45 protein-coding genes and 1 pseudogene (1 of these 46 only partly in view) are annotated in these 46,854 nt (G+C 61.3%); 30 read left to right on the forward strand and 16 right to left on the reverse strand.

Annotated features, from left to right (window positions below; genetic code table 11):
- Window positions 1-1,264: the 5' portion of an anthranilate synthase component I gene (gene trpE, locus C8E00_RS09080; protein ID WP_133697237.1), read on the reverse strand. The gene continues 224 nt to the left of window position 1, outside the view; only the first 1,264 of its 1,488 coding nucleotides appear in the window; it begins with the start codon at window positions 1,262-1,264; its stop codon lies off the left edge, out of view.
- Window positions 1,265-1,492: 228 nt separating this feature from the next.
- Complete coding sequence (locus C8E00_RS09085) at window positions 1,493-2,164, reverse strand: phosphoglycolate phosphatase (protein ID WP_133697117.1); 672 nt, start codon at window positions 2,162-2,164, stop codon at window positions 1,493-1,495.
- Window positions 2,165-2,427: 263 nt separating this feature from the next.
- Here C8E00_RS09085 and C8E00_RS09090 point away from each other — a divergent pair, with 263 nt between their 5' ends.
- Together C8E00_RS09090 and C8E00_RS09095 are read left to right on the forward strand one after the other, a co-directional pair.
- Window positions 2,428-3,726 carry an NAD(P)/FAD-dependent oxidoreductase gene (locus C8E00_RS09090; RefSeq protein WP_133697120.1) on the forward strand — a complete coding sequence of 433 codons (1,299 nt, stop codon included), beginning with the start codon at window positions 2,428-2,430 and terminating at the stop codon, window positions 3,724-3,726.
- 55 nt (window positions 3,727-3,781) lie between these two features.
- Window positions 3,782-5,434: a dihydroxyacetone kinase subunit DhaK gene (locus tag C8E00_RS09095; RefSeq protein ID WP_133697122.1), complete on the forward strand. Its 1,653-nt coding sequence runs from the start codon at window positions 3,782-3,784 to the stop codon at window positions 5,432-5,434.
- Between the two features lie 33 nt (window positions 5,435-5,467).
- On the opposite strand, the gene C8E00_RS09100 is transcribed toward C8E00_RS09095, so the two are convergent.
- Window positions 5,468-5,767, reverse strand: coding sequence for a GIY-YIG nuclease family protein (locus C8E00_RS09100; RefSeq protein ID WP_133697125.1), 300 nt, complete (start codon window positions 5,765-5,767; stop codon window positions 5,468-5,470).
- Between the two features lie 12 nt (window positions 5,768-5,779).
- Window positions 5,780-6,466 (reverse strand): ribulose-phosphate 3-epimerase, encoded by a 687-nt coding sequence (gene rpe, locus C8E00_RS09105; RefSeq protein ID WP_133697128.1) that lies wholly within the window; start codon window positions 6,464-6,466, stop codon window positions 5,780-5,782.
- A 186-nt stretch (window positions 6,467-6,652) separates the two neighbouring features.
- On the opposite strand from rpe, the gene ggt reads away from it, so the two are divergent.
- The 3 genes from ggt to C8E00_RS09120 all read left to right on the forward strand — a co-directional run bounded on the left by ggt (window position 6,653) and on the right by C8E00_RS09120 (window position 10,234).
- The gene (gene ggt / locus C8E00_RS09110) at window positions 6,653-8,383 is read left to right on the forward strand and encodes a gamma-glutamyltransferase (protein ID WP_133697130.1); all 1,731 of its coding nucleotides are present in this window, start codon (window positions 6,653-6,655) and stop codon (window positions 8,381-8,383) included.
- Between the two features lie 24 nt (window positions 8,384-8,407).
- Window positions 8,408-9,562 (forward strand): MFS transporter, encoded by a 1,155-nt coding sequence (locus C8E00_RS09115; protein WP_133697133.1) that lies wholly within the window; start codon window positions 8,408-8,410, stop codon window positions 9,560-9,562.
- A gap of 66 nt (window positions 9,563-9,628) precedes the next feature.
- Window positions 9,629-10,234 carry a YajG family lipoprotein gene (locus tag C8E00_RS09120; protein WP_133697135.1) on the forward strand — a complete coding sequence of 202 codons (606 nt, stop codon included), beginning with the start codon at window positions 9,629-9,631 and terminating at the stop codon, window positions 10,232-10,234.
- Between the two features lie 24 nt (window positions 10,235-10,258).
- Here C8E00_RS09120 and tmpT read toward each other — a convergent pair whose 3' ends face one another.
- Together tmpT and C8E00_RS09130 are read right to left on the reverse strand one after the other, a co-directional pair.
- On the reverse strand, window positions 10,259-10,900 hold the full coding sequence (gene tmpT, locus C8E00_RS09125; RefSeq protein ID WP_133697137.1) for a thiopurine S-methyltransferase: 642 nt from the start codon (window positions 10,898-10,900) through the stop codon (window positions 10,259-10,261).
- A gap of 51 nt (window positions 10,901-10,951) precedes the next feature.
- Window positions 10,952-11,569: a TIGR04211 family SH3 domain-containing protein gene (locus tag C8E00_RS09130; RefSeq protein WP_133697140.1), complete on the reverse strand. Its 618-nt coding sequence runs from the start codon at window positions 11,567-11,569 to the stop codon at window positions 10,952-10,954.
- Window positions 11,570-12,074: 505 nt separating this feature from the next.
- Between C8E00_RS09130 and miaB the strand changes: the two genes are divergently transcribed.
- The 5 genes from miaB (at window position 12,075) to lnt (ending at window position 17,612) form a co-directional block, all read left to right on the forward strand.
- The gene (miaB, locus tag C8E00_RS09135; RefSeq protein WP_133697142.1) at window positions 12,075-13,421 is read left to right on the forward strand and encodes a tRNA (N6-isopentenyl adenosine(37)-C2)-methylthiotransferase MiaB; all 1,347 of its coding nucleotides are present in this window, start codon (window positions 12,075-12,077) and stop codon (window positions 13,419-13,421) included.
- 103 nt (window positions 13,422-13,524) lie between these two features.
- Window positions 13,525-14,604, forward strand: coding sequence for a PhoH family protein (locus C8E00_RS09140; RefSeq protein WP_133697145.1), 1,080 nt, complete (start codon window positions 13,525-13,527; stop codon window positions 14,602-14,604).
- The gene (ybeY, locus tag C8E00_RS09145; protein ID WP_133697147.1) at window positions 14,601-15,062 is read left to right on the forward strand and encodes an rRNA maturation RNase YbeY; all 462 of its coding nucleotides are present in this window, start codon (window positions 14,601-14,603) and stop codon (window positions 15,060-15,062) included. The genes C8E00_RS09140 and ybeY overlap by 4 nt, the downstream gene beginning before the upstream one ends.
- 110 nt (window positions 15,063-15,172) lie before the next feature.
- Window positions 15,173-16,066, forward strand: coding sequence for an HlyC/CorC family transporter (locus tag C8E00_RS09150; RefSeq protein WP_133697149.1), 894 nt, complete (start codon window positions 15,173-15,175; stop codon window positions 16,064-16,066).
- 76 nt (window positions 16,067-16,142) lie between these two features.
- The gene (lnt, locus tag C8E00_RS09155; protein WP_133697151.1) at window positions 16,143-17,612 is read left to right on the forward strand and encodes an apolipoprotein N-acyltransferase; all 1,470 of its coding nucleotides are present in this window, start codon (window positions 16,143-16,145) and stop codon (window positions 17,610-17,612) included.
- A gap of 71 nt (window positions 17,613-17,683) precedes the next feature.
- Here the strand turns inward: lnt and C8E00_RS09160 are convergent, their stop codons facing one another.
- Both C8E00_RS09160 and C8E00_RS09165 read right to left on the reverse strand, forming a co-directional pair.
- Window positions 17,684-18,772 (reverse strand): proline racemase family protein, encoded by a 1,089-nt coding sequence (locus C8E00_RS09160; RefSeq protein ID WP_133697154.1) that lies wholly within the window; start codon window positions 18,770-18,772, stop codon window positions 17,684-17,686.
- Window positions 18,769-19,932: a zinc-binding dehydrogenase gene (locus C8E00_RS09165; protein ID WP_133697156.1), complete on the reverse strand. Its 1,164-nt coding sequence runs from the start codon at window positions 19,930-19,932 to the stop codon at window positions 18,769-18,771. Before C8E00_RS09165 ends, C8E00_RS09160 begins: the two co-directional genes overlap by 4 nt.
- Window positions 19,933-20,136: 204 nt before the next feature.
- Here C8E00_RS09165 and C8E00_RS09170 point away from each other — a divergent pair, with 204 nt between their 5' ends.
- The 3 genes from C8E00_RS09170 to C8E00_RS09185 are packed head-to-tail and all read left to right on the forward strand — an operon-like array spanning window position 20,137 to window position 22,563.
- Window positions 20,137-20,415, forward strand: coding sequence for a type II toxin-antitoxin system RelE/ParE family toxin (locus C8E00_RS09170; protein WP_133697159.1), 279 nt, complete (start codon window positions 20,137-20,139; stop codon window positions 20,413-20,415).
- Between the two features lie 8 nt (window positions 20,416-20,423).
- Window positions 20,424-21,071: a HigA family addiction module antitoxin gene (locus C8E00_RS16840; RefSeq protein ID WP_341765847.1), complete on the forward strand. Its 648-nt coding sequence runs from the start codon at window positions 20,424-20,426 to the stop codon at window positions 21,069-21,071.
- The gene (locus tag C8E00_RS09185; RefSeq protein WP_208291903.1) at window positions 20,995-22,563 is read left to right on the forward strand and encodes an MFS transporter; all 1,569 of its coding nucleotides are present in this window, start codon (window positions 20,995-20,997) and stop codon (window positions 22,561-22,563) included. Before C8E00_RS16840 ends, C8E00_RS09185 begins: the two co-directional genes overlap by 77 nt.
- 68 nt (window positions 22,564-22,631) lie before the next feature.
- Here C8E00_RS09185 and C8E00_RS09190 read toward each other — a convergent pair whose 3' ends face one another.
- Window positions 22,632-23,141 (reverse strand): zinc ribbon-containing protein, encoded by a 510-nt coding sequence (locus tag C8E00_RS09190; RefSeq protein ID WP_133697161.1) that lies wholly within the window; start codon window positions 23,139-23,141, stop codon window positions 22,632-22,634.
- Window positions 23,142-23,319: 178 nt separating this feature from the next.
- On the opposite strand from C8E00_RS09190, the gene leuS reads away from it, so the two are divergent.
- From leuS to C8E00_RS09210, 4 genes are all read left to right on the forward strand, one after another.
- The gene (leuS, locus tag C8E00_RS09195; protein ID WP_133697164.1) at window positions 23,320-25,890 is read left to right on the forward strand and encodes a leucine--tRNA ligase; all 2,571 of its coding nucleotides are present in this window, start codon (window positions 23,320-23,322) and stop codon (window positions 25,888-25,890) included.
- A 56-nt stretch (window positions 25,891-25,946) separates the two neighbouring features.
- Window positions 25,947-26,441, forward strand: coding sequence for an LPS-assembly lipoprotein LptE (locus C8E00_RS09200; RefSeq protein WP_133697166.1), 495 nt, complete (start codon window positions 25,947-25,949; stop codon window positions 26,439-26,441).
- Complete coding sequence (gene holA / locus C8E00_RS09205) at window positions 26,438-27,496, forward strand: DNA polymerase III subunit delta (RefSeq protein ID WP_133697168.1); 1,059 nt, start codon at window positions 26,438-26,440, stop codon at window positions 27,494-27,496. Before C8E00_RS09200 ends, holA begins: the two co-directional genes overlap by 4 nt.
- A gap of 70 nt (window positions 27,497-27,566) precedes the next feature.
- Window positions 27,567-28,043 (forward strand): DUF488 domain-containing protein, encoded by a 477-nt coding sequence (locus tag C8E00_RS09210; RefSeq protein WP_133697171.1) that lies wholly within the window; start codon window positions 27,567-27,569, stop codon window positions 28,041-28,043.
- 120 nt (window positions 28,044-28,163) lie between these two features.
- Here the strand turns inward: C8E00_RS09210 and C8E00_RS09215 are convergent, their stop codons facing one another.
- Window positions 28,164-28,667 carry an HPP family protein gene (locus tag C8E00_RS09215; RefSeq protein WP_243833140.1) on the reverse strand — a complete coding sequence of 168 codons (504 nt, stop codon included), beginning with the start codon at window positions 28,665-28,667 and terminating at the stop codon, window positions 28,164-28,166.
- Window positions 28,668-28,777: 110 nt separating this feature from the next.
- Here C8E00_RS09215 and C8E00_RS09220 point away from each other — a divergent pair, with 110 nt between their 5' ends.
- The 3 genes from C8E00_RS09220 to C8E00_RS09230 all read left to right on the forward strand — a co-directional run bounded on the left by C8E00_RS09220 (window position 28,778) and on the right by C8E00_RS09230 (window position 32,545).
- Window positions 28,778-29,362 (forward strand): TetR/AcrR family transcriptional regulator, encoded by a 585-nt coding sequence (locus tag C8E00_RS09220; protein WP_133697174.1) that lies wholly within the window; start codon window positions 28,778-28,780, stop codon window positions 29,360-29,362.
- Between the two features lie 164 nt (window positions 29,363-29,526).
- Window positions 29,527-30,423, forward strand: a complete 897-nt coding sequence (locus C8E00_RS09225; RefSeq protein WP_133697177.1) for a glycine betaine ABC transporter substrate-binding protein — start codon at window positions 29,527-29,529, stop codon at window positions 30,421-30,423.
- A gap of 82 nt (window positions 30,424-30,505) precedes the next feature.
- Window positions 30,506-32,545, forward strand: coding sequence for a CocE/NonD family hydrolase (locus C8E00_RS09230; RefSeq protein ID WP_133697179.1), 2,040 nt, complete (start codon window positions 30,506-30,508; stop codon window positions 32,543-32,545).
- 83 nt (window positions 32,546-32,628) lie between these two features.
- Here the strand turns inward: C8E00_RS09230 and C8E00_RS09235 are convergent, their stop codons facing one another.
- The gene (locus C8E00_RS09235) at window positions 32,629-32,892 is read right to left on the reverse strand and encodes a Txe/YoeB family addiction module toxin (protein WP_133697182.1); all 264 of its coding nucleotides are present in this window, start codon (window positions 32,890-32,892) and stop codon (window positions 32,629-32,631) included.
- The gene (locus C8E00_RS09240) at window positions 32,885-33,145 is read right to left on the reverse strand and encodes a type II toxin-antitoxin system Phd/YefM family antitoxin (RefSeq protein ID WP_075368827.1); all 261 of its coding nucleotides are present in this window, start codon (window positions 33,143-33,145) and stop codon (window positions 32,885-32,887) included. Before C8E00_RS09240 ends, C8E00_RS09235 begins: the two co-directional genes overlap by 8 nt.
- Before the next feature lie 91 nt (window positions 33,146-33,236).
- Here C8E00_RS09240 and C8E00_RS09245 point away from each other — a divergent pair.
- Both C8E00_RS09245 and codA read left to right on the forward strand, forming a co-directional pair.
- A pseudogene (locus C8E00_RS09245) lies at window positions 33,237-33,767 on the forward strand (cytosine permease); the annotation flags it as partial.
- 227 nt (window positions 33,768-33,994) lie between these two features.
- Entirely contained in the window at window positions 33,995-35,251 is a 1,257-nt protein-coding gene (gene codA / locus C8E00_RS09250) for a cytosine deaminase (RefSeq protein WP_133697185.1), read from the forward strand.
- A gap of 6 nt (window positions 35,252-35,257) precedes the next feature.
- Here the strand turns inward: codA and C8E00_RS09255 are convergent, their stop codons facing one another.
- On the reverse strand, window positions 35,258-36,118 hold the full coding sequence (locus tag C8E00_RS09255; protein ID WP_133697187.1) for a nitrilase-related carbon-nitrogen hydrolase: 861 nt from the start codon (window positions 36,116-36,118) through the stop codon (window positions 35,258-35,260).
- 256 nt (window positions 36,119-36,374) lie between these two features.
- Between C8E00_RS09255 and C8E00_RS09260 the strand changes: the two genes are divergently transcribed.
- From C8E00_RS09260 to C8E00_RS09285, 6 genes are all read left to right on the forward strand, one after another.
- Window positions 36,375-37,040 carry an ABC transporter permease gene (locus C8E00_RS09260; protein ID WP_133697189.1) on the forward strand — a complete coding sequence of 222 codons (666 nt, stop codon included), beginning with the start codon at window positions 36,375-36,377 and terminating at the stop codon, window positions 37,038-37,040.
- 62 nt (window positions 37,041-37,102) lie between these two features.
- Window positions 37,103-38,284, forward strand: coding sequence for an ABC transporter ATP-binding protein (locus C8E00_RS09265; RefSeq protein ID WP_133697191.1), 1,182 nt, complete (start codon window positions 37,103-37,105; stop codon window positions 38,282-38,284).
- A 3-nt stretch (window positions 38,285-38,287) separates the two neighbouring features.
- On the forward strand, window positions 38,288-39,019 hold the full coding sequence (locus tag C8E00_RS09270) for an ABC transporter permease (protein ID WP_133697193.1): 732 nt from the start codon (window positions 38,288-38,290) through the stop codon (window positions 39,017-39,019).
- 91 nt (window positions 39,020-39,110) lie between these two features.
- Window positions 39,111-39,992: a glycine betaine ABC transporter substrate-binding protein gene (locus C8E00_RS09275; RefSeq protein WP_133697196.1), complete on the forward strand. Its 882-nt coding sequence runs from the start codon at window positions 39,111-39,113 to the stop codon at window positions 39,990-39,992.
- A gap of 119 nt (window positions 39,993-40,111) precedes the next feature.
- Window positions 40,112-41,431, forward strand: coding sequence for an MmgE/PrpD family protein (locus C8E00_RS09280; RefSeq protein ID WP_133697198.1), 1,320 nt, complete (start codon window positions 40,112-40,114; stop codon window positions 41,429-41,431).
- 12 nt (window positions 41,432-41,443) lie between these two features.
- Window positions 41,444-42,286 (forward strand): nitrilase-related carbon-nitrogen hydrolase, encoded by an 843-nt coding sequence (locus C8E00_RS09285; RefSeq protein WP_133697200.1) that lies wholly within the window; start codon window positions 41,444-41,446, stop codon window positions 42,284-42,286.
- Window positions 42,287-42,516: 230 nt separating this feature from the next.
- Here the strand turns inward: C8E00_RS09285 and C8E00_RS09290 are convergent, their stop codons facing one another.
- Together C8E00_RS09290 and C8E00_RS09295 are read right to left on the reverse strand one after the other, a co-directional pair.
- Window positions 42,517-42,993 (reverse strand): YbhB/YbcL family Raf kinase inhibitor-like protein, encoded by a 477-nt coding sequence (locus C8E00_RS09290; RefSeq protein ID WP_133697203.1) that lies wholly within the window; start codon window positions 42,991-42,993, stop codon window positions 42,517-42,519.
- A 122-nt stretch (window positions 42,994-43,115) separates the two neighbouring features.
- Complete coding sequence (locus tag C8E00_RS09295) at window positions 43,116-44,015, reverse strand: LysR family transcriptional regulator (RefSeq protein ID WP_166638285.1); 900 nt, start codon at window positions 44,013-44,015, stop codon at window positions 43,116-43,118.
- Window positions 44,016-44,321: 306 nt separating this feature from the next.
- Here C8E00_RS09295 and C8E00_RS09300 point away from each other — a divergent pair, with 306 nt between their 5' ends.
- Window positions 44,322-45,608, forward strand: a complete 1,287-nt coding sequence (locus C8E00_RS09300; protein ID WP_133697205.1) for a SidA/IucD/PvdA family monooxygenase — start codon at window positions 44,322-44,324, stop codon at window positions 45,606-45,608.
- Window positions 45,609-45,611: 3 nt separating this feature from the next.
- Window positions 45,612-46,532, forward strand: a complete 921-nt coding sequence (locus C8E00_RS09305; protein WP_166638286.1) for a DMT family transporter — start codon at window positions 45,612-45,614, stop codon at window positions 46,530-46,532.
- Here C8E00_RS09305 and C8E00_RS09310 read toward each other — a convergent pair.
- Window positions 46,504-46,773: a hypothetical protein gene (locus tag C8E00_RS09310; RefSeq protein ID WP_243833141.1), complete on the reverse strand. Its 270-nt coding sequence runs from the start codon at window positions 46,771-46,773 to the stop codon at window positions 46,504-46,506. The two genes, C8E00_RS09305 and C8E00_RS09310, sit on opposite strands and share 29 nt — an antisense overlap.
- Window positions 46,774-46,854: the final 81 nt, after the last annotated feature.

Here is a 46,854-nt window from a genome sequence, read left to right on the forward strand (position 1 = left end):
CGCCGCGCTTGACCGGCTCGAGCTCGTCGAGAATCTGCAAGGCACGGAACTTGGGCGCGCCGGATAGCGTGCCGGCAGGGAAGGTGGCGCGCAGCACGTCGAGTGCCGACATCCCGGGCTTCAGCTTGCCGGTCACGTGGGAGACGATATGCATGACGTGTGAGTAACGTTCGATGGCCATGTTGTCGGTGACCTCGACCGACCCGGTTTCACTGATGCGCCCGATGTCGTTGCGGCCCAGATCGATCAGCATCAAGTGCTCGGCGATCTCCTTGGGATCGGCCAGCAGCTCGTCCTCGAGCGCCTTGTCTTCCGCCTCATTTTGGCCGCGCACCCGCGTGCCGGCGATGGGACGCACGGCCACCTCGCCGTCTTCCAGACGCGTGAGGATTTCCGGCGACGAGCCGACCACGTGATGATCGTCGAGGTTGAAGAAGAACATGTAGGGCGACGGGTTGAGGCTGCGTAGCGCGCGATACAGATCAAGCGGCGCGGCACGATACGGGATCGTCATGCGTTGCGACGGCACGCATTGCATGACATCGCCGGCCAGCACGTACTCCTTGATCTGCTCGACCGCCTCCTTGAAGCCCGCCTCGGTAAACCCGGAGGTAAAGTGCCCTTCCTCCACCGCCGGCCCCCCGGTGCCGGGGCTGACGGTGTTGAGCGTGGCGCTGCGCAGCTTCATTTCCAGCGCTTCGAGACGCTCCAAGGCCCGCGGGTAGGCATCCGTCATGTCGGGATCGGCGTGCGTCCACAACGTCAGATGCCCGGAAAGGTTATCGAACACCACCAACTCATCGCAGACCATCAGCAGGATGTCCGGCACTCCGATGGGGTCGGGCTTTTCCACGCCCCGCAGGCGCGGTTCGATATAGCGGATGGTGTCATGACCGAAATACCCGACCAGGCCGCCATCGAAACGAGGTTGATCGTCGACCTGCGGCACCTTGAAGCGCGCCTGGAACTGCTCGATCCACGCCAGCGGGTCCTCGACCTCGGTCACGCCGAGCACTTCACCATCGGCGATATGACGTACCACCGGGCCGCGTACTTCGATGCGCTCGCGACTCGGCAAGCCGATGATCGAATAGCGCCCCCATTTCTCGCCGCCCTGCACGGACTCGAGCAGAAAAGTCCAGGGTGCATCGGCCAGCTTGAGATAGGTGGACAGTGGCGTGTCGAGATCCGCGAGCACTTCGCGGGTCACGGGGATACGGTTATAGCCGGCCTGCGCCAGCTCGGTGAAGCGTTCGGGGGTCATCATGCCCTGCATTCCTTGGGTGAGAGTCTACGTCGTGACGAATTCGCACTTCCGCATGGGGCCGACACTCGGACGGGCCGGCGAGCATCACCATCGCCAGCGTTTGACCCCGCGCATCAACGCATGAGCGCGACGGAATGAGGGAGCATTCAAAGCCATGAAACGCTATCCGTTATAGCAGATGATTATCAAAGGCTTAGCGCTATGGACGCCAGCCTCGAAAAGACACTAAACGAGTTCCCTCAGCGATTCAACCACGACATCCGGCCCACTCGCGGCCACCGGCTCGCCGTGATTGTACCCGTATGGCACCGCCAATGTACGAAAACCCGCCCGCCGACCGGCCTCCACGTCGTGCCGTGAATCCCCCACCATCAAACACGCGCTCGGTGCGACGTCGAGGTGGGCTGCCAGATGCAACAAGGGCGCTGGATCGGGCTTCCGGGTGGACAATGCATCGCCGCCCAACGTCAGTGAAAAGTAATGCGCCAGGTCCAGACATTCCAGAATAGGCGCGATGAACGCCGTCGGCTTGTTGGTGACCAGCCCCATCCTCATGCCCCGTGCGGCCAGCGCCTCGAGCGCATCGCGCACCCCGGGGTAGACCTGCGTGGCGCGACAGGGAGCGAGGCGATAATGGTGCAAGAAGAGGTCATGCGCCGCATCCAGCTCCCCACCCCGTGCGCCCACGGCTTGCAAGGCTCGCTCGACGAGCTTGCGAGAACCATTGCCGACCCAGTCTCGCACCGCCGCCTCGCCCACCTCGGGCAGCATCATGTCACGCAGCGCACCATCAACCGCCGCGGCCAAATCCGGCACGGAATCGATCAGGGTACCGTCGAGATCGAAGACCACGAGCCGAATGCCCTCGAGGGCGGGATGTGTCGCGCTGGATGGCATGATCGTCTCCTTGAACCTAAAAGCGCCTAGCATAATGCATGTAATATTACGCAAAAACGTCGCGTCATGCGCGCGCCACGGTGTTCCTCTGGTACGCGAACAGCGTTATTCTATACACAGACGTCGCCGACACCAGGCGCCAGCGCCCCTCGTCACGGCGCACGGTTCATCCGCTCGTGCGTCCGTGCCCTTGCCACTCCGCTGCGATGCCCGACCCTGGCGACCTTTTTACGAACCCTTTCAATGCTTCTCCAGGAGTCAGTATGTCCACACCCCGCATCGTGGTGGTCGGTGGCGGCGCCGGCGGCCTCGAACTGGTCACCCGCCTGGGGCGCAAGCTCGGCAAGCGCCAACGCGCCGAGATCGTGCTCGTCGACCGCAATTCGACCCATATCTGGAAACCTCTGCTGCACGAAGTCGCCACGGGTGTGCTCGACTCCAGCCTCGACGAAGTCTCCTATCAAGGCCATTCCAAGGCCCATGGCTATCGCTTCCAGCGCGGCACGCTGAGCAATCTCGATCGTGACAACCGCACCATCACCCTGGCGCCGATCATCGACGACGATGGCGTCGTGATCCTCCCCGCTCGCACGCTCGAGTACGACTACCTGGTCATGGCACTCGGCAGTGTCTCCAACGACTTCGGGACGCCCGGCGTCGCCAAGCATAGCCACTTCATCGACAGCCCCGAGCAGGCCGAGTCCTTTCGCCAGAACATGCTCAACACCTTCCTGCGTTACAGCGACCCCGAACGCCGGACTCATCCCAAACTGAGCGTGGGACTCGTAGGCGCCGGCGCCACCGGGGTCGAGCTCGCCGCGGAGCTGATCGGTGCCTCGAAGATGCTGCACAGCTACGGCTTCACCGCCATGGACAGCGGCAAGCTGGAGATCCATCTGATCGAGGCGGCACCACGCATCCTGCCGGCACTGCCCGAACGCATCAGCCAGGCCGTGCATCAGGAACTGGAAAAACTTGGCGTGCAGATCCACGTCGACACTCGCGTGACCTGTGCCGATGAGCACGGCTTCGTCACTGCCGATGAGACGCGCATCGCCACCGACCTCAACGTCTGGGCCGCGGGCATACGCGCGCCGGCATTCCTGTCCGAACTGGGTCTTGCCACCGAGCGCAACCACCAGCTCAAGGTCAATCAGACACTGCAAAGCCTCGACGACGAGCGCATCTTCGCCTTCGGTGATTGCGCCTCTTGCCCGCAGTCCGATGACACGCGCGTCCCACCGCGCGCACAAGCGGCCCACCAGCAAGCCACCCTGCTGTATCACAACCTGCGTGCGGCCATGGATGACAAGCCACTCAAGCCTTTCGTGTTTCGCGACCGTGGCTCGCTGATCTCGCTGGCGCATTTCGATGCCGTAGGCAGCCTGATGCGAGGTGCTTCGGCGCGCAGCCTATTCATCGAAGGGCGCCTCGCCAAGCTGTTCTATGCCTCTCTTTACCGCATGCATCAGATGGCCATTCATGGCGTGGTCAAAACCGGCATGACCGTCGTCGTCGACGGCCTCAATCGCTACCTGCGGCCACGCATGAAGTTGCACTAATCTGATCGGGCCACCATGATCGAAGCACCGCCTCGCTCGATCATGGAGCCCGTTCATGCAGCACTTTTTCAATGATGCCTCTCGCGTGGTCGACGACGTTCTGCACGCCGTCGGCCATCTCGCCCCTCTGCGCATCGCCGAGCCTGCCAGCGGCGTCCGCATTCTGATTCGCCGCGACTGGGACCGCGACACGCTCGGCCAGCAGCATGTCGCGGTGCTCTCCGGTGGTGGCGCAGGACACGAACCCGCGCACGCCGGCTTCATCGGCGACGGCATGCTGACCGGGGTGATTGCCGGCAGCCTGTTCGCCTCACCCAGCATGGATGCCGTACTCGCCGCCATACGCGAGGTCTGCGGGCCGGCCGGCTGCCTGCTGGTGGTCAAGAACTACACCGGAGACCGCCTCAACTTCGGGCTGGCCGCCGAGCATGCACGGCGCGACGGCCTCAAGGTCGCCATGGTCATCGTCGCCGAGGATGTCGCCCTCCCCGACATGCCCCAGCCACGCGGCCTGGCCGGTACGCTGCTGATTCACAAGATCGCCGGCTATCATGCGCAGCAGCAAGCCACGCTGGAGACTATCCAAGCGCTCGCTCAACACGCATGCGAGCGCATGGCCTCGCTGGGCATGGCACTCACGCCAGCGACCTTGCCGGGGCAAGCACGTCCCGACCGTCACCCGGAACTGGGGCTCGGCATCCACAACGAGCCGGGCGCCCGGCATATCGTGCCGGATAGCGCCCGCGACGCCATACACCACGTCGTCACGCCCCTCGCGACCACTCTCGAGGAACGCGGCCACCGCCACGGCTGGGTCGCCCTACTCAACAACCTGGGGAGCTGTTCGACACAGGAGATGGGCGTGCTGACCGGCAGCTTGATCGACCACCTCGGCCCGGCACGGCTGACACAGCTCATCGGCCCCGCGTCGTTGATGACATCGTTGGACATGCACGGCTTCTCGGTAACGCTGATGGCCGTCGACGATGCCATGCGCACGGCCTTGCAGGCGCCTACCAATGCGCCCGCCTGGCCCGGCGTCCAGAACGTGCGTCCGCCGGACACCTTCACGCCCAACCTCGTCGCCCGAAACAGCGCACTGTACGACAATGCGCCCCAAGCAACGCACGTCAAGGCGGCGCTCGCTCAGGTGCTCAGCGTCTTGCGCGCTGCACGAGACGATCTCGATGGGCTCGATGCCCGGAGCGGCGATGGCGATGCCGGCAGTAGCTTGGTGGAGGGCGCCGATGCCATCGAGCAGGCGTTGCAGGCCGGCCGGCTGGATACCGCTCACCCCGAACGCTTGTTCGCGGGCTTGGGGCAATGCCTGGCCACCGGCATGGGCGGCTCGAGCGGAGTGCTGCTGTCAATCCTGCTTACCGCCACGGCGACTGCCCTCGAGGAGCAGCACGATTTGGTCGACAGCCTGTGGCAAGGGGGGGAACGCATGCAGAGCTATGGCGGTGCCCGGCTCGGCGACCGCACCCTGCTGGATGCCTTGATTCCCGCCCTTCAAGCGCTCCACACAGACGCCACGCTCAGCGAAGCGGCCCAGGCAGCACGTCAGGGTGCCGCGCATACGGCCACCCTCTCCCGCGCTCGAGCCGGACGTGCCGCCTATGTCCCCGACAGCGCCTTGGAAGGCGTCGTCGACCCCGGCGCGGAAGCAGTCGCGCGGGTCTTCGAAACGCTAGCGCGCTGTCTATGACGACGCTCTATGAAGACGAACGATAACGACGCCTCATGATGACGACGCTCCGGCCCCGCGTGCCGCCAACCAGGCACGCTTGGCGGCGGGGCTGAGCTTCTTGAGGGCAGCCTCTTGGCGCAACGCCTCGCCGTGGCCGCCCACGTATTCCGAATGACGCAAGATCAACGGCCCCTTGCCGCGCAAGGCACGTGCGCCGCGCTTGCCATCGCGATGCTCGCGGAAACGCCGCGCCACATCGGTCGTTACCCCGGTATAAAGTGCCCCTGACGCCGTTTCGATCAGGTAGAGATACCAGGCCTGCGCTCGTGCGGCGTGCTCGTCACCGGCCATGACTCACCTGGCTCAACGCTGTTTCAGGGCGTCACGAAAGGCCCGCATGACGCTGTCGTAACGGTGCGGATCCGCCTCGTCACGCGCCTTGAAAATAGCCGACCCGGCGACGAAAGTGTCCGCACCAGCCCGCGCGATCTCCGCGATATTCTCGACCTTGACGCCACCATCGACCTCCAGGCGGATGTCGCGACCGCTGGTATCGATGCGCCGGCGTACCTCGCGCAGCTTGTCGAGCGTGCCGGGGATGAAGGACTGGCCGCCGAAGCCGGGATTGACGCTCATCAGCAGCACCATGTCGAGCTTGTCCATGACGTAGTCGAGGTAGGAAAGCGGCGTGGCAGGATTGAAGACCAGGCCAGCCTTGCAGCCGCCATCGCGGATCAGTTGCAGCGAACGATCGATGTGTTCGCTGGCCTCAGGATGAAAGGTGATGTAGCTCGCGCCCGCCTCGATGAAATCCCCGATCAGGCGATCCACCGGTTTGACCATCAAATGCGCATCGATGGGCGCGGTAATGCCATGGCCACGCAACGCTTTGCATACCATCGGACCGATGGTGAGGTTGGGCACGTAATGATTGTCCATGACATCGAAGTGCACGATATCCGCGCCGGATGCCAACACATCCTCCGTCTCCTGACCGAGACGAGCGAAATCGGCGGACAGGATCGAAGGCGCAATCTTGAAGTCGGGCATAAGCAATAAAGGTGCTTTGAGCTGGAAATTAAGACTTCATTTTAGCGAATGCCGGGCGGAAAAACAGACATGGAGGCGAGCTCGGTGACGGACGCCTTGCATATTCAAGCGACGCCTTCGATAGTAAAAGCCATTGCTCATAAAAAAGCGGCACCCTATGGCCGCCCCACTCACGAGAGGCCTCGCATGTTTCGACTTACCTTGCGCCATGGACGACGTCTGGCACTGTACGCACTGCTCGCGACTCTCCCGCTTGCCGCCAGCGCTCAGCAGGCGATTCTCGAAGGCGAGCGCTTCCACCCTCAGGAAGGCCAACACGGCATGGCGGCCACCAGTCATTACCTGGCCTCGAAGATCGCCCGCGACGTCATGCAAGACGGCGGCAACGCAGTCGATGCGGCGGTCACCGCGGGCTTTGCGCTGGCCGTCACCCAGCCGCGCTCCGGCAACATCGGCGGCGGCGGTTTCATGCTGATTTCCGATGAAAAAAGTGGTGACGTCATCGCCATCGATTATCGCGAAAAGGCACCAGGGGCGGCCTATGAAACGATGTTTCAGAACGAACAAGGCGAGGCGGTCTCCGAGCTTTCGCGCTATACCCACAACGCTTCCGGCGTGCCCGGCACGGTGGCCGGTCTGGCACTCGCCCTCGACGAGTACGGCACGCTAAGCCTGGCCGAGGCCTTGGCCCCGGCCATCGACCTGGCCGAGAATGGCTTTGCGCTGCCGCCGCGCTTCGTCGCAGGTGTCGAGTCGGCTCGGGAGCGACTCGAGAAGTGGCCGGCGACCCGCGCCAAGTTCTTCAAGTCCGATGGCAGCAGCTACCAGGTGGGCGATATCTACCGCCAGCCGGATCTCGCGGCAACGCTCAAGCGCATCGCGGCCCAAGGGCCTCGCGAGTTCTACGAAGGCAAAACCGCTGAGCTCATCGCCGCCGAAATGGAAAAACACGGCGGGCTCATGACCGCCGAGGATCTGGCCGCCTATCAGCCTACGCTTCGTGATCCCGTGCATGGCACCTATCGCGGCTACGACGTCTATGCCATGAGCCCGCCTTCCAGCGGCGGCGCGCATATCGTGCAGATGCTCAACATTCTCGAGGGCTACGATATCGGCGCCATGGGCTTCAACTCGGCACGCACCCTCCACGTCATGGCCGAGGCGATGAAGCGCGCCTATGCCGACCGCGCCGCGTATCTAGGCGATACCGACTTCGTCGATGTGCCACTCGCCGGCCTCACCTCCAAGGCCTATGCCGACGCGCTACGCGAGCAAATCGACCTGGGCCGCGCCACGCCCAGCGATGCCATCGCGGCGGGCGACCCGCTGCCCTATGAGTCCAACGAAACCACGCACTTCTCGATCGCCGACGATAACGGCCTGGCCGTTTCCAATACCTATACCATCAACTTCAGCTACGGTTCGGGGATCGTCGTCGACGGCGCTGGCTTTCTGCTCAACAATGAAATGGACGACTTCTCCGCCAAGCCGGGCACACCCAATGCCTACGGGCTGATCGGCGGCGAGGCCAACAAGATCGAACCCCATAAGCGCATGCTGTCGTCAATGACACCGACCATCGTCAAGAAGGACGGCAAGAACTTTCTGATTACCGGCAGCCCCGGAGGGTCTCGGATCATCACCACGACGCTGCAGGTGGTCATGAACGTCATCGACCACGACATGAACATCCAGACCGCGGTCAGCGTGCCGCGCATCCACCACCAATGGCTACCCGACGAGCTCCGCATCGAGCAGGGAGTGAGCCCAGACACCATCGCACTGCTCGAGGGCATGGGCCATACCGTCAGCCAGCAGGATGCCATGGGCGCGGCGCAATCGGTGGTGATCAAGCACGACCACTTCTACGGCGGCGCCGATCCGCGTCGCTCGACGTCCTCCGCCCTAGGGCTTTGAATGCCAGGCGGAAGGCACAACGGCATGCCCATCGTCTGGATCGCCCTGGCCGAGCTGTTCGGCACCGCCCTGTGGTTTACGCCCAATGCGGTGATCGGCGATCTGGAACGTGAATGGGCGCTGGCTGCCCATGATCTGGGTTGGCTGACCGGCGCCGTGCAGGTCGGCTTTCTCCTGGGTACGTTGATGATCGGCCTGAACGGCCTTGCCGATCGCCGTGATGCCAGCCGACTCTTTGCCGTCTGCTGCCTGCTCGGCGCACTCAGCAATGGCCTGCTGCCCTGGGCCGGCGGCCTATGGCCAGCCGTGGTGCTGCGTCTCATTACCGGCATGGCCCTGGCCGGCATCTACCCCATCGGCATGAAGCTCATGGTCGGCTGGGCGCCACAACGTACCGGTCTCGGGCTGGCATGGCTGGTAGGCATGCTGGTCATCGGAACCGCGACGCCGCATCTTCTGGCCGGGCTATCACTGGAAGGAGACTGGCGCAGCGCCTTGTGGTGCGCCTCATTGCTAGCGCTCATCGCAGGCGCCATGATCTGGCGTCTCGGCGAAGCCCCTCACTTGCGCAAGATGGCCGGCAACACATCACGCTGGGCGGGCCTCGGCGCCTTCCGCATCGAAGAATTTCGGCACGCCGCCAGTGCCTATTTCGGGCACATGTGGGAGCTTTACACGCTGTGGGCGTTGATCCCTCTTCTACTGGCCACGGCACTGCCGACGCTGACCACCACACAACTGGCGCTCGGGAGTTTCATGCTGATCGCCATCGGTGGGCCGGGCTGCTGGTTGGGCGGCTGGTTGAGCCTGCGGCTGGGCAGCCGGCGCATTGCCCAGATTGGATTGAGCGGCTCGGCCGCCTGCTGCCTGCTATACCCTTGGCTCGATGACATACCAGGGCGCTGGACCGCACTCTTGCTAGCGCTCTGGAGCCTGCTCGCCGTCATCGACTCACCGCATTTCTCGGCGCTCTCGGCACGCGCCTGCCCGGCATCGCTGGTCGGCAGCGCCCTGACGTTGCAGAACGCCATCGGCTATGCGATATCGGCGGCCTCCCTGGCCTTCCTGTTGCCCGCCTGGTCGACGCTTGGGTCCTGGGTTGCCTGGCTGATGCTACCGGGACCGCTCGTCGGCTTGTGGGTACTGCGGTCACGCCAAAAGGGCTTCGCGCACTCTTGAGCTGCCGCTATACTCGCAGCCAAGCATTAACCACTTTTTCTTCCGATTTCAGGACACACGATACGTATGCGCTGGCTCATTCCCGTCAGAACACGTTCCGCGTTCGTCGCGCTACTCATGGCGCCACTGCTCATGGCCGGCTGCGCCCAGAGCCCCCAGATTCTTCAGGTCAAACCCGATATCGGCACGGACCTTCCGCATACAGGAAACGGGCAGGAGATTGCCCTCAGCGTGGTCGATGGACGGCGCAGCGATGTGCTGGGCACACGCTCTGGCGAGCCCGCATCGACATCGACGATCCGCGTCCCGGCACATGACGTCATTCCCAAGCTACACACACAAGCGCACCAAGCATTACGCCGCATGGGCTTCTCGCCCGTCGCAGGCGAACACGGCAAAACGACGCTGACATTGACGCTCGCCGATCTCAGCTATGCGCCCGCCGAGGCCGATGCACCGCTACTCGATGCCGCTCAGCTACAAGCCGTGCTGCGTGCCCGGGTCGTCAACGACAGCGGCACATACACCGGCACCTATACCGCCAAACGCAAGCAGAGCTTCGCCATCACGCCCGACTGGGACACCAACAACCGCATGGTCAGCGACTTGCTGAGCAACGCCTTGCAGCGCGCCTTCAATGACCCCGAACTCTCCCGCCAACTCAAGAAATGATACGCCAAGCTCCGTGACAGGCGCTCAAGCCTGTCGCGGCCCGCGGCGTAGCAGCGACCACACGCTTTCCTGCTTGCCGCTATCATCCGGTGGCCGCTTTTCCAGGTGCGTCAGTTCGAAATTCGCCGCAAATAGGCGTTCGACCTCGTCATCGGTCACCGTGTACGGAGGGCCGCCCTCGGACGAGTGCGTATCTACCAGGCTGATCAACAAGCCTCGCGCACCGGGCAACAATGACTGCGCCAGATGAAAGGCATAGCGTTGCCGCGTGGCCTCGGGCAAGGCGATCAACGCCGCGCGATCATAGAAGGCGGATAGCTCCTCGATCTGCGCCGTATGAAAATGGAAGAAATCGCCGCACCAAAGCTCGATGCTGCCCTGACGACAGCAGGTAAAGGCGCCTTGCGTATAGCGCGATATCGGCGCCTCACCCTCGGCCATGAACTGCTCGATGGCCAACGACGAGAGCTCCAGCCCCAGGACCGGGTGTCCCTGCTCGGCCAGCCAGCGCATATCCAGGCTCTTGCCGCACAGGGGCACCAATACCTTGCCACCGGGCGGCGCCCCGAGTGACGGCCAGTGGCGTATCAAGGCGTCGTGCGGCGCCGAGCGGTGGAACCCAATCCTGCCTTCCTGCCAGCGCGCCAGCCACGCATCCGTCGCCATACGTCGTTAAGCCTCTCTATCGACCATCGTTCTCACTTTTGTGGTACGCCATCAAAACCAACCACTGCGGCGTTTACGCCGACGCGGCAAGTGCGGCACGATCAGACCGACCAGCAGACCGGCGCCGGCCACGCCGGCGCCATACATGAAATAACGCATCAACAGGTCCTGCTCCTGTGTATCGAGACGTGCCTTGAGGCTGCGCATGGTTGCCTGAGCATCGCTGTAAGCGGTATTCAGCTCGGCATTGCGCGCTTCCAGGCTCTCGATGCGTTGCGCCCGATCATTGAGCGTGGCCTTCATGTCATCGACACGTTGTTCCCACTCTTCATTGATACCGTCGAGCTTCGAGGTCAATTCCTGCACACGCGTTTGCAATTCGGGCAAGCGCGAGCTGGCACTCGGCGAGTCCTGCAGATAACGGCTGGGAATCCAGACGACATCGCCCTCCTCACTGCGAACACGGCTGAAATCATTCTGTTGGCCAAGCAGCGTCACGGGGTCACCGCTCTCGAGCGTACCGACGATACGATAGCCCTCGGTGGGGCCGCTGCGCACATAGGTCGGCAGATTGTCCGAGACCCAGTACTGCCCGTCGTCTTGGGCATGGGCATCAAAAGCGCAGGCCCCGAGGACCAAGCACAGCATCAGAGGTTTGATTCTAGACATAACGTGGCTTCTTCATGAATGACGAACGGCTCACGATGCGCACTGCTCCACGCGTTGCATCACCCAGCCGAAGGGACGTCCTGTCTCGCTTCGGCGAGCGACCATCCACACATTCTGTGGATAAGTCTTGGGAAAACCGGACCATGACCGCGGCGAGACCGCCGCAATGTCTGTCATAGCGACAAATCGTGTAATTTTTAATCACCCCTATTGCGGGCGACCAACCCAGCGGGAACGCCACGTTCACCCGTTGCGGACTCGCCCGGGATGCCCGTAACGTACCGCTTCAGCGAGGCGTCTCTCACGCTGGGAACGCTAGCGTATCATAGCCTTGGCGTCATCGCGGACGATTCGATGCAGGCACAAGACTGGCCCACGATGTCGTCAATCCGTATAATATGCCATCTCATCCAGGATTAGTGGCTGGGCCACGTTTCAGGCCACGCCTATACTCACTCCCAATCACGGACATATGTCGGGCGTTCGACGCACCGACCGAATCGGTATGGCGAAGAAACTCTTCATCAAGACCCACGGCTGCCAGATGAACGAGTACGATTCCGCACGCATGGCGGATCTACTCGGCGAATCGCATGCACTCGAGCTGACCGACGACGAGCGCGAGGCTGACGTCATCCTGCTCAATACCTGCTCGATCCGTGAGAAGGCTCAAGAGAAAGTCTTCCACCAGCTCGGGCGCTGGAAGAAGCTCAAGGCCGCCAACCCCGACCTCGTGATCGGCGTGGGCGGCTGCGTGGCCAGCCAGGAAGGCGACAATATCCAAAAGCGTGCACCGCATGTCGACATGGTCTTCGGCCCACAGACCATGCACCGCCTGCCGTCCATGCTCGACTCGCGCCAAGGCGCGGAGACTATCTCCATGGTCGATGTCACCTTCCCCGAGATCGAGAAGTTCGATCACCTGCCCAAGCCCACGGCGGACGGCGCCACCGCCTTCGTCTCGATCATGGAAGGCTGTTCGAAGTACTGCACCTTCTGCGTGGTGCCCTATACCCGTGGCGAAGAGGTTTCGCGGCCCTTCGAACCGGTGATGGAGGAAGTCATCCACCTCGCCGATCAGGGCGTGCGCGAGATCAACCTGCTGGGCCAGAACGTCAACGCCTACCGCGGCGAAAATCAATTGGGCGATGAAATCGACCTCGCCGAGTTGATCGGCTGCGTCGCCGCCGTGGAAGGCATCGACCGCATTCGCTTCACCACCTCGCATCCCGTGGAGTTCTCCGACAGTCTGATCGAGGCCTACGGCGAGATTCCCGAGCTGGTCAGCCACTTGCACCTGCCCGTGCAGGCCGGCTCGGACCGCGTCCTGGCGGCCATGAAGCGCGGGCACACCGTCGAGGAATACGTCGACAAGCTGGAGCGTATCCGCGCGCTGCGTCCGGACATCAGCTTCTCCTCGGATTTCATCATCGGCTTCCCCGGCGAGACCGAAGAAGACTTCATGGACACCATGAACCTCATCCAGCGCATCGGATACGACGCCTCGTTCAGCTTCGTCTATTCGCCGCGACCGGGGACCCCAGCGGCGAATCTTGAAGACGAGACGCCGGAGGCGACCAAGAAACAGCGCCTGGCGATTCTCCAGGAGCGCCTCAACCAGCAGACCATGCAGATTTCACGACGCATGGTCGGCAACACCGAGCGCATCCTGGTCACCGGCTTCTCGCCCAAGGATCCCGGCCAGCTCTCCGGTCGTACCGAGAACAACCGTGTCGTCAACTTCCGCGCGCCCAACCCGACCGAACTCATCGGTTACTTCGTCGATGTCGAGATCACCGAGGCACTGCCCAATTCCTTGCGTGGCGATCTGGCGTCACCCGCGCGTTACTGAGACGCCCTTCACCCCGCGGTGAAACCTTGCGCAAGATCATTGCCCCGGCGTTGCCCGGGGCGCTAAGCTGAATTCACATTTCCAACCCATGGATCACCTCGAGTTGAGCCAGAACACTTCGCAGGCACATCGCATTCTCACCCTGACGCTCGAACCCAACGACCCCATGCGCCTGGCGAGCCTATGCGGGCAGCAGGACGAACATCTCAAGCTCGTCGAGTCGCGCCTGGGTGTGACGCTGCGCAATCGCGGCAACACCTTTCAACTCGCGGGGCCGGGACCAAGCGTCAAGGCCGCGGCTAACGTCGTCGAACATCTCTACCGTGAGACGGAAGCCAGCGAGCTGACGCCCGACACCGTGCACCTGTTCCTGCAGGAATCCGGCCTCGAAGCGCTGGAAGAGGAAGAGGAAACCATCGACGAAGGCGGTGTCCTGCTGAGAACGCCACGCGCCCTGATCAAGCCGCGCGGCCACAATCAGCAGACCTATGTCAGCAGCATTCGCGATCACGACATCAACTTCGGGATCGGACCGGCGGGAACCGGCAAGACCTACCTGGCGGTCGCGGCGGCGGTCGAGGCGCTCAACCAGCAGCAGGTACGGCGCATCCTGCTGGTCCGCCCGGCGGTGGAAGCCGGCGAGCGGCTGGGGTTCTTGCCGGGCGACCTGGCGCAGAAGATCGATCCTTACCTGCGCCCGCTCTATGATGCCCTCTACGAGATGCTGGGCTTCGAGCAGGTCGGCAAGCTGATCGAGCGCCAGGTGATCGAAGTCGCACCCCTGGCCTACATGCGCGGGCGCACGCTCAACAATGCCTTCATCATTCTCGACGAGAGCCAGAACACCACGCGCGAGCAAATGAAGATGTTCCTGACGCGCATCGGCTTCGGCTCCACCGCCGTGATTACCGGCGACATCACCCAGGTCGACCTGCCGCGCGGCAATCAATCGGGACTGATTCAGGTCCTCGACGTACTCAAGGACACCCCGGGGATCGGCGTCACCCACTTCGTGGCCAAGGACGTGGTCCGCCACCCGCTGGTGCAGCGCATCATCGAAGCCTACGATGCCTTCGAGAGCGCCGAGGAAGAGCAGGAACGCACCCGCCGCGAACGGCGTGCACAAGCCAAGCGCGAGAAAGACGACGCGCACCGCGACAACGACGAGCCGGCAGACGCATGACCCTCGACATCGATCGCCAGGTTGCCACCGACACCTCGACCGAACTGCCCACCCAGACCGATCTCGACACCTGGGTGAGCGCCGTTTTCGCGCGTCATGCCGATGAAACGCGCACGGAAATGACCGTGCGCTTCGTTACTCCCGAAGAGAGCCAGACACTCAATCGTGACTATCGCGGCAAGGACAAGCCCACCAACGTGCTGTCCTTTCCCTTCGAAGCGCCCCCCGGCATCCCCATGACGCTGCTTGGCGATCTGGCGATCTGCCACGCCGTGGTCGCGGACGAAGCCGCCGAGCAGGGCAAGCCGCTCGCGCACCACTACGCCCATATGGTGATCCACGGCACCTTGCATTTGCTCGGCTACGATCATATAGATGATCGGGACGCCGAAGAGATGGAAGCCCTGGAGCGGGAATTACTGGCCGATTTAGCCATCGGTGATCCCTATGCCGAGTGAGCCGCCGCCCACCGGGACAGCCCCCGGCTTCCTGCGCAACGCGACCGCCGGCCGCATCGGCATCTTATTACCCCAGCGTGATCGTCCATGAGGAACGAGAGACCCATCGCATGAGCGAAGACCGATCGAGCAGCCAGGGTGGCAAGTCCTGGCTGGATAAACTGTTGAGCGCTTTCTCCAACGACGCCGACGAGCCCAGCTCGCGAGACGAACTCCTCACCTTCCTGCGCGAGGCCGGCACACGCCTGCGGCTCGACCAGGATGCGCTGACCATCATCGAAGGCGCATTCCAGATCAGCGATCAGCAAACCCGTGAGGTGATGATCCCGCGCTCCCAGGTCACCGCCCTGCATGTCGATCAACGCCCCGAGGACTGCCTGCCGATCATCCTCGAAACCGCTCACTCGCGCTATCCGATCATCGACGAAAACCTCGATGAGGTACTGGGCATCGTGCTGGTCAAGGATCTGTTGCCGCTACTCAAGCTCAGTGACGCCGAACGCCAGTGCTTCCAGCTGCGCGACATCCTGCGTCCGGCGATGTTCATTCCCGAGTCGAAGCGCCTCAACAGCCTGCTCAAGGAATTTCGTGACACCCACAACCACATGGCGGTGGTGGTCGACGAATACGGTGGCACGGCGGGCATCGTGACCATCGAAGACATCCTCGAACAGATCGTCGGCGACATCGAGGATGAACACGACACCGATGAAGAGGACGACATCCGTGATCTGGGCGACGGCACCTATGCGATTCGCGCCTTGACGCCCATCGAGGATTTCAACGAACGCTTCGACACGACCTTCCCCGACGAGGAATTCGATACCGTGGGCGGTCTCGTCATGCAACGTTTCGGACATCTCCCGCGTCGCAACGAATACGCCGACTTGGGTGCCTGGCGCTTCACCGTGCTCAATGCCGACAATCGCCGCATTCGCCTACTACAAGTGTCGCCCTGTCCCGAGGAAGCTGCCGACGAGTGCGAGAACAGCGACAGGCAGTGAACCGGGCCGGCGAATGTGCCGCATGGCTCACAGCGCCACGCTCTGTTATAAGGGCACCTTCGACAAGGAGTGCCTCATGCTGTCTTCTCGCACCTATCGTCCCTGGATGGGATATCTCGTCGCGCTCGCCGCCGGCGCCCTCACGACGCTCACCTTTGCTCCCTTCGAGTGGTGGTGGCTCGGCCCCTTCGCCATCGCCATGGTCTTCTACGGCCTGCATGATCTGACACCCGGCCAAGCAGCATTGCGTGGCTGGAGCTATGGCGTGGGCTTGTTCGGTACCGGCACGTCGTGGATCTATGTCTCGATTCATGACTATGGCTACACGGGGATTCCACTAGCGGTCTTCCTCACCGCCCTGTTCGTCGCCACCCTGGCGTTGTTCTATGCCGTGATATTCGGCGTCTACCGGCGCTTTACCTCACCCCGCTGGGCCGTGCTCACCTTCGCGGGCGCCTGGGTCCTCGGTGAAGCACTGCGTACCTGGGCATTCACGGGCTTTCCCTGGCTATTGCTGGGCAGCGCTCATGTCGAATCGCCTCTGGCCCCTTGGGCGCCCATCGGCGGTGTCTATCTGCTATCGCTGATCGTTGCCCTCAGTGGCACCTTGCTGGTCGCACTAATGAAACGCCGCCTGTGGGCACTGGTGCCGCTTGTCGCGATGTGGTGCCTGCCGCTGGTATTGCCCACCCAGTGGACGTCTCCGCAAGGCGATCCCAAGCGCGTCGCCCTGCTCCAAGGCAACCTCCCCCAGCTTTCGAAATGGAGCCCCGAAGGTCAGCGCGCCGCCGCCAATACCTACAGCGCGCTCACCCGCGCTCAGCCTGAGAATACGGATCTGATCGTGTGGCCGGAAACCGCGCTGCCGATGTTCGCGGCCCAGGCACGCCCCGTGCTGGCGCGCGTACAGGCAACGCTACCGCCGGACACGGCCTTGCTGACCGGTATCGTGCAGCGCGACGCCGAGGGGAATTACTACAACGCGGTGATCGGGATGGGCAACAGCCAAGGCAGCTATCGCAAGGAGCACCTGGTACCGTTCGGCGAATACCTGCCGCTCGAGGGCTTGCTGCGCGGTATCATCGCCTTCTTCGACCTGCCCATGTCGAGCTTCACTGCCGGCGCCGCCGACCAGACACCGATTCGTGCCGCCGGCATGCGGTTAGGCATCGCGATCTGCTACGAAATCATCTACCCAGACCTGGTCGCCCAGCGCGCACGCGACGCCGGGGTGTTGCTGACCGTCTCCAACGACACCTGGTTCGGGGACTCCATCGGCCCGATCCAGCACTTGCAAATGGCCCAGTTGCGCGCTCTGGAGAACGGCCGTTACGTACTCCGCGCCACCAGCAACGGCGTCACCGCCATCATCGATGCCCAGGGTCATATCACCCAGCGTGCGCCGCGCTTCGCGACCACCAGCATCAACGGCGTGGTCCAGCCCATGCAGGGGATGACCCTGTTCACGCGCACCGGCAGTTGGCCGACGTGGGGACTCGCCCTGTTGCTGCTCGTTCCGGGGCTACGCTGGCGGCGTCGCGGATAGCATAGGGTGATGACACGACGTGGCACGCAGGCACCTGTGCGCCGCGTCGTGCCCGAGGCGGAGGGACGTCGCTAGTCGACCGGAGACGCTTCCCCGGCAGCCGGCAATGCGCCCTCAGTCTTGCGATGACCGCTGGTGACGATATGGTGCAGGCTGCCGCACTCCACCAGCGGATCGTTGCAGTTGATGACGATATCCGAACGCGCCAGCATGTGAGCCTTGCCGGTGATGGTGTTCTCGGCCACCTGGTGCGTGCCTTCCTGGCGCGAGCCGGTGAACTCGCCGATGAAGCCCGTGCCGCGCAGAGACACGGTCTCCAGCTTGTCCCCTGGCTGCAGGCTGCCCTCATGATGCATCAGCGCCAGGCGCGCCGAGGTGCCCGTCCCGGTGGTGCTGCGGCAGATCACGCCCGGGTGCACATAGGTCGTCGAGCGCGAGCGAAAGAAACCATCCGCGACATGCTCGACCGGCCCCATGAAATGCAGGAACGGCAGTGGCCCCACATCGCCCAGGGTGTAGTGCGAGAAGCCGCGCTCGGCCTGGATCGCCTCGACGATGGCATGGGCGCACTCCGCCAGCCGTGACTCCTCGTCCCGGTTCAGCGAGAAGCCGAGTTCGGTAGCATCCACCATGGCGTAAAAGCCTCCGCTATAGGCGACGCTGTAAGTCACGTCCCCGACCGAGGGCACATGGATGCTGGCCCGGTAGGTGTCGATGTAACTGGGGAGCCCTTCGCAGGTGATGCTCTCCACGACGCCGTTTTCCACCCGTGCCTCGATATGCACCAGGCCGGCGGCGGATTCCAGGATGAAGCGCTGGTACCCTTCGCTCTTGGGCACGAGACCGCTTTCCAGCACGGCCGTGGCCGTACAGATGGTGTTGGACCCGGAATAGATGGGATAGCCCATCACTTCCATGATGATGTAGCCCACTTCAGCGTGCGGGTCGCTGGCGGGCACGAGGAGATCCACCGACATCTCGGGAATGCCATAGGGCTCGCTGAGCAACAGCTGGCGCAGGCCATCGGCATCCTCGCGAAGATATTCCATCTTCTCGCGCACCGTGTTTCCCGGCAGCGGGTCGATGCCACCGGTCACGATACGGCTGACATCACCGCCAGCATGCAGGTCGATCAGTTGCAGCGTCAGTTTGTCGCTCATTTGCCTTCCTTCAATGCGTAGGGTGCGCCATGCGCTTGCCACTGCGAGTCCGGGACGATCACGATTTTGCCCAGGTAATTGCTGTTGCGATTGACGAAGTAACGCTCGGCATCGTGCAGCTCGGAGAGCTTGAATGCCGCATGCAATACCGGCGTCAGCTGCCCCTCACGAATCCAGGCCACCAGTTGTTCGGCCTCGTCGCGCGTGCCGTGGGAGACGCCGAATATCTGCACCTGATACAGATAGATCCGCGTCCACATGATCTCGCTGAGATTGCCGCCGCTCGCGCCGGCGATGCTCAGGCGCGGATACGTGGTGCGGCGCGTCATATCGAAGATCATGGTGTCGATGAAACGATCGGTCATCTCGCCACCGACCAGATCCATGACCGCATCGATGGGCGCCCCTTGCGTCAGGGCCTTCACCTTCTCGGTGAAATCCTCCATGTCCGAGCGGTCCAGTACGGCTTCCGCGCCCAGCGCTAGAAGTGCCTCCGCCTTGTCCGCTTGGCTCAAGGCATACGGCGTCGCCCCCATGATCCGACAGAGCCGAATCAAGGCCGTGCCTACCCCGCCACTGGCACCGGTCACCAGGACGTTTTCCCCGGCTTTGACGTTGGCCGCGTTCAACATGTGCAACGCGGTCTGATAGGAGCACATCCCCATCGCCGCGAGTTCGGCATCGGCCAGCTCGGGATTGTCCACCGCATGGAACTGCGCCGCCGGCACGGCAATGTATTCGGCAAAACCGCCATCCGCGCCGTGTCCGTAATAGTCGGGCGTCAGGTTGATGTCGGGGCGTGCATCGGCGTAGATATTGAAATCCAGCAGTCCACGTTGGCCGATGCGTTCTTCGCTTACATCCTCGCCGACGGCCACCACGCGCCCGGCCACATCGGCGCCCTGGATACGCGGAAAGGTCAGCGTCGGGGCACCACCGATCTGGAACGAGGTCGTATCCCCTTTATCCTTGGTCGGATAAAGCCCCTCTCGCGCCTTGCGATCGGTGTTGTTCTTGGCCGTCGCGGTCACCTGCACCAGCACCTCGCCTTTGGCGGGCCTGGGGACGGGTACATCCTGCCGATAGACCAGCTTGTCGATGCCCCCGTGTCCGGTCAGCAACATCGCCGCCATCGCGTCGGGCAGCCCCTCGTCATGCATGCCTGTCTCCTCGTCTTGGTCGTGGTTGGGTCTTCGATCGTGTGTCGGGGTGCGACGATATCAAACTTTTCCTCATGCCCAATGGCCCGATCCGGAAACCATGTCCGAGCCCGACCCAAGGCACACCACGAGCCGGACCACGACGAAGGGGACGAGAAGCAACAGTCTCTCGCCATTCGTATAGCGAAGCTATACGCTACTCAAATGATCAAGAGCTTCCAACACAAAGGGCTGCGCAAGTTCTTCGAGACCGGCTCGACTGCCGGCATCCAGGCCAAGCACGCCACCAAGCTACAAATCCAGCTCACCGCACTGGATAGCGCGAAGGGCCCTGAAGACATGAATGCGCCAGGCTGGAGGCTCCATCCGCTCAAGGGCAGCTTGCACGGGCACTGGACCATCACTGTCAATGGAAACTGGCGACTTACCTTCACGTTCGATGGCGAAGACGCCATCTTGGTGAACTATCAAGACGATCACTAGGAGGCCACATGAACCGCATGCACAACCCCGCGCACCCCGGCGCCGTGCTGCGCGAGTACATCGGTGACATCTCAGTCACCGAGGCCGCCAAGCGTCTAGGCGTCACGCGCGCTGCGCTGTCTCGCATTCTCAACGGCAATGCCGGTATCTCGGCGGATATGGCACTGCGCCTTGAGCAAGCGCTTGGCACCAGTGCGGAGCTGTGGCTGGAGATGCAACTCAAGTACGAACTCTGGCAGGCGGCACAACGACCTCGCGCTCAGGTCCCCCCCCCTACACGCCGCAGGGTGACCGCTCAAACGACATCGCATTCAGGCCATCCAGCGCCAAGCAGGGTGGCTCCCTCCAATGAAGCGGTCAGGGGCGTCGAGTGCCTGACGCCCCTCACCCCCTTCCCTTGTGCCCTTTCTCTGCTCTCGGCCTTACCCGCTGGTCCGCGCGAAATAACGATGGCCGCAGTAATGGTAGGGCTCGAGGCGAGTGATCGACTCGAGCAAGACATCCGTCTCGCAGTGCACGCAGCGCATGCGGCCGGGCATTACAAAGTTACGCTCGGGCAAGAAGCCACTGAACGCAACCATGATGCCCTTCTTCCTCGTAGGCGCGGGGCTTATCGTCAACCTGGGCGCATACAAGAGCGTCGCTTCAAGCTATAAAGCGGTCGCTTTCACCATCGCTATATACGAATATTCGAGCTATCGTCCAAGAGATCTTATGCCTTGCGTCTTCACCAGCGACACAGGCTCCAACAACAACTTCGCCTTACATATCGCATGGAGCATGATCATGACTTCATCTACGCTTTCAGGCACACATAACACCGGCAATGTCAGTATCTCCACGCTAAGAAAGGTCATTGCTGCTTCAGCGATAGGCAACTTCGTCGAGTGGTTTGACTTTGCAATATATGGTTTTCTCGCGGTCATCATTTCGCAGCACTTTTTTCCTCCTGGCAACCCTACACTTGCCCTACTACAGACCTTCGCAGTATTCGCCGTTTCTTTCGCCCTCAGGCCCCTAGGAGGCCTCTTCTTCGGCATGCTGGGTGATAAGATCGGTCGCAAAAGAGTACTCTCGATAACAGTACTCATGATGGCTGGTTCCACGACACTGATTGGGCTACTACCGACATATACCAGTATCGGATTACTTGCCCCGTTTTTACTGGCACTGGCACGTTGCCTACAGGGCTTTTCAGCGGGAGGCGAATATGCAGGTGCTTGCGCCTTCGTGATGGAACATGCTCCTCAAGAGAAGAAAGCACGTTACGGCAGCTTTGTTCCTGTCTCCACGTTTGTAGCCTTTGCTACGGCCGCTGGGCTCGCATATTGCATTGACCTCGCCATGTCAGAAGCGACATTACAGAATTGGGGATGGCGATTACCCTTTTTAATGGCAGCACCATTGGGCGTGATTGGTCTGTATATGCGCCTACGGCTAGATGAATCCCCCGTCTTCCAGGTATTGCAGTCCCAACCCGTTTCTCATCATGCCCCCTTGCGGGAAACTATCCGTCAACACGGCCGCACTTTATTATGCCTGGGCGCCTTTATTTCAGCGACGGCCTTATCGTTCTATATGTTCACGACATATTTTACGACTTATATGAAAGTGGAAGGCGATGCCACGCGCACCGTTTCTCTATTGGCTAGTCTAGGGGCTCTCATCTTTGCCGCTTTTCTCTGCCCAATCATTGGACGCTATTCAGACTGGGTAGGCCGCCGCAAAACGATACTTACTGCGGGATTGAGCCTAATGATTGCAGTATTTCCAGCTTACTTACTGGCCGGAAGCGGAGAATTGTGGGGCGCCATGCTGGGTGCCATCATGATGGCCATAGGTGCTGTCATCTGTAACGTGGTCACCGCCGTATTGCTATCCGAACAATTCCCCACCCGCGTACGCTATACGGCCTCCGCCCTGTGCTATAACGTGGCGTACACTCTGTTCGGTGGTACAGCACCACTCATTGCGACTTGGTTAATTGATGTGACAGGGAACCCCCTTTCACCAGCGTTTTATCTGCTTATAATCTCACTTCTAGCGTTATGGGGCGGCATGAAGCTGCATGAATCGTCCAAACGCTCCCTACACGAAAATGCAGGTTGGGAAGAGCATTCGGAGCCACTTTCCATGAATCTGAACTAACCCAATAACGACGCCGTAGCTGGTCCAGCGCACCTTTCCAGTACGGCGTCTTTCCCTTACTCTCGGCCTTACCCGCTGGTCCGCGCGAAATAGCGATGGCCGCAGTGGTGACAGGGCTCGAGGCGGGTAATCGACTCGAGCACGACGTCCGTCTCGCAGTGCACGCAGCGCATGCGGCCGGGCACGGCCATCTCGCCTTCGACATAGTCGGCCCGCGCGGCTTCGAGATCGTCCTCGAAGCGAACCTGGTCGACGGTGGTGCGGTCGGCGATGGAAAAAAGCGCCTCGGTGACTCGCCGCGAAATGGTGCCCAGATCGATGCCCAGCCAGGTGGCGATGCCCTCGCCGCCCCGGGCCAGGAACCCCCGCAGGTCGCGCATGTCGCGCTCGATCCAGGCACGCAGCAGCGCCAGTTCATCCTTGGTGTAGGTCTCGAACTCCGCTTCGAACTCGATGGCATCGTCCATTTCGCGCTGCAATGATTCCCACGACAGGTCACCGGCGCCCTTCTCCAGCCGTTCGAGTACCCGCTCATAGGCGCGGCTCAGGCGATTCTCTTGCTCATGACGTTCGCTCATAATGCGTCTCCTGACTGTCGTCGAGGCCATGCCCCTACCTGTAGGCGCATGACTGGGGTATCCTGACGGCCTGTCGTAACATACGGACAACGTTCCGCCCAGCTCCGTTCTATCACATCGCGAGGCCGGGCGTTATCCGCTTCAAGCCAAGCCTAACGCAAGGTGCCAGATCAAACCGATGGACGCACAGTACACGCCGCACGCAACCGAATCCGCCGCCCAGACCTTCTGGGAAACCAACCAGTGCTTCAAGGCCGTCGAGGACGCGACCCGGGAGAAATTCTACTGCCTGTCGATGTTCCCCTACCCCAGCGGCAAATTGCACATGGGGCACGTGCGCAACTACACCATCGGTGACGTGGTTTCGCGTTTTCAGCGCATGCAAGGCAAGAACGTCCTTCAGCCCATGGGCTGGGACGCCTTCGGCATGCCCGCCGAAAACGCCGCGATCAAGAACCGGGTCCCGCCCGGCGCCTGGACCTATGACAATATCGATGCCATGCGCCGCCAGCTCAAGGCGTTGGGCTTCGCTTACGACTGGAACCGCGAATTCGCCACCTGCGACGTCGACTACTACCGCTGGGAACAGTGGTTCTTCACCAAGCTGGTGGAGAAAGGCCTGGTCTACAAGAAGATGTCCACGGTCAACTGGGACCCCGTCGATCAGACCGTGCTCGCCAACGAGCAGGTGATCGAGGGACGCGGCTGGCGTAGCGGCGCATTGGTCGAGCGCAAGGAAATCCCGCTGTGGTTCCTCAAGATCACAGACTATGCAGAAGAACTACTCGCCGATCTTGACGAGGTCGACTGGCCCGAGCAGGTCAAGACCATGCAGCGCAACTGGATCGGCAAGTCCACCGGGGTCGAGCTGACCTTCGAGGTCGCCGGCCAGGCCGACCCGCTGGTGGTGTACACCACGCGTCCCGATACGCTTTATGGCGCCACCTACATGGCCCTGGCCGCTGGTCATCCGCTGGCCAAGCAGGCGGCCGCCGACAATCCGGCACTGGCCGATTTCCTGGTGGAGTGCCAACACGGCGGCAATTCCGAGGCCGAGCTGGCGACCATGGAAAAGAAGGGCATGGACACCGGCTACAAGGCGATCCATCCGTTGACCGGCCGTGAAGTACCGATCTTCGTGGCCAACTTCGTGCTCATGGAATACGGCACCGGCGCGGTCATGGCGGTGCCGGCCCATGACCAGCGCGACTGGGAATTCGCCACCAAGTATGACATCGCCATCGAGCCGGTGATCGCCGACGCCGAGGGCAACGCACCGGACTTGTCCCAGAGCGCCCATGTCGAGCATGGCCCACTGATCAACTCCGGCGAGTACGACGGGCTCGACTTCGAGGCGGCCTTCGACGCGATTGCCGCCAAGCTGGAAGCCAACGGACAAGGATCGCGCAAGACCAACTTCCGTTTGCGCGACTGGGGTGTGGCCCGTCAGCGTTACTGGGGGGCGCCGATTCCGGTCAAATACGGCCCCGAAGGTCAAACCGTGCCGCTCACCGATGACGAGCTGCCTGTCGCCTTGCCGATGGAAGTCGAGGTCGACGCCACCGGCTCGCCACTCAAGAAGATGCCGGCGTTCTATGATCTCGGCGACGGCTGGACCCGCGAAACCGATACCTTCGATACCTTCATGGAATCGTCCTGGTACTACGCGCGCTTCGCCAGCGCCGACAACATGGAGGCGATGCTCGACGAGCGTGCCGACTACTGGCTGCCGGTGGATCTCTACATCGGCGGCATCGAGCACGCCATCCTGCATCTGCTCTACGCGCGCTTCTTCCACAAGCTGATGCGCGACTTCGGCCTGGTCGCGAGCGACGAGCCCTTCCAGCGCCTGCTCACCCAGGGCATGGTCATCGCCGAAACCTTCTATCGTCATAATGCCGACGGCAGCAAGGACTGGTTCAATCCCGCCGATGTCGACGTCAAGCGTGACGACAAGGGCCGCCCGGTGAGCGCCATCCTGCGCGAGGACGGCCAGCCGGTGGAGATGGGCGGCATCGAGAAGATGTCCAAGTCGAAGAACAACGGCGTCGACCCACAGGCGATGATCGATCGCTTCGGTGCCGACACCGTACGTCTGTTCATGATGTTCGCCGCGCCGCCGGAACAGTCGTTGGAGTGGTCCGATTCCGGCGTCGAGGGCGCGCACCGCTTCCTGAAGCGGCTCTGGAAGCTCGTCGCCGACCACGTCGACGCCGGCTCGCCCGCGGCCCTGGATGCCGACGCCCTGAACGACGACCAGAAGACGCTGCGCCGCAAGGCCCATGAAACCATCGCCAAGGCCAGCGATGACATCGGTCGCCGGACCACTTTCAATACCGCCATCGCCGCGGTCATGGAACTGGTCAACGCCATCGGCCGCTTCGAGGACACCTCGCCGCAAGGCCTGGCGGTCGCGCGCGAGGCCTTGGAAGCCTGCGTGTTGATCCTGGCCCCGATCGTGCCGCACGCCTGCCATGCGCTGTGGGAAGGCCTGGGGCACGAGACGCCGATCATCGATGCCGCCTGGCCAAAAGCCGACGAAGCCGCCATGGTCAAGGACAGCGTCGAACTCGCCGTGCAGGTCAACGGCAAGCTGCGTGCGCGCCTCGACGTGCCGGCGGCGGCCGACAAGACCGCCATCGAGGCCCAGGCGCTGGAGGCAGAGAACGTACGTCGCCACACCGAGGGCAAGACCGTGCGCAAGGTCATCGTCGTGCCCGGCAAGTTGGTCAACATCGTCGCCAACTGATCCGGCTCACTTGCCCGCTCCTTTGGGGGCGGGCCCCAGCCCGCAAGGAGGCCAGCGTGAAACGCCGCTCGCTCATTTCCCATGCTCTGATTGTGCTCGCTACCACCATGCTGCTCGCCGGATGTGGTTTTCAACTTCGCGGCATCGGCGACAACGCGTTCGACGTCCCCACCGTCGCCCTGTCCGCACCGCAAGGCGAATTGCGTGATGCCGTTGTCCAGGCGTTGGAGGGCGCTCGCGCCGGTCCCAGAGAAGACGCGTCTCTGCGCGTCAACCTGGGCGAGGAACGGATCAGCGAAACGTCCCTGACCATCGGCAACAGCGGTAGCCAGCAACGGCGACTGACGCTCAGCGTGCCGTTCTCGGTGCAGCGCAGCGAGGACAACGCCTACGTGCTCGATCAGCAGACCCTCGAGACCAGCACCACGCTGAGCGTCGATAACGACAACCTGCTCTCCCAAGGCGAACTACGCAATGAAGCGCTCGCTTCGCTCCGCCAGGAGGCGGCACGTCAACTCGTCAATCGTCTGCGCGCCCTCGAGATACCATGAAGGTCTTTCCCGACAAGCTGGACGAGGCGCTGGGCAAGCGCCTCCAGCCAGTGTACATCGTCGCCGGTGACGAGCCGTTGATCCACATGGAAGCATGCGATGCCATCCGAACTGCGGCACGTCAGCACGGTGTCGAGGAGCGCGAGGTGCTGCACGTGGAAAACGGCTTTCAATGGGGACGACTCACGGAGTCGGCCGCCAGCATGTCGCTGTTCGCCTCGAGCAAGCTCATCGAGCTGCGCTTGGGCAGTCAATCGCCAGGGCAAGAAGGTGCCAAGGCCCTCGACGCCTACGCGCGTCAGGCCAAGGACAGCGACGACATCCTGCTGATCAGCAGTGCGCGTCTCGACCGGCGCGCTCAGTCCAGCGCCTGGTTCAAGGCGTTGGACAAGATCGGCGTGTTCGTTCCGGTGTGGCCCGTGGATCATCAACGCCTGCACTTCTGGGTGCGGGATCGCGCGTCACGCCATGGGTTGTCGCTGGACATGGACGCGGCCCGCCTGCTCGGCGAGCGCACCGAAGGCAACCTGCTGGCCGCCGACCAGGAATTGCAGAAACTGGCGCTGCTCAATCCGCCCAATGCCCGGCTCGACGCACAGGCCATTGCCGGTGGCGTGGAAGACAACGCACGCTACGACGTCTTCACGCTGATCGACGCCTGTCTGCGCGGTGACCGCGTGCGCGTCTCGCGTATCGTCAGCGGATTGCGCGGCGAAGGCATCGAGGCGCCGGTGGTACTTTGGGCATTGACGCGTGAGCTGCGTATCTTTCTGTCGCTGGCACAGCACCTCGACCAGGGGCAGAGCCTCGATCACGCCTGCAAGGCACAGCGCCCGCCGATCCCCGACAAGCGTCGCCCGCTCTATCAGCAGGCGTTGAAACGGATGCCCCTCAAGCGGCTACACAAGCTATTATTGTTCGCACAGCGACTAGACCTGGCCATCAAGGGCGCCGCACCGTTACCCGTGTGGGAAGGACTTCACGACCTGTCGCTCACCCTGGCTGGCGGGCGCGGCCCCCTGGCCGAGATGGCATATTCCTACCGTATCGCCTAGATCGATACGATATGGGATAGGCTTACATTGCATCTGGCGAAGGGCACGTATCAGGCAAAGGAGAGATGGGATGTCTTATACGATCACACTCAAGCGTATCTACCAGGCTGCCGAAGAAGGCGATGGTGCGCGCGTGCTCGTCGACCGGCTATGGCCACGTGGCAAACGCCGCGAGTCGCTGGAATTGACCGACTGGTATCGTGACGCCTCGCCCTCCAACGCCCTGCGCCGCGCCTGGCACCAAGGCGACATCAGCGACGCCGTCTTCGCCCACCGCTATCGTTGGGAGATCGAGGACAATCCCGACGTGTTGCTGCCCCTCATGCGCTGGACACGCGAGGGTACGCTCACCCTGCTGACCGCCGCCAGGGAACCCCAGCACTCGCATCTTCCGTATCTACGCGACATGCTGCTCAAGGCATTGGAAACCGAGGATCAAGAAGCGGACGACCGCACACCCGCCTCATCGCCCTGCTACGCCGATCAGGTCAAGCCCGTCGACACCGACGACAACGCCTCTCCGGAGACCTCGCCGCCTCGTCACTGACCGTTATGGTAGGGCTCGCGGCGGCGCGACTCCGGGTCGCCCGCAGCGGGCAATACTGGCGCTATGGCATCGAGCATAAGCTGACCAGGCCCTTCCAACCTTGGACTAACATTTACTACCTTATACCCAATAGTGGGGCCACTCCTTGTCACGGCCGACGTTGTTAATGAACAAAGCGATTACCACGAGGACAACCGACCCTGCGAGTACCGGCGTGATCAAAAATTCCCAGTTATGTACGCCAGCCATCAGTACCACCAGAGGGTTAGCACCAGCTGGAGGATGTACCACTCTAAGCGCCTGCATGAGCGCGATGGCAGCACCTACGCCCACCGCCATCTGCCACATCCCATTTCCAAATGTCGCCATCATTGCCAGGCCTACTGCAGTTGCCACCACGTGGCCACCGATCACATTCCGCGGCTGTGCAAGTGGCGCTTGGGAGGCGGCGAACAAGAGAACGCATGTCGCTCCAAAGGGCGCCATCAGCAAAGGGACGCCCGCCAGTTGGGTAAGCAGAGACGTGGCCCCGATTCCGGCGATTCCACCGATCAGCCCAGTTAGTATTTGGAACGTGTCAGGGCGCGCAGGAGCAATACCTTTGCCTTTCATTTTGTGAAACATTCTAGACCTCTGTGTTAATATGTACAGACAGGTCTGTACAATATATACCTTTGGCCAGAATGGCAACGCTCATGAGGCTATGAGAAAATCTAATAAAATAGGTTTTGACTATGAATAAACGTGATGACGTCCTGAATGCCGCGCTTAGACTCTTTAACGAGCATGGCTATCATGCTGTTGGAGTGGATTGGATTCGTGATGAAGCTCAAGTTTCAAAGATGACCCTCTATAAATACTTTCCAAACAAAGAAAATTTGGTCGAAGAGGTGCTCAAACTGAGACACAGCCAGTTCAAAGATTCACTTGAAAGCGAGGTCTTTAGGCACTCCGAACCGTTAGAAAGGCTCAACGCATTTATCAACTGGCATGTCGCCTGGTTTTTCTCACAAGACTTTCATGGGTGCATGTTTATAAAGGCTACGGGGGAGTTCCATGATATTGAGAGCTTTTTGAAGGTGTCGCAAGCACACAAAGATTGGGTGGCCAGCTTGCTCACCGACCTTCTGAGCGATGCCGGAGTAGACTACCCTAGCTCCCTCTCCCAGCTTTTTGTCGTCACAATCGATGGCATGATCGTAAACGCCAGTATTTTCCACTCTCTTGAGCGTATCGAGTCGGCATGGAATCAACTTTGTAAAGCGGCGTCGCTGCCCAGCCTACCACTGAAAACGCCATCAAGATCATTTGTCATGTGACCTTTGCCTCCTCTCCTAATGTCGCTCATGCCACCATCTGTTGGCATTCGAAATCGCAGGCATCACGGATCTTCATCAATCACGGCAGCGGGGTGGGTTACTCTTGAGAGCGACGAAAGTCGCAATTCGAGAGCACTCTATAACAACAGAGGTATGTCGCTGCCATGAAGCATCTCATTACGATACTCCTGACGACGCTGGGACTGAGCCTTTCTGCCGCAGCTACGACAGCACAGGCGCAAGACGACCCCATCGTGGTCGGCGGGCTCAACTATACCGAACACCTGATTCTCACCTCGGCCACGGTGCAACTGCTCGAAGCCCACGGCTACGATGTCGACAAGCGCGCCGGGCTGGGCACCTCGGTGCTGCGCCAGGCGCAGGAGAACGGCCAGGTCGACCTCTACTGGGAATACACCGGCAATTCGGTGATCCTGTTCAACGACCAGCCGCAACCGGACAATGCCGCCGAGACCTACGCCACCGCCAAGCGGCTGGATGCCGAGAAAGGCCTGATCTGGCTGGAGCCCTCGGACACCAACAACACCTACGCGCTCGCCATGCGCGCGGCCGACGCCGAGGAACGCGACATCCATACCCTTTCGGATCTGGCCGCAGCCATGAACGACGGCGCCGACCTGACACTGGCCTCCAATGCCGAGTTCTACGCCCGCGACGATGGGCTGCGCCCGCTGCAGGACGCCTACGGATTCGCGTTTCCGCGCTCGAGCGTCAAGCGCATGGACTCGGGGCTGACCTACAACGCCCTGCGCGAGGGTGAAGTCGACGTGGCGCTGGTGTTCGCCACCGACGGCCGCAACGGCGCCTTCGACTTCGAGGTGCTCGACGACGACAAGCAATTCTTCCCGGTCTACCAGCTAGCCCCGGTGGTGCGCGAGGAAACGCTCGAGGCGCATCCCGACCTCGCGCCGCTGCTCAACGCGATGTCCGCCGCGTTGAGCGATGAGACGCTGATCGACCTCAATAGCCGCGTGGATGTCGACGACCAGGATATCGAAAGGGTCGCCCAGGATTTCCTGACCGAAAACGACCTCATCTGACCATTCGTTTCTACCGACCTCTTCCCGTCTTTCACCTGCGGGGCGATGCATGCATCGCCCCGTTCCGACGACAGGACACTCCATGTTTCCCAGTGGAAGCCAGCCCGATGCCCGGGAAGTGCGTGACTTCCCGCACCCGATCGTCGAGGAACCAGCAGTCTTCATCCCAATGCCCGACGGCAGCCGACTCGCGGCACGACTGTGGCGTCCGGCCGACGCCGAGACCCATCGCGTGCCCGCGATCATCGAGTGCATCCCCTACCGCAAGCGGGATGCCACCAGTGCCGACGACGAGCGCATGCACCCCTACTTCGCCGGCCACGGCTATGCCGCGCTGCGCATCGACCTGCGCGGCAGCGGCGACTCGGACGGCGTGCTCGAGGACGAATACCTGGCCAGCGAACAGGACGACATCGTCGCCGCGATCGCCTGGCTCGCCGAGCAACCCTGGTGCAGCGGCCGCGTCGGCATGCTGGGCATTTCCTGGGGCGGATTCAATTCGCTGCAGGTGGCCTCGCGCCAGCCGCCGGCACTCGGCGCGATCATCGCCGTCGGCGCCACCGTCGACCGCTATCACGACGACGTCCACTACAAGGGCGGCTGCGTACTCAACGAGAACTTCGGCTGGGCGGCCTCGTCGCTTGCCTTCATGTCGCGGCCGCCGGACCCCGCCTTGCGCGACGATTGGCGCGAACTCTGGCAGCACCGGCTTGCCCATCAGCCCTTCGTCGCCGAGAACTGGTTCGATCATCAGACGCGCGATGCCTACTGGCGCCACGGCTCGGTGTGCGAGGATTATTCGCGCCTGACCACGCCGACCCTGGCCGTCACCGGCTGGGCCGATGCCTACGTCAACTTCGTCGCCGAGATTCTCGAGCACGCGCCCTGCCCCCGGCGCGGCATCGTCGGCCCCTGGCCGCATGCCTACCCGCACCTGGCGATGCCGGGGCCGACCATCGGCTTCCTTCAGGAGGCGCTGCGCTGGTGGGACCACTGGCTGAAGGATCGCGACACCGGCATCATGGAAGAACCGCTGTACCGCGTGTTCTGTCCGTCCTTTTCCGAGGCCGACCCGCAACGCCTCGAGGTGCCCGGCGAATGGCTCGCCGAGACCCAGTGGCCGAGCCCGCACATCGCCTCCCGCGAGCTGGCGCTGGGCAACGGCGAACTGCAGGCCGCGGAAGACGACGCCGCCCGCCCCGGGGTGGTCAGACTGCGCGCGCCCGCCGACAATGGCCTGCAATGCGGCGAGTACATTCCCCACAGCAGCGGCCCCGAGATCGCCGGCGACCAGCGTAGCGACGACGCCCACTCGCTGACCTACGACACCGAGCCGCTGGATGCCGACACCGTGATCCTGGGGCGCCCCACGCTCTCGCTGCGGGTCAGCGTCGATCAGCCGCGCGCCAACCTGATCGTGCGCCTGTGCGACGTCTCGCCCGAAGGCGTGTCGCAACGCGTCTCCTACGGCGTGCTCAACCTCTGCCACCGCGACAGTCACGTCACGCCTTCCGAGGTGCCGCGCGATACGCCGCTCGACGTGACCGTGTCACTGAACCAGACCTGCTATCGCTTCACTGCCGGGCATCGGCTGCGCGTCTCGGTGACCACCGCCTACTGGCCGCTGGTCTGGCCGAGCCCTTACCCGGTGACGCTGACCCTGCACGAGGCCGGCTCGCGGCTCACGCTGCCCCAGCGAGCCCCCCACGACACGCCGCCCGTGCAGTTCGAACCGGCGGTGTTTTCCGGGCCCATGCAGCACCGGGTCGTGCGCGCGGGCGAACAGTCCCGGGACGTTACCCACTCGCTGACCGACGGCTGGACCCGACATGCCATCATCGACGACTTCGGCGAAATCGCCTACGACCACGGCCTGACCAACATCGCCTCGGCGGACGAGCGCTACGCCATCCACCCCGAGGCCCCGGCCACCGCGACCATGAGCAAGAGCTGGCGCCAGGCCTTTCAGCGCGACGGCTGGCAGGTACACACCGAGACCTGGGCAGCGTTGAGCTGCGACGCCGAGTGGTTCTACCTGGGGGCGCGCCTGCAAGCCTTCGAGGGCGACGAGCGCTTCATCGACCGGCGCTGGAAGACGCGACGCCGCCGTCGTTGGGTGTAATGTCAGGGGATGCCCGGTCCATGAAACGGGATGACGATTAATAGCGTCAGAACGCCCGAGACGCTGCCTCGGGCGTTTTATGTTCAATAGTGATACCTGCAGGATATGATCGTTATCGTGGCATCATCCACGGCATATACCAGACGGTTGGTCTCATCGATACGGCGTGACCAGAACCCTGTCATGTTTTCCTTGAGAGGTTCTGGTTTACCAATACCCTCAAACGGGGAGCGCTTCACGTCAGAAATTAGCTTGTTAATTCTTTTGAGGGTTTTTTTATCCTGACTTTGCCAGTGGAGGTAGTCTTTCCATGACTCGTCCGTCCAGCAGAGCAAGCGACTATTCATCCCCATCTATCAACTCACGCTCGGCGACTTTTCCAGCCTTGTATTGTGCAATTGACTTATTCAGATGTTCGGCATTGGCGGGGGAACGCAGCAGATGGACCGTTTCCATCAGGCCATTGTAATAGTCAAGCGACATTACCACCGCGTTCTCGGCATCACGACGCGTAATGACCGTGGTGTCGGCATCGTTGACCACGTTATCCAGTACTGCCTTGAGGCTATTGCGAGCCTCGGTGAAGGAAATAATTCTCATCGGCCCTCTCCTGTACCGTTTACTGTACAACTCTAGCCCAACCTGCCGACATGTACAATATCCTGTCTCACTCAACGCGTATCGTTTCTAGGTGACCGGCGCGCTGGGGGCTATGATCTACCAGCAGGCAGATATCGTCGATGTCATGCTGGCTCAGGGCTTCGTGGTGCTTGCCGTACTGATGTTGTTCCTCAACATCTGGACCACTCAGGACAACACCATCTACAACTTCGCCGTGGCCGGCTGCAACCTACTGCGCACCGACAAGCGCAAGGTGGTTACCGTGGCCGGCGCTGCCATCGGCACCGTGCTGGCCGTGGGCGGGATGTACAACCTGCTGATTCCGTTTTTGGTGCTGCTCGGTACCTTCATCCCACCGATCGGCGGCGTGATCATGGCGGACTTCTGGCTCAATCATAAGGGCCGGTATCCGACGCTGGCCGACGTCAATCTGCCCGCCTTCAACTGGATCGGCCTGGCCTCCTATGCGATCGCTTCCGGGATGGCTTACTTCTCCCCGATACTCCCGCCGCTGGTGGGCGTCATCGCCGCGGCCTTGTGTTACGGCATCCTGCTGAAGCTGCCGCTCACCAGCCCAGCGCTGGACCCGGCAGAGCACTGACATGGCGGTAACCCGCGCCGGGCTACCGCGCCCCGTTCGCTATACGACATGGTGGCCAACGGCTGTTTTACTACGATCAACTGGGTATCGCCCATCTGTTTGCGGCGGTCCCCTCGGCGACGCCTCCGTGCGGCTCAACCTGCAGAATGCTCTACTGATCGAGCAGATTCTATTCCAGCATCACGATATCGACAGCCACCTCTCTACGGCAGGAGATTACTCAAGAAATGTCCATGAAAATCGTTAACGCTCGCCTGCGCCAGAAATCCCAGCTCCACACCCTGGAGATCAGCGCTGGGCTGTTCAGCCAGATCAGCGAACAAGACAGCGTGATCGCTTGCCCCGAGGGCGCCATCGATGCCGGCGGCAAATTGTTGTGCGCACCGTTCGTGGAGCCGCATATCCACCTGGATGCGGCATTGACCGCAGGGGAACCCCACTGGAACCAGAGCGGCACCCTGTTCGAGGGCATCGAGCGCTGGAGCGAGCGCAAGCCAATGCTGCACGAGGCCGATATTCGTCGCCGCGTACTGGACACCATCGAGCTTCTGGTAGACAACGGCGTACAGCATATCCGCACCCATGCGGACATCTCCGACCCCAGTCTAGTGGGCCTGAAGACCCTCTGCGCGCTGCGCGACGAACTGAAAGAAAAGATCGATCTACAAGTGGTCGCCTTCCCCCAGGATGGCCTGCTCTCCTTCCCCAACGGCATGCCGCTGATGGAAGAAGCGCTGGAATTCGGTGCCGATGTAGTCGGCGGTATTCCGCATTTCGAGTACACCCGCGAGCTGGGCGTAGAATCGATGAAGACGGTGATTGAACTAGCGAAGAAGTACGACCGTCTGGTGGACGTACACTGTGACGAGATCGACGACCCCAACTCTCGTTTTCTCGAAGTCCTCGCCTGCGAGGCGTTATTCAATGAATTGGGCTCGCATGTCACCGCCAGCCATACCACGGCGATGCATTCCTACGACAACGCTTACTGTTCAAAGTTGTTCCGGCTGCTAAAGAACTCCGGCATCAATTTCATCGCTTGTCCCACAGAGAGTATCCACCTGCAGGGCCGTTTCGATACCTACCCGAAACGGCGCGGCCTGACGCGAGTAAAAGAGCTGCGTGAGGCCGGTATCAACGTCTGCTTCGCCGAAGATTCGATCTTCGATCCCTGGTATTCCTTGGGCAATGGAAAATTGCTGCGCAGTCTGGATTTCGGCCTGCATATCTGCCAAATGATGGGCTATCGCGATTTCGAAAATGCGCTGGATCTGATTACCGATAATAGCGCTCGCACTCTGAACATCCAGGATCGCTACGGCATCGAAACCGGCAAGCCCGGCAGTTTCATCCTGCTTGACGGGGAAGACGACTACAGCGTGCTGCGCAAGCAAGGCGACGTACTGCTTTCGGTGCGTCGGGGCGAAATCATCATGCAGCGTGAACCGTCTCGGGTAACCAGCGAGCGCTATGTGTCGGCCTGACTCGCCTCAACCCCGCCGCTCCCGCTCCAGCCGCTGCGCCATCAGCGAGGCCACCAGCGGCGTATCGGCGTCGCGGTGGGTGGGCATCGCGAAGCGCGCGGCGGCGATCTCGTTGGTGTCGATGTCGGCGCTGACGAGGGTCTCGCCGTCCTCGGCCCGCGCCAGCACCCGGCCGTCGACGCCAACGATGCAACTGCCGCCCCAGAACCAGGCGTCGCCCTCGGCCCCGTAGCGATGCGCCATGACCATAGGCGTGGCGTACATCATGGCGTAGAACTGCAGGCAGATCAGCCAGTTGCCTTCGTCGTCGAAATCGCCGTCGACCATTCCCGTCGCCGCGTTGACCGGCGTGAGCATCACGTCGGGCCGCTCCAGCATGGCCGCGTGGGCCAGGCCCGGATTCCAGAGGTCGGCGCAGATCATCACCCCGCAGGCGAGGCCGTCGGCCTCGGCGACGGTGAGCGCCTGCCCCTTGCCGAAATGCTTGCCCTCCTCGTGGCCGCCGTAGGTGCAGAGGTTGAGCTTGCGATGCACGGCGACGACGCTGCCCCCACATAGACACGCCATGGCGTTGGCGTATTCACCGCGGCCGCAGCGCTCGACGAAGCCCACCACGGTCAGCATGTCACCGGCGGCATCCGCCAGCTGGAGCAGACGCGGATCATCGCGGTCCATCGCGACCTCAGGGACGCGCGCGCCCAGGTCGTAACCGGTCAACGAAAGCTCGGGAAACACCAGGACATCGACGTCCCGATGGCGCGCCGATTCGATGACGCGACGATGCGTCTCGAGATTGCTCCCGACATCGGCCAGGACGCAGTTCATCTGGGCGGCGGCGAGTCGGTAATGCGTCCGGCGGGTGCTCAAAGGACAGGCCTCCTGCAAGGAAAATCAAAACACGACATTATCGCCGACGAGCATACGGCGTACTCGATGAATTTCCTATCAAACGCCCATTGCCACTGAAAATGAATGAGATGACACATCCTAATGCCCAAAACGGCGGGCTCTCGCGGAGAGCGTGTTATGCTCTTCACATAATAAGTACTTATAAAAAGCCTTTAATATAAGAAATTTATACGAGTTCAAACAATTACTCCATCGCGAGTGCGAGGTCCGTGACGTGGAATTACTGCAATATTTTCTCGACAATCTCGAGTTGCTGGGGACCCTTACCCTCGAGCATATCAGCCTGGTAGGTGTCGCGGTGGGGATCGCCACGCTGACCGGCGTTCCCATCGGTATCGCCATCACCAAGAACGAGCGCATCGCCAAGACCGTGCTCTACATCGCCTCGATCATCGTGACCATTCCGTCCATCGCGCTGTTCGGGATCATGATTCCGATCCTCTCGATCATCGGCCACGGCATCGGCTACCTACCGGCGGTCATCGCGGTGCTGCTGTACTCGCAGCTACCGATCATCCGCAACACCTACACCGCCATCAACAACGTCGACCCGGCCCTGCGCGAAGCCGCGCGCGGCGTCGGCATGAGCCAGAACCAGCGCCTGCGCATGGTCGAGATCCCGCTCGCGGTGCCGGTGATCATGGCCGGCGTGCGTACCGCCGTGGTGCTCAATATCGGTGTCATGGCCATCGCCGCCTACATCGGGGCCGGCGGGCTCGGCACGCTCATCAGTCGCGGCATCTCCCAGTCCGACCCGCGTCAGCTGATCCTTGGCGCCGTCGCCGTCAGCGTGTTGGCAATCATCGTCGACTACGCGCTGCTGGCCTTGCAGAAGCGGCTGACGCCCAAGGGCATGGAACGCGCCGCCGCTGCGACCTGAACCGTCATCCGCGCCACTTTCTGTCGACCTGCAAAGACTGCCGACCCGACAAGGACAACTTCATGATTCGACTCGACAACTTGACCAAGGTCTTCGACACGCCCAAGGGCGCGGTGACCGCCGCCGACCACATCAGCATGGAGGTGCCGAGCGGCGAGATCTGCATCCTGCTCGGCCCCTCCGGCTGTGGCAAGACCACCACCCTGAAGATGATCAACCGCATCATCCGCCCGACCTCGGGCAAGGTGTTCATCAACGGCGAGGACACCACCAGCCTCGACACCCAGGACCTGCGCCGCAACATCGGCTACGTGATCCAGCAGATCGGTCTGTTCCCCAACATGACCATCGAGGAGAACATCACCGTGGTGCCCAAGCTGCTGGGCTGGGACAAGGCCAGGTACCGCGAACGCGCCCGCGAAATGATGCACATGATCGCGCTGGAGCCGGATGCCTTCCTCAAGCGCTACCCGAGCGAGCTGTCCGGCGGGCAGCAGCAGCGCATCGGCGTGGCCCGGGCGCTGGCCGCCGATCCCCCCGTGATGCTGATGGACGAACCCTTCGGCGCCATCGACCCGATCAACCGGGCGGTGATCCAGGACGAATTCCTGAAGATGCAGCAGGACCTCAAGAAGACGATCATGTTCGTCAGCCACGATATCGACGAAGCGATCAAGATGGGCGACCGCATCGCCATCTTCCGCGCCGGCAAGCTGGTCCAGTACTCGGAGCCGGACGAACTGCTCGCCGCGCCCAAGAACGACTTCGTCGAATCCTTCCTGGGCGAGGACCGGGCCCTGAAGCGCCTCAACCTGGTCAAGGTCCGCGATCTGGCCAGCGAGGAAATCGGCCTCGTCCGCCCCGACGATACGCTCGACACCGCCCTTCAGCGCATCGAGTCCTACGGCTACGTGAACAGCATCGTGATGGTGAACCACAAGCGTCAGCCGGTGGGCATCATCACCGCCGCCGTCGCCCGCACCACCCAGGGACACTGCCGCGATCATTATCAGAGCGTGCCGGTGGTCGTCAGCCTCGACGACGACCTGCGCAAGGTCGCCTCGCTGATGTTCGCCCACGACATGACCTGGGTGCCCTGCGTCGACGACGACGGCCGTATCGTCGGTCAAGTCACTCAGCGCGCGATCACTCATCACCTGGGCTCGCGCTACCGCGCTCATTCCAAGGAAGATGACGGCGCCGCGCTCGGCGAGGCCTCCCCGTCATCGGCCACCAAGGAGTAAGCCATGCCGACGTTGAATCTCTCCGGGGCCATACGCCTGCTGGTGCTCCTGGCGGTTTTTCTAGCCGGCGTCTGGAGCCAGTCCAGCGGCGTGATCGACGACTTCCTCTTCTATGTGCCCGATATCAAGTACCTGGCCGTACAGCATCTGTGGCTGACCGCCATGTCCGGCGGCCTGGCGATCCTGGTCGCCATCCCGCTGGGCATCTGGCTGTCGCGCCCCAGCATGGCGCGGATCGCCGAATCCATGATGCAGATCCTCAACGTGGGCACCACCATTCCCACGCTGGCCGTGCTGGCATTGTCGATGAGCTTTCTCGGCATCGGTACCGTCCCGGCGGTGTTCGGGCTTTTCATCGCCACGCTGCTGCCCATCGCCCGCAACACCTACACCGGGCTCAAGGGCGTCGATCCGGCCCTCAAGGAGGCCGCCGCGGGTATTGGCATGTCGCCCGCCCAGCGCCTGCTGCGGGTCGAGCTGCCCAATGCCCTGTACGTCATCTTCGCCGGCATCCGCACGGCCTTGGCGATCAATATCGGCACGGTGCCGCTGGCCTTCTTGATCGGCGCCGGCGGCCTCGGCGAGTTGATCTTCACGGGGATCGCCCTCTACGACACCGTAATGATGCTGGCAGGCGCGATTCCCACGGCATTGCTGGCCATCGCCGTCGACATGCTCATCGCCATCACCGCCTTCCTGGTCGTCCCCCGCGGGGTCAACCCGGGACGCAGCTAGGACGACACCGCCTCCACACACGAGATCCGGCAATCACGACAGACCATTACAAAAGACCATCACCACAGACAATCACGAAAGGAGCGACACCATGAAAACCTTGATGACCCTGCTCACCGGCGCGGCACTGGCCGGCAGCCTGGCCACCGCCCAGGCCGACGAGATCGTGGTAGGCGGCAAGGGCTTTACCGAGCAGCTCATTCTCTCGAGCATCACTACCCAATACCTGGAAGAGCTCGGTTATGACGTCGAGAAGCGCGCCGGCATGGGCTCCGCCATACTCCGCCAGGCCCAGGTGAACGGTCAGGTCGATCTCTATTGGGAGTACACCGGCACCTCGCTGATCACCTATAACAATGTGACCGAGAAGCTCTCCCCCGAAGAGACCTATCAGCGCGTCAAGACGCTCGATGCCGAAAAGGGGCTGGTGTGGCTCGAACCCTCCGACGCCAACAATACCTACGCCCTCACCATGCGTGCCGACGATGCCGAAGAACGGGGTATCGAGACGATTTCCGATCTGGCCGAGACCATCAACAACGGGGAGACGATCACCTTCGCCTCCAACGCGGAGTTCTACGCCCGTGACGACGGTCTGCGCCCGCTGCAGCAGACCTATGGCTTTCGCTTCGGTCGTCCCAACATCAAGCGCATGGATTTCGGCCTGACCCTGCCCGCCTTGCGCGACGAGCAAGTCGACGTCTCCATCGCCTATTCCACCGATGGGCGCATCCCGGCCTTCAACCTGGTGACCCTGGAAGACGACAAGCAGTTCTTCCCCGCCTACGCGCTGACCCCGGTGGTGCGCAAGGACACGCTGGAAGCCAATCCGAAGCTGGACGAGCAGATGAACAAGCTCTCGGCGCTCTTGAACGATGACGTCATGGCCTCGCTCAACGCCAAGGTCGACGTCGACAAGCAGCCCGTCGAGCAGGTCGCCGAAAACTTCCTCAAGAAGCACGACCTGCCGTGATCGACGCCTGAATGGGGCCATGCCCTGATGTGCACGATCACGACGAAGGCCGCCCCGATGCGGCCTTCTTTCTGTGCCATACAGCACGCGTTTCTTCGCCAGCACCCGAGGCCACTGCCATGCACGACCACGCCCCCCTCGACTGGATGCACGGGGTCGATCTCTCCGCCCTGGACGACGCCCACCTCCACCAGGCCAAGCGCTGTCTGCTCGACCTGCTGGGCGTGGCCGCCGGCGCCACCCGCACGCCGCTGGCCGACAAGGCCACACGCTTCGTGACCTCCCAGCATGGCGGCGACCGCCCGCTGCTGTTCACCGCCGGCCAGGCCTCGCCCACCGGCGTCGCCTTGCACGGAGCCTGGCTGATCGACGCGCTCGACGCCCACGACGGCCAGGTGCTGACCAAGGGCCATGCCGGCGTGGCCCTGCTGCCCGGCTTGCTGGCACTGCCCGAGGTGGCCGACCTCTCCGGACGCGACTTCCTCGCCCTGCTCGCCTACGGCTACGAGATCGCCACCCGCGCGGGGATCGCCCTGCACGCCACCAGCCCGGACTATCACACCTCCGGCGCCTGGAATGCCCTGGGCGTCGCCGCCGTGGCCGCGCGCCTGCGCGGTGCCGATGTCGAGACCTTGCATCATGCCCTCGGCATCGCCGAGTTCTATGGCCCGCGCAGCCAGATGATGCGCTGCATCGACCATCCCACGATGCTCAAGGACGGCTCCGGCTGGGGCGCGATGACCGGCATCTCCGCCGCCCTGCTGGCCGAGGATGGCTTCACCGGCGCCCCGGCGCTGACCGTGACCGCGCCGGACGTGGCCACTCTCTGGCAGGACCTGGGCGAGCGCTGGTATCTCCACGAGCAGTACTTCAAGGCCTACCCGGTCTGCCGCTGGGCCCAGCCCGCGGTGGAAGCCGTGCTGTCACTGCCCGCCGAGCAGCGCGTCCCCGCCGCCATCGCACGCATCGAGATCGTCACCTTCCACGAGGGCAAGCGCCTGCATGTGACGCACCCGACCACTACCGAGCAGGCTCAGTACAGCCTGCCCTGGTCCGTCGCCTGCGCCCTGGGCCGAGGCACCGTGGATGTCGCAGGCGTCAGCGACGAACTCGACGCCCCGGATCTCAAGGCCCTGGCCAGCCGGGTAGAGATTCACGAGGATGACACCTTCAACGCCCGTTTTCCCGCCGAGCGCTGGGCGCGCGCCCGACTGCATCTGCAAAGCGGCGAGGTCATCGAAAGTGCCGACGTCGAGGCGCGCGGCAATCATGATTGCCCCCTCTCGGACGCCGAGGTCATCGCCAAATACCGGGCACTGGCCGAGCCCGTGCTGGGCGAGCGGGCAGCCCGGCTTCTTGAGGTGGTGATGAGCCTCGAGACACGTCCGGCAAGCGACCTGCTGGCGCTGCTCGGCGCCCCCACATTTTTCACGCAATAGCGAGACGCCACCATGCACTATCAGGATCACCTGCGCGTCGGCGCCGCGCAGATCAACGCCAGCCTCGGCGATGTCGATGCCAACCTCGAACGCCATCTCGCGTTCATTGCCGATGCACGCCGCAAGGGGCTCGAATTGCTGGTCTTCCCCGAGCTCTCGCTGACCGGCTACGGCCTGGGCAACCGGGTGATCGACGTGGCCTGCCCGGCTCATGATCCGCGCCTGGCCGAGCTGGCCCACGCCGCCGGGGAGATGCAGGTGGTGGTCGGCTTCGTCGAGGAAGCCAGCCCCGGCGAGTACTACAACGCCCTGGCGATTCTCCAGCATGGCAAGCTCCAGGCCGTGCACCGCAAGCTCAACCTGCCCACCTACGGTGGCCTGGAAGAAGGCAAGCTGTTCACCCATGGCAGCGAGCTCACGCATCTTCCGGTGTGCCCCGGCTGGTCGGCGACCTCGCTGATCTGCGCCGACCTGTGGAATCCGGGGCTGGTGCACGCCGCCCTGCTGGCCCGCCCCACCGTGCTGTGCGCACCGATCAACTCGGCCTCGGGCATCGTCAGCGACGACTTCTCCAACGAGCAGAACTGGGCCGTCAACCTGCAGTTCTACGCCATGACCTACGGCACCCCCGTGATCATGGCCAACCGCTTCGGCCCCGAAGGCAACAGCCACTTCTGGGGCGGCTCGCGCATTCTCGGCCCGCGCGGCGACACCCTCGCCCTGGCCGAGGATGGCGAGACGCTGATCGAAGCCCAGCTCTCGCGCACTGCCATCGCCCGCGCCCGCTTCGAGCTCCCCACCCACCGCGACGCCGACACGCCACTGGTGCGCGAGTTGATGGACGGCTATCGCTGAACCAGGCCCAAAACGACACTCGGCGCCTCCCAAAGGAAGGCGCCGAGTGCGTGTGGAGCGGCGTTTGAGTCTCTGATCACTACCTCAGGCTTTATCTGAAACGTCGACGAGCGAAGGTCAGACAAGGCAAAAATCAGCGAAAAAGCGGAATTTACGGGGTGTAAATGAGCAATTTGAGCTGATTCTTAACGCAGTATGGCCGAGCGCAGGCAGTTTCAGACAAAGACTGCTCAGTCGCGGCGATAAGTCCCCACCAACCGACTCATCCCCAGAATGTGAGGCTCAAGCTTGTTGAGCAGTTCCGGCTGCGTCAGCCCCTCGGGCAGTTCGGTTTGGGTGTCCAGCGCCAGCACCCAGAAATAATACTGGTGCGTCCCGTGGCCCTCCGGCGGCATGGGACCACCGTAGCCGATGGCGCCACCATCGTTGATGCCGGCGGTGCCTGTCTTCGTGCCCTCTTCCAGCGACGTAACATCCGCCGGCAGGTTATAGAGCAGCCAATGGACGTAGCCGTAGCTGCCATCCTTCACCAACGGCGCATCAGGATCGTGGCAGATCACCGCGAAGCCCTTGGTCCCCGACGGCGCATCCTTCCAGCTCAGGGCCGGGGACACATCGTCACCTTCCGCCGAATGGCGCTTCGGAATCACCCCATTCGGCGTGAAGGCGGTGCTTTCGACTTGCATGCTGGACGGTGCAAAAGGCATGGCGATCCTCCCATGAAACGCATTGAAACAATGAACCGAGCAACGCCCTCACGGCGGCTCTTACCTACAAGGTGATGGCGTAAGTGGAGGATTCAACCCGTCGGGCGGCCGCTTGCGAGGCATTATGGCTGCGACTCGCCCAGATGAAATCCGCTATTAGCCACCGCCAGCTTGGCTATCCGCTCGACCGATGGAGAGAAAGCGGGAGATAGGTAGGTAGCGACGAAAGGCAGAGAAGCAAATGCTGGCTGAACTTCCAATGCCTGTAACTGACTGTCGTCAGAAAACAGATCCGGAGGTAGCAATGCAACACCGGCGCCTTCACATGCCAACCTCGCCGTAACACTCATCGTATTGCAGTAGGTCAGGCGGTCTGGACGAATATCCTGCATATCAAGCCAGCGAAATTGGTCGGCATACAAACGCGATCCGGGTGACAGGCTCAGGATGGATCGCCGAATTAAATTCATGGTTTCCAATGTCGACCTTGTTTGCACCAATTCGGCAGCCCCCATCCAGGCAATAGACGCATGGCCAAGGCTGTGCCTGATAACCCGTTCCTGAAGTTGATCATCGGGGACCAAAGCAAGATCTATTGTGCCGTTGCACAGCTTATCCCAGGTTTTTTCTGTAATGTCGACATCTATATCAAGCTCGATATTCGGCATGGCGCGCTGCACATCTAACGTAAAATCGGCGAGCCACCAGAGCGCTACCGTCTCGGTACACCCTACTCGAATTCGGCCAGTAGCCTCTTGCACATCCTCGAAAACTGATGACAGCTCATCGCGCAAGGCCAGAATACGCTCCGCGTATCCAATCAGTTCGCGACCAGCAGCCGTAAGAGTCACCGGCCGCTTTCCACGCTGGAACACAACGCGGCCAATACGTTCCTCCATGTCGGCGATGCGCATGGAAATATTGGGTTGTGTGGTATTGAGCCTTTCCGCAGCTGCACCGTAGGAACCGAGCCTATAGATCCAATAGGCCGTCTCGAGGTGTCGGAATTCGAGTCGCATCATTGCTGCTGATCTCCTCGTATCAAAAATTCTGATTTCCGTATGCGCTAATGAGAGCATACAATTAGATTAATTTAATACAATGATAGCAACAAAAACAACATTTGAAAAACGACAGAATGGCTTTCAAGACCTGTCTCAAGAAAACATGCCTATGGGAATCAGGAAAATATCGAAAAAGAAAGCTACACAACAACCTCATGGCTGCCGCCACATGTGAAACGCAATTTCCCAGATTTCTTGAAAATGTAGAGAAACTATATATTTAAAAGCAATGCCCACCTTGCAGATAGTGTTGAGGATCATGCCATGACTAAAATATATGATTTGATTGGAGTGGGGTTTGGGCCAAACAATATCGGCCTAGCGGTACATGCCACTCAGAAGGACAAAGATATAAACATGGTTTTTCTGGAAAAGCGTGATGAACTGACTTGGCAAAATGGAATGATGGTCCCTGGGGCTGATATCCAACATAGCCCGCATCGGGATTTCATAACACCAATTGATCCAACGAGTGGCTACACGTTCCTTAACTATTTAAAGTCACACAACAGGCTGCTCAATTTTTTAAACGTCCCGACAACCTTTCCTTTCCGTTTAGAGTGGTCGCTATATGTACAGTGGGTTGCATCACATTTCTTGGAGATAGTTAAGCTTGGTCAACATGTGACAAAAATTGAGCAAACGTTGAAGAATGGAGCTTCAGTTTTCCGAGTCATCACGGAAGATGGCAAAGAGTATCTCGGCCGATCAGTTGCGTTGGGGACTGGTGGGAAGCCAATAATACCGGAGGAACTAGAACCATACCTTGGTGAGCGTGTATACCATTTAACGGACTACCAAACAAAGACAAATCAAGCGATCAAGGATGGATGCAAAAGATTCGCCGTGGTTGGCGCCAGTCAAAGCGCTGTTGAAATATTGATTGATCTATATAGAAAGCCTGGCGTCGAGATTACCGCCATAACAAGAGGCATTGGTTTCCGACAAAAAGATCTTAGCCCCTTCACGGAACACATTTTCTTTCCTGATTTTGTAGAATGGTTCCAGCGTCGTGATGCCGATTCGCGACGACAGATAAACTCTGAATTAGAAACCGCCGTTTATGGACGTGCTGACAAGGATGCCCTTGATGAGCTTTATCGCCTTTGGTATGAAGACCACCTTCAAGGTCAGCCTCGCATGGAACTTAAAAATTATTGCGAAATCGAAAAAGCCACTATAAATAGAAGTATAAATTTATTTATTCGTGAAAAGCACAGCAATACACAGAGTTCAATTAAAGCTGATGCCGTGATCGTAGCAACTGGATTCGAGCGGCTTGAGCGAGGGATTAATTCGCACAAAACACCCAGCATTTTGAAAGACCTCGAGAGCAGTATAGAACATGACCGAGGCGGGAGTCTATATATTGCCCCCGACTACAGTCTAGGCATCATCGGTGAATCCGGGCATCGACTCCCCATATTTATGACCAGCTTCTCCGCTCCGAGTCATGGAGTAGGTGATGCAGGTACTTTCCCACTCCTAGCCCATCGCTCCGCTGCGATTATTTCGAGCCTGACAGAGCAACTAAAAGTCCACAAGGAATAAATGATGAATCATGACAAACTGCTAGGGAACTCAATTTCTCGCTTGACTGGCCGTGGGACTGGTTTCATATTCGCAGGAGTTATCATCGGAGGTGGACTATCCTGGCCACTCATGAAAATGACTCTAGGCAACATGTCTCCCCAAGTGTTTCTTATATGGCGTCTTGTTTTTGCCACTATCAGTGCTTTCGTATTGGTAAAAATGACTCGCCAGTTTCGTGTCCCCGGTCGCGAGGTCTGGTTTCCAATCATTTCGGTGGCCTGCCTGCAAATGGGGGCATTCCTCTGGTTGATCACGGTCGGTGTCACCATGGTCCCGGCCGGGCGCGCAGCACTACTGGCGTATACTAGTCCAATCTGGATGATACCTCTGGCTGTGTTATGGCTGGATGAAAAACTCGATCGTTCCGTCATTGCAAGTCTAGTTTTCGGGGTTGCCGGTTTGGCGTTTCTTTTTCTCCCGTCCACTCATATTTTATCTAATACACAAGCTCTAGCTGGTAATGGACTACTGTTGCTTGCGGCCGTTGTCTGGGCCTTCCAAATAGCCCTTCTGCGACGCTACCCTTCCGGGTGGTCGACATTACAGCTTCTACCATGGCAACTCTTGGTTGCGACGCTAGGACTGTCATCACTGACAATCGCTTTCAGTGACGTCTCTTTGTTTCAAGGTCTAGATATTCGAAGCCTGTTGGTGACGACCTACGTCGGTATCGTTTCCACGACCTTCGTCTTTTGGGGCATGTTGCATATTGCCCGAACCATGCCCGCCATTTCTAGCACGATCAGCTTTCTGGGGATACCGGTGGTTGGCCTATTAAGCTCCGTGTTGCTGTTGTCGGAGAGGCTGGATGTCGGGCTCGTGGTCGGATTTGTACTGATCGCCGTTGCTGTTTTCATTCAATCAAAGAGTTCACGACTTTGACCCCCTTTGCGGCTTGTAGCGCCGGCGTCGACAAATGCATGTAACCGTAGCTGCCATCCTTCACAGGCGGCATATCCGGATGGGGGTAGATCACCGCGAAGCCCTTGGCCTTCGCCGACGCATCCTTCCAGCTCAGGGCCGGCAGCAAATCATCACCTTCCGCCGAATGGCGCTTCGGAATCGCCCCATTCGGCGTGAAGGCGGTGCTTTCGACTTGCATGCTGGACGGTGCAAAAGGCATGGCGATCCTCCCATGAAACGCATTGAAACAATGAACCGAGCAACGCCCTCACGGCGGCTCTTACCTACAAGGTGATGGCAC

Origin of the sequence: Chromohalobacter marismortui, from assembly GCF_004364315.1 — a bacterium.
In the GTDB taxonomy this organism is placed as follows: Bacteria; Pseudomonadota; Gammaproteobacteria; order Pseudomonadales; family Halomonadaceae; genus Chromohalobacter; species Chromohalobacter marismortui.

What these genes read in the sequence shown, in the direction of transcription:
- C8E00_RS09085 (WP_133697117.1), bottom strand. Translation starts at nt 2,164, where the DNA reads ATGCCATCCAGCGCGACACATCCCGCCCTCGAGGGCATTCGGCTCGTG.
- C8E00_RS09090 (WP_133697120.1), top strand. Translation starts at nt 2,428, where the DNA reads ATGTCCACACCCCGCATCGTGGTGGTCGGTGGCGGCGCCGGCGGCCTC.
- C8E00_RS09095 (WP_133697122.1), top strand. Translation starts at nt 3,782, where the DNA reads ATGCAGCACTTTTTCAATGATGCCTCTCGCGTGGTCGACGACGTTCTG.
- C8E00_RS09100 (WP_133697125.1), bottom strand. Translation starts at nt 5,767, where the DNA reads ATGGCCGGTGACGAGCACGCCGCACGAGCGCAGGCCTGGTATCTCTAC.
- rpe (WP_133697128.1), bottom strand. Translation starts at nt 6,466, where the DNA reads ATGCCCGACTTCAAGATTGCGCCTTCGATCCTGTCCGCCGATTTCGCT.
- ggt (WP_133697130.1), top strand. Translation starts at nt 6,653, where the DNA reads ATGTTTCGACTTACCTTGCGCCATGGACGACGTCTGGCACTGTACGCA.
- C8E00_RS09115 (WP_133697133.1), top strand. Translation starts at nt 8,408, where the DNA reads ATGCCCATCGTCTGGATCGCCCTGGCCGAGCTGTTCGGCACCGCCCTG.
- C8E00_RS09120 (WP_133697135.1), top strand. Translation starts at nt 9,629, where the DNA reads ATGCGCTGGCTCATTCCCGTCAGAACACGTTCCGCGTTCGTCGCGCTA.
- tmpT (WP_133697137.1), bottom strand. Translation starts at nt 10,900, where the DNA reads ATGGCGACGGATGCGTGGCTGGCGCGCTGGCAGGAAGGCAGGATTGGG.
- C8E00_RS09130 (WP_133697140.1), bottom strand. Translation starts at nt 11,569, where the DNA reads ATGTCTAGAATCAAACCTCTGATGCTGTGCTTGGTCCTCGGGGCCTGC.
- miaB (WP_133697142.1), top strand. Translation starts at nt 12,075, where the DNA reads ATGGCGAAGAAACTCTTCATCAAGACCCACGGCTGCCAGATGAACGAG.
- ybeY (WP_133697147.1), top strand. Translation starts at nt 14,601, where the DNA reads ATGACCCTCGACATCGATCGCCAGGTTGCCACCGACACCTCGACCGAA.
- C8E00_RS09150 (WP_133697149.1), top strand. Translation starts at nt 15,173, where the DNA reads ATGAGCGAAGACCGATCGAGCAGCCAGGGTGGCAAGTCCTGGCTGGAT.
- lnt (WP_133697151.1), top strand. Translation starts at nt 16,143, where the DNA reads ATGCTGTCTTCTCGCACCTATCGTCCCTGGATGGGATATCTCGTCGCG.
- C8E00_RS09160 (WP_133697154.1), bottom strand. Translation starts at nt 18,772, where the DNA reads ATGAGCGACAAACTGACGCTGCAACTGATCGACCTGCATGCTGGCGGT.
- C8E00_RS09165 (WP_133697156.1), bottom strand. Translation starts at nt 19,932, where the DNA reads ATGCATGACGAGGGGCTGCCCGACGCGATGGCGGCGATGTTGCTGACC.
- C8E00_RS09170 (WP_133697159.1), top strand. Translation starts at nt 20,137, where the DNA reads ATGATCAAGAGCTTCCAACACAAAGGGCTGCGCAAGTTCTTCGAGACC.
- C8E00_RS16840 (WP_341765847.1), top strand. Translation starts at nt 20,424, where the DNA reads ATGAACCGCATGCACAACCCCGCGCACCCCGGCGCCGTGCTGCGCGAG.
- C8E00_RS09185 (WP_208291903.1), top strand. Translation starts at nt 20,995, where the DNA reads ATGATGCCCTTCTTCCTCGTAGGCGCGGGGCTTATCGTCAACCTGGGC.
- C8E00_RS09190 (WP_133697161.1), bottom strand. Translation starts at nt 23,141, where the DNA reads ATGAGCGAACGTCATGAGCAAGAGAATCGCCTGAGCCGCGCCTATGAG.
- leuS (WP_133697164.1), top strand. Translation starts at nt 23,320, where the DNA reads ATGGACGCACAGTACACGCCGCACGCAACCGAATCCGCCGCCCAGACC.
- holA (WP_133697168.1), top strand. Translation starts at nt 26,438, where the DNA reads ATGAAGGTCTTTCCCGACAAGCTGGACGAGGCGCTGGGCAAGCGCCTC.
- C8E00_RS09210 (WP_133697171.1), top strand. Translation starts at nt 27,567, where the DNA reads ATGTCTTATACGATCACACTCAAGCGTATCTACCAGGCTGCCGAAGAA.
- C8E00_RS09215 (WP_243833140.1), bottom strand. Translation starts at nt 28,667, where the DNA reads ATGTTTCACAAAATGAAAGGCAAAGGTATTGCTCCTGCGCGCCCTGAC.
- C8E00_RS09220 (WP_133697174.1), top strand. Translation starts at nt 28,778, where the DNA reads ATGAATAAACGTGATGACGTCCTGAATGCCGCGCTTAGACTCTTTAAC.
- C8E00_RS09225 (WP_133697177.1), top strand. Translation starts at nt 29,527, where the DNA reads ATGAAGCATCTCATTACGATACTCCTGACGACGCTGGGACTGAGCCTT.
- C8E00_RS09230 (WP_133697179.1), top strand. Translation starts at nt 30,506, where the DNA reads ATGTTTCCCAGTGGAAGCCAGCCCGATGCCCGGGAAGTGCGTGACTTC.
- C8E00_RS09235 (WP_133697182.1), bottom strand. Translation starts at nt 32,892, where the DNA reads ATGAATAGTCGCTTGCTCTGCTGGACGGACGAGTCATGGAAAGACTAC.
- C8E00_RS09240 (WP_075368827.1), bottom strand. Translation starts at nt 33,145, where the DNA reads ATGAGAATTATTTCCTTCACCGAGGCTCGCAATAGCCTCAAGGCAGTA.
- codA (WP_133697185.1), top strand. Translation starts at nt 33,995, where the DNA reads ATGTCCATGAAAATCGTTAACGCTCGCCTGCGCCAGAAATCCCAGCTC.
- C8E00_RS09265 (WP_133697191.1), top strand. Translation starts at nt 37,103, where the DNA reads ATGATTCGACTCGACAACTTGACCAAGGTCTTCGACACGCCCAAGGGC.
- C8E00_RS09270 (WP_133697193.1), top strand. Translation starts at nt 38,288, where the DNA reads ATGCCGACGTTGAATCTCTCCGGGGCCATACGCCTGCTGGTGCTCCTG.
- C8E00_RS09275 (WP_133697196.1), top strand. Translation starts at nt 39,111, where the DNA reads ATGAAAACCTTGATGACCCTGCTCACCGGCGCGGCACTGGCCGGCAGC.
- C8E00_RS09280 (WP_133697198.1), top strand. Translation starts at nt 40,112, where the DNA reads ATGCACGACCACGCCCCCCTCGACTGGATGCACGGGGTCGATCTCTCC.
- C8E00_RS09285 (WP_133697200.1), top strand. Translation starts at nt 41,444, where the DNA reads ATGCACTATCAGGATCACCTGCGCGTCGGCGCCGCGCAGATCAACGCC.
- C8E00_RS09290 (WP_133697203.1), bottom strand. Translation starts at nt 42,993, where the DNA reads ATGCCTTTTGCACCGTCCAGCATGCAAGTCGAAAGCACCGCCTTCACG.
- C8E00_RS09295 (WP_166638285.1), bottom strand. Translation starts at nt 44,015, where the DNA reads ATGATGCGACTCGAATTCCGACACCTCGAGACGGCCTATTGGATCTAT.
- C8E00_RS09300 (WP_133697205.1), top strand. Translation starts at nt 44,322, where the DNA reads ATGACTAAAATATATGATTTGATTGGAGTGGGGTTTGGGCCAAACAAT.
- C8E00_RS09305 (WP_166638286.1), top strand. Translation starts at nt 45,612, where the DNA reads ATGAATCATGACAAACTGCTAGGGAACTCAATTTCTCGCTTGACTGGC.
- C8E00_RS09310 (WP_243833141.1), bottom strand. Translation starts at nt 46,773, where the DNA reads ATGCCTTTTGCACCGTCCAGCATGCAAGTCGAAAGCACCGCCTTCACG.